The organism is Aureimonas psammosilenae (assembly GCF_009176975.1).
In the GTDB taxonomy this organism is placed as follows: domain Bacteria; phylum Pseudomonadota; class Alphaproteobacteria; order Rhizobiales; family Rhizobiaceae; genus Plantimonas; species Plantimonas psammosilenae.
The window spans coordinates 1-47,372 of record NZ_WEZG01000019.1; the positions used below are offsets into that span (position 1 = coordinate 1).

Annotated in this window: 36 protein-coding genes and 1 tRNA gene; 20 read left to right on the forward strand and 17 right to left on the reverse strand. The window is 68.8% G+C overall.

The features are described 5' to 3' along the window. The 5 genes from F9929_RS22140 to F9929_RS22160 all read left to right on the forward strand — a co-directional run. A partial coding sequence (locus tag F9929_RS22140; RefSeq protein ID WP_210251379.1) for a VCBS domain-containing protein occupies positions 1-2,162 on the forward strand: 2,162 nt, incomplete at its 5' end. A gap of 194 nt (positions 2,163-2,356) precedes the next feature. Further along, positions 2,357-3,487, forward strand: a complete 1,131-nt coding sequence (locus tag F9929_RS22145) for an extracellular catalytic domain type 1 short-chain-length polyhydroxyalkanoate depolymerase (protein ID WP_407922269.1) — start codon at positions 2,357-2,359, stop codon at positions 3,485-3,487. Between the two features lie 160 nt (positions 3,488-3,647). Then, positions 3,648-4,415, forward strand: a complete 768-nt coding sequence (gene nagB / locus F9929_RS22150; RefSeq protein WP_152048735.1) for a glucosamine-6-phosphate deaminase — start codon at positions 3,648-3,650, stop codon at positions 4,413-4,415. Positions 4,416-4,487: 72 nt separating this feature from the next. Beyond that, positions 4,488-5,567: an SIS domain-containing protein gene (locus F9929_RS22155; protein ID WP_152048736.1), complete on the forward strand. Its 1,080-nt coding sequence runs from the start codon at positions 4,488-4,490 to the stop codon at positions 5,565-5,567. Positions 5,568-5,676: 109 nt separating this feature from the next. Beyond that, positions 5,677-6,780, forward strand: coding sequence for an N-acetylglucosamine-6-phosphate deacetylase (locus F9929_RS22160; RefSeq protein WP_152048737.1), 1,104 nt, complete (start codon positions 5,677-5,679; stop codon positions 6,778-6,780). Here the strand turns inward: F9929_RS22160 and F9929_RS22165 are convergent. After that, entirely contained in the window at positions 6,736-7,644 is a 909-nt protein-coding gene (locus F9929_RS22165; RefSeq protein WP_152048766.1) for an ROK family protein, read from the reverse strand. The two genes, F9929_RS22160 and F9929_RS22165, sit on opposite strands and share 45 nt — an antisense overlap. Before the next feature lie 127 nt (positions 7,645-7,771). Here F9929_RS22165 and F9929_RS22170 point away from each other — a divergent pair, with 127 nt between their 5' ends. The 6 genes from F9929_RS22170 (at position 7,772) to F9929_RS22195 (ending at position 14,047) form a co-directional block, all read left to right on the forward strand. Next, a complete protein-coding gene (locus F9929_RS22170; protein ID WP_152048738.1) occupies positions 7,772-8,530 on the forward strand; it encodes a copper homeostasis protein CutC in 759 nt (252 codons plus the stop codon). Between the two features lie 125 nt (positions 8,531-8,655). Further along, positions 8,656-9,816 carry a Gfo/Idh/MocA family protein gene (locus tag F9929_RS22175; protein WP_152048739.1) on the forward strand — a complete coding sequence of 387 codons (1,161 nt, stop codon included), beginning with the start codon at positions 8,656-8,658 and terminating at the stop codon, positions 9,814-9,816. 16 nt (positions 9,817-9,832) lie between these two features. Then, positions 9,833-10,717: a carbohydrate ABC transporter permease gene (locus F9929_RS22180; RefSeq protein WP_152048740.1), complete on the forward strand. Its 885-nt coding sequence runs from the start codon at positions 9,833-9,835 to the stop codon at positions 10,715-10,717. Then, entirely contained in the window at positions 10,714-11,571 is an 858-nt protein-coding gene (locus F9929_RS22185; protein ID WP_152048741.1) for a carbohydrate ABC transporter permease, read from the forward strand. The genes F9929_RS22180 and F9929_RS22185 overlap by 4 nt, the downstream gene beginning before the upstream one ends. Before the next feature lie 39 nt (positions 11,572-11,610). After that, positions 11,611-12,834 carry an extracellular solute-binding protein gene (locus F9929_RS22190; protein ID WP_152048742.1) on the forward strand — a complete coding sequence of 408 codons (1,224 nt, stop codon included), beginning with the start codon at positions 11,611-11,613 and terminating at the stop codon, positions 12,832-12,834. Between the two features lie 76 nt (positions 12,835-12,910). Further along, complete coding sequence (locus F9929_RS22195; protein WP_193227873.1) at positions 12,911-14,047, forward strand: ABC transporter ATP-binding protein; 1,137 nt, start codon at positions 12,911-12,913, stop codon at positions 14,045-14,047. A 4-nt stretch (positions 14,048-14,051) separates the two neighbouring features. Here F9929_RS22195 and F9929_RS22200 read toward each other — a convergent pair whose 3' ends face one another. Beyond that, positions 14,052-14,549 carry a hypothetical protein gene (locus F9929_RS22200; RefSeq protein WP_152048744.1) on the reverse strand — a complete coding sequence of 166 codons (498 nt, stop codon included), beginning with the start codon at positions 14,547-14,549 and terminating at the stop codon, positions 14,052-14,054. A 191-nt stretch (positions 14,550-14,740) separates the two neighbouring features. Between F9929_RS22200 and F9929_RS22205 the strand changes: the two genes are divergently transcribed. From F9929_RS22205 to F9929_RS22225, 5 genes are read left to right on the forward strand one after another with little or no spacing between them, the layout of a single operon-like run. Next, positions 14,741-15,604, forward strand: coding sequence for a MurR/RpiR family transcriptional regulator (locus F9929_RS22205; RefSeq protein ID WP_152048745.1), 864 nt, complete (start codon positions 14,741-14,743; stop codon positions 15,602-15,604). Between the two features lie 37 nt (positions 15,605-15,641). Then, positions 15,642-17,564 carry a beta-N-acetylhexosaminidase gene (locus F9929_RS22210; protein ID WP_152048746.1) on the forward strand — a complete coding sequence of 641 codons (1,923 nt, stop codon included), beginning with the start codon at positions 15,642-15,644 and terminating at the stop codon, positions 17,562-17,564. A gap of 8 nt (positions 17,565-17,572) precedes the next feature. Next, positions 17,573-19,018: a M81 family metallopeptidase gene (locus F9929_RS22215; RefSeq protein WP_152048747.1), complete on the forward strand. Its 1,446-nt coding sequence runs from the start codon at positions 17,573-17,575 to the stop codon at positions 19,016-19,018. Between the two features lie 51 nt (positions 19,019-19,069). Beyond that, complete coding sequence (locus F9929_RS22220; protein ID WP_152048748.1) at positions 19,070-20,269, forward strand: MFS transporter; 1,200 nt, start codon at positions 19,070-19,072, stop codon at positions 20,267-20,269. Positions 20,270-20,286: 17 nt separating this feature from the next. Next, the gene (locus tag F9929_RS22225; protein ID WP_152048749.1) at positions 20,287-21,771 is read left to right on the forward strand and encodes a M81 family metallopeptidase; all 1,485 of its coding nucleotides are present in this window, start codon (positions 20,287-20,289) and stop codon (positions 21,769-21,771) included. Between the two features lie 12 nt (positions 21,772-21,783). Here F9929_RS22225 and F9929_RS22230 read toward each other — a convergent pair whose 3' ends face one another. The 3 genes from F9929_RS22230 to F9929_RS22240 all read right to left on the reverse strand — a co-directional run bounded on the left by F9929_RS22230 (position 21,784) and on the right by F9929_RS22240 (position 24,130). Then, positions 21,784-22,461, reverse strand: coding sequence for an LON peptidase substrate-binding domain-containing protein (locus F9929_RS22230; RefSeq protein ID WP_235919521.1), 678 nt, complete (start codon positions 22,459-22,461; stop codon positions 21,784-21,786). 153 nt (positions 22,462-22,614) lie between these two features. Next, the gene (trxA, locus tag F9929_RS22235) at positions 22,615-23,580 is read right to left on the reverse strand and encodes a thioredoxin (RefSeq protein ID WP_152048751.1); all 966 of its coding nucleotides are present in this window, start codon (positions 23,578-23,580) and stop codon (positions 22,615-22,617) included. Between the two features lies 1 nt (position 23,581). Beyond that, entirely contained in the window at positions 23,582-24,130 is a 549-nt protein-coding gene (locus tag F9929_RS22240; RefSeq protein ID WP_152048752.1) for a prolyl-tRNA synthetase associated domain-containing protein, read from the reverse strand. Positions 24,131-24,355: 225 nt separating this feature from the next. On the opposite strand from F9929_RS22240, the gene F9929_RS22245 reads away from it, so the two are divergent. Beyond that, positions 24,356-24,430, forward strand: a tRNA-Gly gene (locus F9929_RS22245). Between the two features lie 232 nt (positions 24,431-24,662). On the opposite strand, the gene rtcR is transcribed toward F9929_RS22245, so the two are convergent. Further along, positions 24,663-26,282 (reverse strand): RNA repair transcriptional activator RtcR, encoded by a 1,620-nt coding sequence (rtcR, locus tag F9929_RS22250; protein ID WP_152048753.1) that lies wholly within the window; start codon positions 26,280-26,282, stop codon positions 24,663-24,665. Positions 26,283-26,492: 210 nt separating this feature from the next. On the opposite strand from rtcR, the gene F9929_RS22255 reads away from it, so the two are divergent. Beyond that, positions 26,493-28,046, forward strand: coding sequence for an RNA-binding protein (locus F9929_RS22255; protein ID WP_152048754.1), 1,554 nt, complete (start codon positions 26,493-26,495; stop codon positions 28,044-28,046). Positions 28,047-28,506: 460 nt separating this feature from the next. Further along, positions 28,507-29,919 carry an RtcB family protein gene (locus F9929_RS22260; protein WP_152048767.1) on the forward strand — a complete coding sequence of 471 codons (1,413 nt, stop codon included), beginning with the start codon at positions 28,507-28,509 and terminating at the stop codon, positions 29,917-29,919. A 39-nt stretch (positions 29,920-29,958) separates the two neighbouring features. Here F9929_RS22260 and F9929_RS22265 read toward each other — a convergent pair whose 3' ends face one another. From F9929_RS22265 to F9929_RS22310, 10 genes are all read right to left on the reverse strand, one after another. Beyond that, positions 29,959-30,558, reverse strand: coding sequence for a hypothetical protein (locus F9929_RS22265; RefSeq protein ID WP_152048755.1), 600 nt, complete (start codon positions 30,556-30,558; stop codon positions 29,959-29,961). Further along, positions 30,558-31,613, reverse strand: a complete 1,056-nt coding sequence (locus tag F9929_RS22270) for a hypothetical protein (RefSeq protein ID WP_152048756.1) — start codon at positions 31,611-31,613, stop codon at positions 30,558-30,560. Before F9929_RS22270 ends, F9929_RS22265 begins: the two co-directional genes overlap by 1 nt. Next, positions 31,610-33,538: an SWIM zinc finger family protein gene (locus F9929_RS22275; protein ID WP_152048757.1), complete on the reverse strand. Its 1,929-nt coding sequence runs from the start codon at positions 33,536-33,538 to the stop codon at positions 31,610-31,612. Before F9929_RS22275 ends, F9929_RS22270 begins: the two co-directional genes overlap by 4 nt. Continuing rightward, complete coding sequence (locus F9929_RS22280; protein WP_235919518.1) at positions 33,538-34,677, reverse strand: VWA domain-containing protein; 1,140 nt, start codon at positions 34,675-34,677, stop codon at positions 33,538-33,540. The genes F9929_RS22275 and F9929_RS22280 overlap by 1 nt, the downstream gene beginning before the upstream one ends. Then, a complete protein-coding gene (locus tag F9929_RS22285) occupies positions 34,674-38,609 on the reverse strand; it encodes a WGR and DUF4132 domain-containing protein (protein ID WP_152048758.1) in 3,936 nt (1,311 codons plus the stop codon). Before F9929_RS22285 ends, F9929_RS22280 begins: the two co-directional genes overlap by 4 nt. A gap of 13 nt (positions 38,610-38,622) precedes the next feature. Beyond that, positions 38,623-40,959 carry a DUF5682 family protein gene (locus F9929_RS22290; protein WP_152048759.1) on the reverse strand — a complete coding sequence of 779 codons (2,337 nt, stop codon included), beginning with the start codon at positions 40,957-40,959 and terminating at the stop codon, positions 38,623-38,625. Next, positions 40,934-42,025: an ATP-binding protein gene (locus F9929_RS22295; protein WP_152048760.1), complete on the reverse strand. Its 1,092-nt coding sequence runs from the start codon at positions 42,023-42,025 to the stop codon at positions 40,934-40,936. Before F9929_RS22295 ends, F9929_RS22290 begins: the two co-directional genes overlap by 26 nt. A gap of 115 nt (positions 42,026-42,140) precedes the next feature. Beyond that, positions 42,141-43,040, reverse strand: a complete 900-nt coding sequence (locus F9929_RS22300) for an NAD(+)/NADH kinase (RefSeq protein WP_152048761.1) — start codon at positions 43,038-43,040, stop codon at positions 42,141-42,143. Then, positions 43,037-44,029: an SPFH domain-containing protein gene (locus F9929_RS22305; RefSeq protein ID WP_152048762.1), complete on the reverse strand. Its 993-nt coding sequence runs from the start codon at positions 44,027-44,029 to the stop codon at positions 43,037-43,039. Before F9929_RS22305 ends, F9929_RS22300 begins: the two co-directional genes overlap by 4 nt. 4 nt (positions 44,030-44,033) lie before the next feature. Continuing rightward, complete coding sequence (locus F9929_RS22310) at positions 44,034-44,765, reverse strand: NUDIX hydrolase (RefSeq protein WP_152048763.1); 732 nt, start codon at positions 44,763-44,765, stop codon at positions 44,034-44,036. A 149-nt stretch (positions 44,766-44,914) separates the two neighbouring features. Here F9929_RS22310 and F9929_RS24590 point away from each other — a divergent pair, with 149 nt between their 5' ends. Next, positions 44,915-45,424, forward strand: a complete 510-nt coding sequence (locus F9929_RS24590; RefSeq protein WP_152048764.1) for a thiol-disulfide oxidoreductase DCC family protein — start codon at positions 44,915-44,917, stop codon at positions 45,422-45,424. Between the two features lie 623 nt (positions 45,425-46,047). Here F9929_RS24590 and F9929_RS24595 read toward each other — a convergent pair. Beyond that, positions 46,048-46,773, reverse strand: a complete 726-nt coding sequence (locus F9929_RS24595; protein ID WP_235919520.1) for a hypothetical protein — start codon at positions 46,771-46,773, stop codon at positions 46,048-46,050. Positions 46,774-47,372 lie beyond the last annotated feature (599 nt).

The following is a 47,372-nucleotide window of genomic DNA, read 5'->3' on the forward strand; positions in this document are numbered from 1 at the left end:
AGCTCGTGGCGGGCGTTCAAAGCGCCGACCTCGTGGAAGGCACGGCGGGGTCCATCGGCGTGGACCGGGCGACGATCGCGTTGACGGCATCGGACGCGGACACGGGCGACGCGTTGTCGTTCGAGGCGGCAGGCTGGACGGCGGACGGCACGGGGCATCTGGTGAAGGCGGGTCTCTACGGCACGGCGAAGCTGGACGTGGCGAGCGGCGTCGTGAGCTACGCGCTCGACAACGCCCTGGCGGCGACCGACGCCTTGGCGGGCGGTCAGCGTGCGGTGGACGGGTTCGAGGTCGGCGTGCGCGACGGATCGGGCGCGCTGGCGACGACGCGCTTCGGCTTCGCCGTTGTTGGAGCGGATGACGGGAAAACCATCACCGGGACGAGCGGCAACGACTACATTTCCCCGACGGGGACGGTGGCCGGACAGGCCAAGGCGACGCCCTTCTCCGATGTGATCTTCGGCCTTGCCGGCAACGACGTGCTGGATGGCGGCGCGGGCGCCGATCGTCTGGTGGGAGGAACCGGCGACGATATCTATTACGTCGACAATGCCGGCGACCTCGTGGTGGAAAATCCCGACGAAGGAAACGACATCGTCATGTCGTCGCTCAGTTGGACCCTTCAGGACCAGATCGAGAAGCTGACGCTGCTCGGCATGGCAGCGATCAACGGCACCGGCAACGCTTTGGCCAACAGGCTGGTCGGCAATGCCGGCGCCAACATTCTGGTCGGCCTTGCCGGCAGCGACACGCTGGACGGCATGGGCGGCGCGGACCGCATGGTGGGCGGCACCGGGGACGATACCTATTATGTCGACGACGCCGGCGATGTCGCGATCGAGGGCGTGAACGAAGGCTACGATACGGTCAATTCGACGATTTCGCTGACCCTTGCCGACAATCTGGAGCGTTTGACGCTGACGGGCACGGCGGCGATCGACGGCACCGGCAACGTCCTGGCCAACAAGCTGGTCGGCAATGCCGGCGCCAACATCCTGATCGGCCTTGCCGGCAACGATACGCTGGACGGCATGGGCGGCGCCGACCGGATGGTGGGCGGTGTCGGGGACGACATCTACTATGTCGACAATGCGGGCGATGCGGTCGTGGAGGCCGCGAACGAGGGAACGGATACGGTCAACGCGTCGATCGCATTCGTTCTCGGCGACGGGGTCGAGAACCTGACGCTGACCGGCACGGCCGCGATCAACGGCAGCGGCAACGGCTCTTCCAACTGGCTGGTGGGCAACAGCGCCGACAACATCCTGAAGGGGTTTGGCGGAAACGATTTCCTGAACGGCGGCGACGGCACCGACCAGCTCATGGGCGGGCAGGGCGACGATACCTACTACGTGGACAATGCCGTCGACACCGTGGTGGAAGCCGTGAACGAGGGCTACGACACCGTGAACGCGTCGGTGACCCTGACGCTTTCCGACAATGTCGAGCGCTTGACGCTGACGGGCACCGCGGCGATCGACGGCACCGGCAATGCCCTCGCCAACAGGCTGGTCGGCAACGGCGCAAGCAACGTGCTGATCGGCCTTGGCGGCAGCGACTTCCTGGATGGCGGGGCCGGCGCGGACCGGCTGGTGGGCGGCATCGGGGACGATACCTACACCGTCGACAACCTCGGCGACACCGTGGTGGAGCTTGCCGGCGAAGGCACCGATACGGTCAACACCTCCGTCACCTGGACGCTTGGCAGCAATGTCGAGAACCTGAGTCTCACCGGGACGGGGGCGATCGACGGCACCGGAAACGCCCTCGCGAACCGCATTTTCGGCAATGCCGCCAACAATATCCTGAACGGCGGAGCCGGCAACGATACGCTGGGCGGGGGAGGCGGCGCGGATGTGTTCGTGTTCAACACCGCGATTTCCGGCGGCCAGAATGTCGATACGCTGACGGACTTCTCCCCGAAGGACGATGTCTTCTGGCTCGACTCGTCGGTGTTCAAGGGTCTCGCTGCCGGCGCGTTGCAAAGCACGGCCTTCGCGATCGGGCCTTCGGCATCCAACGCCGCGCAGACCATCATCTACGATCAAACGAACGGGAAGCTGTTCTACGACGCCGACGGGATCGGCGGCGCCGCGCAGATCCAGTTCGCCAAGATCGATGCGAACCTCGACCTGAACGCGGGAAACTTCTTCATCCTCTGACGCACGCCGGCGTCCGCCGGATTCTTATCGGCCTCAAGACCCTTTCGGGCCGGTGAGAAAGTGTTTCATATCAGGGCGTTCCGATGGGCGGGTCGTTTCGCGTCGAACGATTGGCGCTTGCATCGGGCAGGCGTCGCACCATCTTTGATGCACTGCACCCATGACCTCGCGATGCATCGGCCGCCTTCGTGCCGATGCGCTTTTCCCGAGGGTCGAGGACCCCCGCTTTGCCCGATCATCTCAGCCGCTTCATCGCAGGGCTCACCGCCGGCAGCGACGCCCCGTTCGGCAGTCCCGCGGGACGTTTGCAGCCTCTCGAGGCTTTCGGCACGAATCCCGGAGCGCTCGCCGGCCATTTCTACGTTCCACGGAGCGCTCCCGCGACCATGCCGCTCGTCGTGGTGCTGCATGGCTGCACGCAGTCGGCCGCCGCCTTCGATCGCGGATCGGGCTGGTCGAGGCTCGCCGATCTCGCCGGCTTCGCGGTTCTTTTCCCCGAACAAAGCCGGGAGAATAATCCGAACCTCTGCTTCAACTGGTTCGTGCCCCAGGACATCGCCCGCGACGGCGGCGAAGCGCAGTCCATCCGGCAGATGGTCGAGACGATGCTGCGGCGCATGCCGCTCGATCCGGCGCGCGTCTTCGTGACCGGACTTTCGGCGGGCGGCGCGATGGCCGCAGCGATGCTCGCGACCGCCCCGGATCTCTTTGCCGGCGGCGCGGTGATCGCCGGCCTTCCCTATGCCTGCGCCGCCAATGTTCCCCAGGCGTTTCGCGCCATGAACGGCGAACGCTTGCCCGGCGCATTCGAACTGGTGGAACGGGCGAGAGCCGCCGCCGACCGGCCGGCAAGCGGGCGTTATCCACGGCTGTCGCTTTGGCAAGGGACGATGGACCGGACGGTGGTGCCGGCGAATGCCGAGGCGCTCGCCGCGCAATGGCGAGGGCTCGCCGGCCTTGCCGACGCACCCGACCATGCGACGATCGACGGGCGCCTCGCGCGCAGCGTCTGGCTCGATGGCGAGGGCCGGCAAGCGCTGGAGCTTTGTTTGGTCGAGGGCATGGACCACGGAACGCCCTTGAAGACCATGGGCCCTGACGCTTGCGGGGTCGCCGCGCCGTTCATGCTGGATGTCGGCATATCCTCGACCTGCCACATCTCGCGATTCTTCGGCATTCTCGATCCCTCCGTCGCCGTGGATCTCGGAAGTCGCCCCGGTGCGGCCGAAGAGGAAACCGCTTTCATCCCACCCGGGGCCGGCGCGATGTCGCAACCCGGCGCGGTGATCGAGAACGCGCTTCGCAAGGCAGGCCTTCTGCGCTGACAAGGCCTGGGCTGCCTGTTTGGCCGAGGCGCAGTCTCTTTGCGACGGTGTTCCTCCCTAGCCTTCGCCGGGCGCTGTTGATATCGAAGCAATGCTTCAGGGCGGGAAGTCTGTCGGCTTTTCCGTCTCGCGACGGTGGATTGCGGACGGGGAGTTTACGGTGCGCGTGATCATTCATCGGGATGCGGAGGCCGCGACCCGCGCCGTGTCCGCCTTCTTCGCCGAGCAGCTCGCGGCAAAGCCCGCCTCCGTTCTGGGGCTTGCCACCGGCGGCACGATGGAAGGCGTTTATGCCGAACTGATCGAGCTCTACCGGGCGGGCAAGATGTCCTTCGCCAAAGCGCGCAGCTTCAATCTCGACGAATATCTCGGCCTTCCCGCCGATCATCCGCAGACCTATCGCCATTACATGGACGAGCGCCTGTTCCGGCATGTGGACTTCCCGCCGAACGCGACGCATCTGCCGGACGGCACGAGCGCCGACCCGGAAAAGGCCGCCGAGGACTACGAGGCGCTGATCGCGCGGTACGGACCGATCGACCTCCAGCTTCTCGGGCTCGGCGCCAATGGCCATATCGGCTTCAACGAGCCGTCGAGCTCGCTCGGCTCGCGCACCCGCATCAAGACCCTGACCCATGCCACGATCGAGGCCAACGGGCGCTTCTTCGAGGACGGGGAATGGCAGCCGCATCAGGCGCTGACCATGGGCATCGCCACGATCCTCGACGCGCGAAGCGTTCTCGTTCTGGCCTTCGGGGCCGGGAAGGCCGAAGCGGTGGCGCAAGTTGTGGAAGGGCCGATCTCGGCACGCTGGCCCGGCACGGCCCTCCAGATGCACCGCCACGCGACGCTGGTTCTGGACGAGGCTGCCGCAAGCGATCTCACCATGCGCGATTATTACCAATGGGTGCAGGCGAACGACGGCTGATCGCGCGCCATCGCGCCCGTCCCCCCATCTACGTCGTTTCGCCGAGCGGAACGCAAGGAGCCCCAGACCCTCATGGCCGATCTTCCCGACTGCGCCACTTCCCGCGAAATCGCCTCCCAGCCTCGGATCTGGCGGGAATGGGCCGAGCCGTTGTCTTCCGAGGCGGCGTCGATCCGGCGCTGGATCGCCGAGAACGACATTCGCCGCGTCTGGTTCTCCGGCGCCGGCACATCCGCCTTTATCGGCGAAACGGTGGCGGCGGGCGCACGGGACGGGCTCGACCTTCGCGCGGTGCCGACGACCGATATCGTCGCCGCGCCCGCCGATCATCTGGGTGCCACCGACCTTCTCGTGGTCCAGTTCGGGCGCAGCGGCGACAGTTCGGAAAGCATCGGCACGCTGGATCTCTTGGATCGCTGCTTTGCCGACGCTTTCCAACTCGCCGTCACCTGCAATCCGGGCGGCACGCTTGCCCGCCGCCAGCCGGCGGGACCGGGCGAAGGGCGCGTTCTGCTTCTGCCGGAAGACACGCATGATCGCGGCTTCGCCATGACGTCGAGCTACACGACCATGCTTCTCTCGGCACTGGCCTGCTTCGATGGGAGCGTGGACGCCGCCGAGCGATTGCCGCGCTTGGCGGACGCGGCCGAGACCGTGCTGGCGCGCCTCGTGGCGACGGCCCCCAAGCGTCCCGAGCGCGCGATCTTCCTCGGCTCCGGCGCTCTAAAAGGCGTCGCGCGGGAATCCGCCCTGAAGGTGCTGGAACTGACGGCGGGCCGCACGATGACGCAATGGGACTCGACCCTCGGCTTCCGGCACGGGCCGAAGGCGGCGGTGGCGGAGGGCACCCGCGTTTGCGTGATGATCCACCCGGACGAACATACCGCCCGGTACGACCGCGATGTCGCGGCCGAGATCGCGCGGCAGTTTCCGACCGCGCATGTCGAGACGATCGGCGGGCGGGGATGTGATCTGGAACTGCCGCTGACGGGCGATGCGCGCTGGGACGCCGTGCTTTATGTCCTCGCAGCGCAGGTTCGCGCCGTGCAATGGTCGGCCGAGCTCGGCCTTCCCGTGGACGATCCCTTCGCGGGCCAGGGCAACCTGTCGCGCGTCGTGTCCGGCGTCACGCTTTACCCCTTCGCTGGCTGACGGCGCGTTCAGCGTAGGATGGAGGACGCATGGTCATGACAGCCGATTTCACTGACGGCGTGTCGCGCAACCGCGAAAGGGGACTGCAGCCTTACCTGAAGGTCTCGGCATGACCCGCCTTGTCGCCCCCGAACATCTTTGGCTGGATGGGCGGCTTCAAAGCGGCCTTGCCGTCGAGACCGAGGGCGGGGCGGTGACGCGTCTGCGGCCGCTGGGCGAGAACGAGCGCGCCGATCTGACGCCCTTTCTTTTGATGCCCGCCGCGACCGACCTGCAGGTGAACGGCAGCGGCGGGGTGATGCTGAACGACGCGCCGAGCCCGGAGGCCATCGCCCATATCGTGGAAACGCAGCGCCGACGCGGCACGGGCTGGGTGCTGCCGACGCTGATCACCACCACCGACGCGCAAATGCGCCAGGCGGCGGATGCGGCGATCGAGGCTTGGGGGATGCCGGGTTTTCTCGGCCTTCATCTGGAAGGCCCCCACATGAACCCGTTGCGAAAGGGCACGCACGACGCGCGCCTGTTCCGCCCCGTCGGCGAGGGCACGATGGAGGTGCTTCGCCGCCTCCGGGCGCGCGGCATCCCGGTGATGATGACGCTCGCGCCCGAAATGGTGCAGCGCGAGGCTCTGCGCGAGATCGTGGAGCTCGGCGTGGTCGTCTCGATCGGCCACACGGCGGCGACGGAGGGGCAGGCCCGCGCGGCGCTGGAAGCCGGGGCGCGATGCTTCACCCATCTTTTCAACGCCATGCCGCCGATGCTGTCGCGAGAGCCGGGCGTCGTCGCGGCGGCGATCAACAGCCACGCCCATGTCGGCATCATCGCCGACGGCATTCACGTGTCCTTCGAGATGGTTGCGCTCGCCTGCCGCGCCCGGCCAGCTCGCAACCGCATGTTTCTCGTGTCCGACGCCATGTCCACCATCGGCGGGCCGGACCATTTCACGCTCTACAGCGAGCGGATCGAGGTGCGGGACGGCGCGCTCGTCAATGCCGCCGGCTCGCTCGCGGGCGCTCATATCGACATGGTGGAAAGCCTCCGGAACCTCGTCCACGGTGCCGGCCTGCCCTTGAGCGAGGCCGTCGCCATGGCGACCGACAATCCGCGCGACGCGATGGATCTGCCGAGAGCCGCGATCGCGCCGGGCCTTTCAGGGCGGGAGTTCCTAGGCCTCGACGCCGATCTGAGGATGCTCGCGCTCGATCCGTGACGCCGCGCCGAGAAGGCCGGCATCGGGCCCGCAGGAAGCCGGCACGACGAGCGGTTCGCTCGTTCGGCGCAGGATGCGCGCCCGCACGGCCGTGTCGAGCGCCGCGATCAGCGGATGGCTGTTGGCGAGCCCGCCGCCGACCGGCACGATCGACGCGCCGGTGACGTTGACGATGACGGCGAGCGGGCCGGATACGACGTCGAGCCAGAGCGCCACCGCGCGCGCCGCTTCCGCCTCGCCCTTTTCCCACGCTTCCACGATCGCCCGGCTGTCGCGCCGCTCCCGGTGGAGGTGCTCATGGAGGCGCTCCAGCCCGCGCGCGCTGCCGACCGTATCGAGACAGCCGGTCTGTCCGCAGCCGCAGGCAATGGCCGGAACGTCGCCATGGCCCCGGATCAGCGGCCCGTGCCCCCATTCGCCGCAAACCCCGCCGGCCCCTTCCACGATGCGGCCGCCGACCACGAGGCCGCCGCCGACGCCAGAGCCGAGAATGACGCCGAAGACGTTCCGCTGGCCCGCGCCCACCCCGTGAACGGCTTCGGCGAGCGCGAAGCAGTCGGCATCGTTGGCGACGAGCACCGGCCGCTTAAGTGCGTTCTCGAGATCGGCGGCGAGGTGCCGCCCGTCGATGCACGGGATGTTGGCGACCGTGGCGACGCCGCTTGCGGGATCGAATACGCCGGCGATGGAGATCGACAAGGGCGCGCCGGGCGGCAGTTCTTCGCATAAACTCCCAAGCGCGTCGCGAAAGGCCGGCCAGTCACGGGTGGGCGTCGGAACGCGCGTCTGAACCCCAAGCGTTCCATCCGCCGAGAGCCGCGCGGCGCGGATGAAGGACCCGCCGATATCGGCGGCGAGGCCGATGGCAGCGTCTTCGGCGGCGTGGGGAAGGGTGGATCGGTCGCGGGAATTCATGAGGAAGCGCTTTCAAACGGGCGACAGGCGTTCTAACGAGCCGGAACCGGCATCGGCAATGGGCAGCGTTCGACGGATGAACCTTCAAACCTCCCGCATCGCCCTGGAAATCTGCGTCGACACGCCGGACGGCCTCGCCGCCGCGATCGCGGCCGGGGCGGACCGGGTGGAGCTTTGCTCAGGCCTCGACCTCGGCGGATTGTCGCCATCGCCGGGCCTGATCCGGCTCGCTTCGGCCTCCCCCGTCCCCGTCTACGCCATGATCCGCCCGCGCGCCGGGGACTTCGTGTTCGGCGCGGGCGACAAGGCGGCGATGCTGGCCGAGATTGCGGCTGTCCGCGAAGCAGGGCTCGCCGGGGTGGTTCTCGGCGCTTCGCGGCCCGACCTCTCGCTGGACGAGCCGATGCTGGCCGAACTCCGCGCTGCCGCCCATGGCCTCGGCTCGACGCTCCATCGCGCCTTCGACCTCGTGCCCGACATGCGCGCGGCGCTGGAAGCGGCGGTTCGCCTCGGCTTCGAGCGTATCCTCACCTCCGGCGGGGCTCTCGACGCCCCGAGCGGTGCGGAACGGCTCCAAGAGTTGCAGGGCCAAGCGGCGGGGCGCATCTCGATCATGCCGGGCAGCGGCGTGCGGCCGGACAACGTCGCGGACCTCGTTCGCCGAACGGGCGTGCGCGAGGTCCATGCTTCGGCGCGCCGGAAGGTATCCAGCGATTTGCGGCTTGTCCGGTTCGGCTTCGCGAGCGCGCAAGCGGCGATGACCGATATCGAGACGATCCGCGCCCTGCACGATGCTTTGGCCGCTTGCCACGTGGACAAGCAATCCAATGGCTAACAATTCATCAGCCGTGAAAATGAATTTCTCTTCCTTCGGTTTCCTCGCGAAATAATGTTGACGGGCTTCGTTTCCTGTCCCAACCTTGCGAAAATAAATTACGCGTCGAAGCGGGTTTCGCAGGCATGAAGGTCGGCATCATCGGGTTGGGATACCGGCTCGGCTATCTCGGGCACGTTTTCCGCGCCGTCGACCCGGAAGTGGAGATCGTGGCCTATGTCGATCCGGCCCCGGCTGGACTGCCGAGCCTCGATGAAAAAGGCGTTCCCGCCGGCAAGCGTTATGAAGCGCCGGAAGAGATGATCGCCAACGAGGCGCTCGATCTCCTGATGATCGGCTCGCCCAACCATTTCCATCTCGACCATATCCGCATCGGCCTCGAAGCCGGCCTCAAGGTCTTCTGCGAAAAGCCGGTGGTGATCAGCATTGAGGAAAGCGTGGAACTCGCAAAGCTGATGGCGCGCTTCGGCCACGAGCGGCTGATGATCGGCTTGGTCTTGCGCTATTCGCCGATGTATCGCGACCTTCGCGAGGCGCAAGCGCAAGGCCTTCTCGGCGACATCGTCTCGATCGAGGCGGCGGAGCATATTGCGCCCTACCATGGCGCCTTCTTCATGCGCGATTGGCGGCGCTACGAGCGCTTTGCCGGCTCGTTCATGCTGGAGAAGTGCTGCCACGACCTCGACCTCTACAACGGCGTCGTCGGCGCGCGGCCCGAGCGCGTGGCCAGCTTCGGCGGGCGGAAAAGCTTCGTTCCCGCCAACGACCCGGCGCGCGATGGGGTCAACGATCTCACCCTCTTCCACGAGAAGCCGAGCGGCTGGATGGGCTCCGACAAGGTCTTCGATTCCGACGGCGACATCATCGATTATCAGGTCGCCATCGTGGAATATGCCAACGGCGTCGGCCTGAACTTCCACACCAATCTGAACGTCCCTGACGAATTTCGCCGCTTCTGCGTGATGGGCTCGCGCGGCATGGCGGAAGGCGACTTCATCCGCGGCTATCTCGACGTTCATGTCGGCTTGACCGGCGAGAAGGCGCTCGCCAAGCGCTATACGCGCACCACCGAACTCTCGCAGCATTACGGCGCGGACGAGCAGATGGCCGCCGACGTGATCGCGCATGTGAAGCGGGGCACGCCGCTTCCCGTCTCGACGCTCGACGCGCTGGAAGCCGGCATTCTCGCCTTGTCCATGGACGAGGCGCGGCGTCGGCGCAGCGTCGTCGATCTTCGCCCCGTCTGGGACCGCTTCGACGAAGCGCTCCAGGCCACAGCGGCCTGAAGGAGGCGAGGCGGCGATGTTCGACAAGCGCGGCGCGACGATCTTCGCCTGGGCCCTTCTGCTTCCGGCCCTTCTCTACATCCTGGCGGTGGTCGCCTATCCGCTGGTGCAGACCGGCATCCTGTCCTTCACCGATGCCTCGCTGAAGCGCACCACGGCCTGGGTCGGCACCGCCAACTACGACCGCATCTTCAACGAGACCTTTGCCGGCGTCATCCTGCGCACCTTCATCTGGACCTTCTTCTCGGTTCTCCTGAAAATGGTGATCGGCACCTTCGGCGCGGTGCTTCTCAACGCCGCCGTTCCCGGCCGCGCCCTGTTCCGCCTCCTCACCATGCCGCCCTGGATCGTGCCCATGGCCATCGGCATCTTCATGTGGGGCTGGATGTATAACGGGCAGTTCGGGATGATCTCGGGCGTCCTCCAGAATCTTGGGTTGGCCGACGGCCCGGTCGCCTTCCTCGCCTATGGCAACAGCGCCTTCTGGGCGACGATCGTCACCGATGTCTGGATCGGCGTTCCCCTCGTCACGCTTTATCTTCTGGCCGCCATGCAATCGATCCCGCAGGATCTCTACGAGGCCGCCTGGACGGACGGGGCGAGCCGTTTCTACCGCTTCCGCCGCATCACCCTGCCGCTGATCGTGCCGGCGATGATCACCATGTCGATGATCTCCCTGATCTCGACCTTCAATTCCTTCGACATCATCTGGATCCTGACCAAGGGCGGGCCGTCCGGCTCCACCACCACGATGATCATCGACACCTACCGCACCGCCATCGGCTCCTACAAATACGGCGAAGGGGCCGCACGGGCGGTGCTCATCTGCATCTTCCTGTCGATCTTCTCCTTCCTGTATTTCCGCCTGACGAGCCGCCTGTCGCCGGAGGCCGCGCGATGAAGACGACGCCCTCGATCAACCGCTATCGCTGGTATGAGGTCGCCGCAATCTATGCGGGCCTCGCGGTCTTCCTCGCCTTCCTTCTCGCGCCCTTCGTGGAAGGCTTCCTGGTTTCCTTGAAGCCCTTGTCGCTTCTTTTCTCCTCGCCCTACCGCTTCTGGCCCGACAACGGCTCCTTCGACGCATATCGCTCGATGTGGACCAACGTGCCGATGCTCGGGCGTTACATCTTCAATTCCTTCTTCATCTCCTCCGTGATCACGCTCGCCGCGCTGCTTCTCGTGGTGCCGTCCGCCTATGCGCTGGCGCGCTTCCAGTTCCGGGGCCGGGGAATGCTGCTCGGCGCGTTTTTGTCGGTCTCGATGTTCTCGGGCGCGGTGCTCCTCATTCCGCTCTACCGGCTGATGCGCTCGGCGGGGCTTCTCAACACCTATTTCGCGATGATCGTGCCGGGCGTCGCCTTCGTGATCCCGACCGCGATCTGGCTGCTTCGCGCCTATATGGTCCGCATCCCGCGCGAGCTGGAGGAAGCCGCCTATGCCGACGGGGCGAGCCGCTTCTACACCTTCCGGCGGGTGATCCTGCCGATCGCGCGGCCCGGCATCATCGTGGTGGCGATCAACTGCTTCCTGACGGCCTATGCCCAGCAGTTCATCTACGCCCTGACCTTCAACGCCAAACAAGAGAACATGCCGCTGACGGTCGGCCTCTTCGCCTTCTTCGGCAAGCAGGAAGTGGTGTGGAACGAGCTGATGGCGGCGAGCTTCGTCGGCATCACGCCCGCCGTGATCCTCATCTTCTTCCTTCAGCGATATCTCGTCGCCGGCCTCACCGCCGGTGCCGTGAAGCAGTAACCGAACCCATCCCGTTCCCGATCAAAGGAGACCCGAGACATGAGAACCAGCCTTTCGCTTCTCGCCGGCACCGCCGCGCTTCTGGCCTCCGTGGCCGTGCCCTCGCTGGCGAGCGCCGCCGATATCAGCTTCATCTATTGCGGCGACGCGGTCGACAAGAACCAGAAGTCCTTCATCGACGAGTGGAACAACAAGAACCCCGACAACAAGGTCGCGGTGGAACTCGTCGGCTGGGAGCAGTGCCAGGACAAGGCGACGACGCTCGCCGCCGCCGGCAACCCGGTGGGCCTCGCCTATGTCGGCTCGCGCACGCTGAAGCAGTTTGCCGAGAACGACCTCATCGTGCCCGTGCCGATGACGGATGCCGAGAAGGCCAGCTACCAGCCGCATATCGTCGACACCGTGACCTATGATGACCAGCAATGGGGCGTGCCGGTCGCGTTCTCCACCAAGGCGCTCTACTGGAACAAGGAACTCTTCAAACAGGCTGGGCTCGATCCCGAAACGCCGCCGAAGACCTGGGCCGAGGAGATCGCCTTCGCCAAGCAGATCAAGGAGAAGACCGGGATCGCGGGCTTCGGTCTCGTCGCCAAGACCTTCGACAACACGCTCCACCAGTTCCTCCACTGGGTCTACACCAACGACGGCAAGATCACGGACGCCGACGGCAACATCGCCCTCGACAGCCCGCAGAACCTGGCCGCGCTGACAGCCCTGAAGGACATCACGCCCTTCTCCGAGGAAGGCCCGACCGCCTACGAGCAGAACGAGGTCCGCGCCATCTTCCTCGACGGCAAGCTCGGCATGATCCACAATTCCACGGGTGCCATTCCGCGCCTGGAAGGCACCAAGCTCCAGTGGGGCGTCGCCAACCTGCCGCTCGGCCCCGACGCCAAGGGCCCCGGCACGCTTCTTATCACCGACAGCCTCGCGATCTTCAAGGGCACCGGCGTCGAGGACAAGGCGGTGGAATTCGCCAAGTTCCTGACCGCGCCCGAGCGCCAGGAGAAGTACGAACTGGAAGGCACCGACGGTCTCGTGCCGCTGCGCCCGTCCGCCGGCGTCGACAAGTATGTCGCCGATCACCCGGCCTGGAAGCCCTTCATCGAGGGCATCAAGTTCGGCGGTCCGGAGCCCCTTTTCACCGACTACAAGGGCTTCCAGAACGTCATGATCGAGATGGTCCAGTCGGTGGTCACCGGCAAGGCACAGCCGGAAGAGGCCTTGAAGAAGGCCGCCGCCGACATCGACCAGTACAAGTAATCTTGTCATCCAAGCGTCGCGGGCCATGCTGGCCCGCGGCGTCTTCCTTCATTCGCCAAGCGGGAGAACAAGCGTCTTGGGTCAGCTCAGCCTTGCCAAGGTCCGCAAATCCTACGATGCGCTGGAGATCATCAAGGGCGTCGATCTCGACATCCGCGACGGCGAGTTCGTGGTCTTCGTCGGCCCGTCCGGCTGCGGCAAGTCCACGCTTCTTCGCATGATCGCGGGGCTGGAGGACATCTCGGCCGGCGACATCGCGATCGACGGCAAAAGGGTCAACGACCTGCCGCCCGTGCGGCGCGGCATCGCGATGGTGTTCCAGTCCTACGCGCTCTACCCGCATATGACCGTCTTCGAGAACATCGCCTTTCCGCTGCGCGTCGAGGGGATGAAACAGGACGAGCTGAACCGGCGCGTCGAGAACGCCGCGCGCATTCTTCACCTCGATCAGCGTCTCCAGCAGAAGCCGGGAATGCTGTCGGGCGGCCAACGCCAGCGCGTTGCCATCGGCCGCGCCATCGTGCGCGAGCCGAAAATCTTCCTGTTCGACGAGCCATTGTCCAATCTCGACGCCGCGCTGCGCGCCGACATGCGGATCGAGCTTGCCAAGCTGCACCGCCAGTTGAAGGCCACCATGATCTACGTCACCCACGATCAGGTGGAGGCGATGACCATGGCCGACCGCATCGTGGTTCTGAACGCCGGCACGATCTCCCAGGTCGGAGCGCCGCTGGAACTCTACCACAAGCCCGCCAACACCTTCGTCGCCGGCTTCATCGGTAATCCGCGCATGAACATGCTGCCCGTCACCGGCGTCGCGGCGAGCGAGGCGGGCGTCGAGGTGGACTACAAGGGCATCAAGGCGGTGATCCCCGTCGCGCCGCGCGGCGACGTAGTCGGCAAACGGCTGACGCTCGGCATCCGGCCCGAACATATCCACATGGAGGAAGGCGAGATCCGCCTTCCCATCGTGCCGACCGTGATCGAGCGGCTTGGCGCGCAGACGGTCGCCTATGCCGCGCTCAGTGGCGAGGACGAGAACTTCTGCGCCCTTCTGCCCGGCACGGCGGCGGTGCGGCCCGATGAGACCATCACGGCCGGCATCCGCACGGTGGACTGCCATCTCTTCGGCGAGGACGGCGCCGCCTTCGAGCGGCGCGTCGACTTGAGCGATGTCGATCTCGCGATCCTGAAGGCCGCGTCGGCGGCCTGAAGCCTTACCCCATCGGGTTCGGCAGGTAGCCGGTGAAGCCCGTGATCTTCCAGCGCCCTTCGTGGAGGCGGCAGTGGTAGAGGGTCTGCCAAAGCATGCGATCCACCGAGCCGTCGGTCTTCCGCAAGGACCCGTCGAACTTCTTGCGCACGAGCGCCGCCGTGCCGGCGATCTCGATGTCCTCCAGCGTGGTGGCGCTGAAGATCGCCGCGCGCGGGTCCTCCGCATAGGAGCCTTCGGCGAAATCGCGCGCCTGCCGCAGCCACTCGTCGCGATAGGCGTCGAGGGTCGGGAAGGCGAGGCGCCATCCGTCGGGATCGGAACTGCGCCGCCCGTCGATCCCGAGAAATCCCTCAGCCACGAAGTCGTCCTCCACCAGGCTCCAGTCGGCGAGGAGGAACGCCGCGATATCGCGCTCCACCAGCATGGTCCAGATGGCGCGGCGCGCCTCGTCGGCCGCATCGAACGGGTTGCGGAACGGGTTTCGGTTCGGCTCAACCATCGAAATTCTTTTCACCATCCATGCCTGAGAGCCGGAAGTTCCGCCTCGCACCGGCTTCTGTCAACGATCGGCGAAAATAATTTGCAAGGCCGGGGCCTCCGTGAAATCCTGACACCCGGTGAACGAAAACCGTGGGAGGGGCGCGGCATGAATCGGCAGGGCATCCGCTCTCTCGGTGTGACGGTGCCCTGATGGACATCTTCTCCACCCTTCAGGACGAGCGGCCCCGTTTGTCGCCCTCCGAAGGGCGGATCGCCGACATCCTTCTGGCGGACCTCGAATTTGCCGTGAACGCCTCGATCATCGAGCTGGCCAGCCGCGCCGCCGTTTCCCCGCCGACCGTCACCCGATTCTGCCATCGGCTCGGCTGCGACGGCTTTTCCGACTTCAAGGTGAAACTCGCCCGCGCCTCCCATGTCGGCATGCGCTACCTGAAGCCGGAGCCCGAAAGCACCGCCGGGGCGGATGTGGCCAAAGACGTCGTGGGGAAGGCGCAGAACGCGCTGTTTCTTCTCCACCGCGCGCTTGATCCCGACATGCTGGAGCGCGCAACGGACGCGATCGCGGCGGCGGAAATGGTGCATGCCTTCGGCTCGGGCGGCAATTCATCGCTGATCGCGGCGGAAGCGCAGAACCGCCTGTTTCGCCTCGGCTTGCGCGTTTCGCCTTGCAGCGACCACGCGATGCAACTGATGCTCGCGTCGGCGGCGCGAAGCGGCGATCTCGTGCTGGCTTCCTCCTTTTCCGGGCGCAACGCGGAACTCGCGCGCGTTCTCCAAGTGGCGCGCGGGAACAAGGTCGCTACCTTGGCGCTCGCGCCGCCCGGCAGCCCGGTGGCCGAGGCCGCCGAGATGGCGGTCGGCGTCGATCTGCCGGAGGACCCCAACATCTTCCGACCGACATCGACGCGCTTCGCCTATCTCGCCCTTCTCGACATCCTCGCCAGCCTCGTCGCCTATCGGCTGCGTCCGCAGGCGTCCCAGACGCTGAGACGCATCAAGCAGCAACTCGTGACCCATCGCGATGGGGACGATCGCCAAATGCTGGGCGACTGAATCTTCCCGAGAAAAACAGCCAGGAATCGCCACCATCATGCAACGCGCCGAGTTTCGCCTCCAAAGCGCCTTCGAACCGCAGACAGGCGGCAGCGGAAGGTTTCTCTTCTCCCTCCATAATCTCGGCCGGGAGGTGATCCGCGACTTCACCCTGGTCTACACGGCGCTGACGCGCGTCGTGGACAAGACGAAGTCCGAGAACGCGACCCTCGTGCGGCGCGACGCGAACTATCATGAATTCGCGCCCCCCGCCGGCTTTCAGCTCGCGCCCGGCGAAGTCTGGCGCTTCGCGGTCGGCGGCCTTCACCGTCCCGCGCGCCATTGCACCGATGGGCCGCGCTCGGCCTATCTGACCTTCGGCAAGAACAATCATGCCAAAGTCGCGATCTCGGAAATGGCGCTCGTCGGGGCGGTCAGCGAGCCGCCGCCGGTGCTGCTGCCGGAAGGCGATCCCGGCGATCAGCCCTTCGCGCTCCAGCCCTGGCCGGCGGTGATCGAGGCGAAGCCCGGCGAGGCGCTGCCCGTCACGCTCCATCCCGCCGACGGCTCAGACCTCGACGACATCCGCGCCGTGGACGAGGTGCTGGTGTTGTTTCAGCGGCTGTTCTTTCCCGCCCACGCGCCCTTCTCGCTGACGCCCGATCCACAAGGCCGGCCCGTCCGCTTCGAGAAACGCGAAACCCTCGGAAAGGAGGCCTACCACCTGTCCTTCTCGGGCAGTGAGATCGCCTTGGCCTATGGCGACGAGGCGGGGCGGCGATACGGCCTCATCTCTCTTGCGCAGATGCTGCACGGCGCGAAGGAGCGGCCGGACCTTTTCCGCTTCCCGGGCTCGGGCCGGGTGGAGGACCGCCCGCGCTATGGCTGGCGCGGCTGCCATCTCGACGTGTCGCGCCAGTTCTACCCGGTCGCGGACGTCACCCGCCTTCTCGACATCATGGCTTGGCTGAAGCTCAACATCTTCCACTGGCACCTCACCGACGACGAGGCGTGGCGGCTGGAGATCAAGGCCTATCCGGCGCTGACCGCAACGGGCGCGCTTCGCGGACCGGACGAGCCGCTGCGCCCGCAGCTCGGCAACGAGGTGGAGCCCGTCGGCGGCTTCTATTCACAGGACGACGCCCGCCATGTGGTGGCCCATGCGGCCGCGCTCGGCATCGAGATCGTGCCGGAGATCGAGATCCCCGGCCACAACGCCGCGACGCTCGTCGCCTTGCCCGAACTCACCGACGGGCAGGAAGCCCCCGAAAGCTACCATTCGGTGCAGGGCTTTGCGAACAACGCGCTGAACCCGGCGATTCCGCTGACCTACGAGTTCCTGGAAACCGTCCTGGACGAGGTCGTCGCGATCTTTCCCGGCTCTTACGTCCATGTCGGCGGCGACGAGGTGGCGCACGATGCCTGGATGCGCTCGCCTCTCGCCCGAAAGCTGATGGAAGAGGAGGGACTGCCCGGCACGTTCGAACTGCAATCCTTCCTTCTGTCCAAGGTCAAGGACACGCTGAGCGCGCGAGGCCGCAAGCTTACCGGCTGGAACGAGGTCGCCCATGGCGGCGGCGTTGCGCCGGAAGGCACGATGCTGATGGCCTGGGAAAAGCCGGAAGTCGGCATCGAGCTGGCGCGCGCCGGCTACGAGGTCGTCATGACGCCGGGCCAAGCCTATTATCTCGACATGGTGCAGGGCGAGGAATGGCAGGAGCCCGGCGCGAGCTGGGCCGGCACGGTGCCGCCCGCCCATACCTATGCGTATGAAGCGGCGGGCGAATTTCCCGAGGAGCTGAAGCACCTCCTGAAGGGCGTCCAGGCCTGTATCTGGTCGGAGTACTTCCTGTCGCGATCCTACTTCAACCGCCTGGTCTTTCCGCGCCTGCCGGCCGTCGCGGAAGCCGCCTGGACGCTCCCTGAGAACAAGAACTGGGAGCGCTTCGCGGCGATCGTCCCCTTGGCGCCGAAGCTGTGAGAAAGACGATGCGGATCGCGGTCGGCGGCATCCATACCGAATGCAGCACCTATTCGCCGGTGCTGATGGAGGAGCAGGATTTTCGCGTGCTGAGGGGCGAGGAACTTTTGAGCTCGCCCTATTTCGCCTTTCTGCCGGCCGAGGGGGTGGAATGTCTGCCGCTTCTCCACGCGCGGGCGATCCCCGGCGGCCCGGTGTCGCGGGACGCGTACGAGGGTTTCAAGGCGGAGTTCCTTCAGCTTCTCCAGGCCGCCCTGCCGCTCGACGGGCTTTATCTCGCCATGCACGGCGCGATGAAGGTGGACGGCATGGACGACGCCGAAGGGGACTGGATCGAGGCGGCGCGGCGCGTCGTCGGGCCGCACTGCCCGGTGGCGGCGAGCTACGATCTCCACGGCAATGTCAGCGACAGGGTGGTCGATCATCTCGACATCTTCGCCGCCTATCGCACCGCCCCGCATATCGATGTCCGCGCCACGATGGAGCGCGCCTGGGCGATGCTCCTTCGCACCTTGCGCGAAGGGCTGAAGCCCGGCATCGCCTTCGCGCCGGTGCCGGTGCTTCTGCCGGGCGAATGCACCTCCACCGAAGATGAGCCCGCCAAAGGGCTTTATGCGGCATTGCCGCCGGTCGACGCGCGGGACGGCATTCTCGATGCCAACCTGATGATCGGCTATGTCTGGGCCGACGAGCCGCGCGCCACCGCCGCCGCCGTGGTGACGGGGCTCGACGCGCAGGCCGCCAGCCAAGCCGCCGAGGAGATCGCCGCCGCTTATTGGAACGCGCGCGAGGACTTCGCCTTCGGCCCGGTCACCGGACCGCTGAAGGAGATGCTCGGGGTGGCGGCCGAGACGCAAACGCGGCCGATCATCCTCGCCGATTCCGGCGACAACCCGACCGGCGGGGGCGTCGGCGACCGGGCCGGTGTTCTCCGGGCGCTTCTGGCGATGGAATGGCGTGACGCGCTTCTCGCCGGCATCGCCGACCGGCCGGCCGTCGAAACCGCCTTCGCGGCGGGCGAGGGGGCGACCGTTCTTCTTCGGATCGGCGGCAGCCTCGACCCGGCCTCGGTGCCGTTCGAGGGTGAGGCCGAAATCCTGCGCCTCGTGGATCCCGGCGCGCCGGCCGAGCGCCAAGTCGTGGTGCGGGTCGGCGGGGTCACCGTGGTTCTCGCCGCGCGCCGCCGCCCTTATCACGACCTCGCCGATTTCCACCGGCTCGGCCTCGATCCGAAGACCGTGCGCCTTCTCGTGGTGAAATCCGGCTACCTGTCGCCGGAACTCGCTCCCATCGCCCATCCCAACCTGATGGCGCTGACGGACGGTGTGGTGAACCAGGACATTCCGCGCCTCGCCAACCTTCGGCGCGAGGGCGCGAAATTTCCCTTCCGCCGCGACTTCTCCTTCATGCCCAAAGCTCGCCTTTCGGCGCGCTGGGCGGCAAAAGCGGACTGACCGCCGGGGCCGGCAGTCCAGCCGGCCTCGCTCATGCTTGAAAGCCTTTCCATGTCCGCGCTCGGCGCTCCCCTTCGCGACCCGGTGATCCGGGCCAGCATGCTGACGATCTTCTTTTTCGGCTTTTCGGGCGCGGCGACCGTGCCCTATCAGTCCGTGATCGGGGTGCGCGAACTGGGACTCGGCGACAGCTACTACGCCGCCCTGATCCTTCTCGCCGCGACGGTGAATGTCTGCGTCAGCGTCGCGGTCGGCGCGCTTGCCGACCGGATCGGGCGCTACCGGTCCTTGATGCTCGTCGTGACCCTGTTCGGCGTCACCGGCTATGGCGCGGTGTTCTGGCTGCCGTCCAAGGCGAGCTTCGTTCTGGCGGTGCTTCTGCTTCTTCCCGTCTACAATTCGGTGAACGCGCTTCTTTTCGCCAATGTCCGGAGCGTCGCCAACCGCATGGAAGGAAGCGACGCGGGGGCGGTGAACTCGGCCGCGCGCGCCATGATCTCGCTTTCCTGGGTGCTGGTTCCCGGCATCGTCGCCTTTGCACTCGCCGGCCGCGACACGATGCTACCGGCTTATCTTTTCGCCAGCGCGGCGGCTTTCGCTTGCGTGCTGCTCGTTCTCTTCCTGCTGCCGCCCGAGCGGCCGGGCGGGCCTTCGGCCGCCATTCCCTTGGCCGACCGTCTGCCCTTTCAGGTCGCGATGTCGCCCAAGCGCCTCGTGCGGATTCTAGCGGTCGCCATGCTGTCTTCCATGGTTCATGCCAGCGACCAGACCCTGCCCTTGATCCTGACAGGCCAGGCGGGCGGCGCGATGACCGATATCGGCATGGTGGTCGGCGGCATCGCGGCCCTGGAGGTCGTTCTGATCTTCTTCTGGGCGCGCGTTCAATCACGCATCGGCAGCGTCCCCGCGCTCGCCGCCGGGGCGGTGATCTATGTCGCCTATCTGGCCACGCTGGGTTTCGCCTCGCAGCCTTGGCACGTTTATCTCCTCGCCGTGCCGGCGGCGGTGGGCGCGGCGGCCCTAATCAGCCTGCCGATCACCTATCTCCAGGATCTCATCCGCGAGCGGCCGGGCCTCGGCAGTTCGCTGATCTCGGTGAACTTCTTTCTGAGCGCCGGCATCTGCGCCTGCATCTTCGCGCTCGGCACCTCCATTGCCGGTTATGCCGGCGCCGCGCGCCTTGGCGCGGCCATGGGCGTGTCCGGTCTCGCGCTGCTTCTGTTTCTCGAAAGACGGAGCCTTTCCCGGTGACCCGTCGAAGCGATCCCATGCGAATCTTCACCGCCTCGCTCGCCACCGAAACCAACACCTTCTCGCCGGTGCCGACCGACATGCACGCCTTCGAGGCGGCCTTCTTCGCCCGGCCCGGCGAACATCCGGACAGGCCGACGCTCTGCTCCTCGCCGGTGCCGATCCTGCGCCGTCGCGGGCGGGCGGAAGGCTTCACCGTGATCGAGGGCACGTCCTGCTGGGCCGAGCCCGCCGGCCTCATCCAGCGCCAAACCTACGAGACCCTGCGCGACACGATCCTCGCCGAGCTCCAGGCCGCGCTGCCGGTGGATGGCGTCGTGCTCGGCCTCCACGGCGCGATGGTGGCGCAGGGCTATGACGACCCAGAAGGCGATCTACTCCAACGCATCCGCGCGATCGTCGGGCCGGATGTGCTTGTCGCCGCGGAGTTCGACCCGCATTCGCACCTGACGCCCCTGCGTGTCGCGCAGCTCGACCTGATGGCGGCATTCCTCGAATTTCCGCATACGGATTTCGAGGAGCGCGGCGAGCATGTGGTGGATCTTTCGCTGCGCGCGATCCGGGGCGAGATCGATCCCGCGATCTCCACCTTCGATTGCCGGATGATCACGATCTATCCAACGAGCCGCGAACCGATGCGCTCCTTCGTGGACCGCTTGAAGGCCTTGGAAGGCATGAACGGCGTCCTGTCGATTTCCGTGATCCACGGCTTCATGGCCGGCGACGTGCCGGAGATGGGCACGCGGATCGTCGTCGTGACGGACAGCGACAAGACGATGGGCGACGCGCTGGCGCGGACGCTCGGCCATGAGCTTTACGGGATGCGCCGCGAAACGGCGATGCCGATGCTGGATACGGAGACCGGCCTCGATGAGGCGCGCCGCCTTCGCGCGGCCCGGCCGGACAAGCCGGTGGTTCTGGCCGATGTCTGGGACAATCCGGGCGGCGGTGTCGCGGGCGACGGGACGCACATCCTGCGCCATATCCTCCTTCGCGGCGACATGGGCTCGGTGGCGCTCGCCACGATCTGGGACCCGGTGGCCGTCTCCTTCTGCCACGCGGCGGGGGAGGGGGCGGAGATCGACCTTCGCTTCGGCGGTAAGTCCGGCCCGCATGGCGGCGAGCCGATCGACGCGCGGGTGAAGGTGCTCCACGTCGCAGATGCGGGCTGGCAGAGCTTCCGGGCAAGCCGCGTGACGCTCGGGCGCGCCGCCACCATCCGCCTCGTCGGCACGGAGGTGGACGTCGTCCTCATCACCAGCCGCACCCAGACCTACGAGCCGGACATCTTCTCCAACATGGGCGTCGACTTCATGCGGAAAGACCTTCTCTTGGTGAAGTCCACCAATCACTTCCACGCCGGCTTCGCGCCGGTGGCGAGCGAGATCCTTTATGTCGCCGCGCCGACCAGCTACCCGACCGACCCCGCGACCACGCCCTATGCCAAGGCGAGCCTCGCGCTATGGCCGCGCGTGCCCGACCCGCTCGGCCTCGACGCTTGATCCGTCACGGCCTTACTGGAGGAACGGGCCGCCGTCCGGGAAGCTGTCGCGCGCGACGGCCATCTCGGTGATGGCGATCAGGGTCTCGGCCCGCGTTTTCAGGTCGCTCGCTTCCAGAAGCGCCTGCTTCTCGGCCGGCCCATAGGGCGACATCATGCAGAGCGCGTTGACGAGCGTGCCGTTGGACGCCTTGCCGACGCTTTCCCAGTCCGCTTCCATCTGGTTGACTTCGAGATAAAGTTTGAAGGCCTTCAAAAGCCCTTCGCGGTCGACTTCCTCCGCTTCGGCTTCCTGATCGAGATCGGTGATGAAGGCGCCGATGCGGCATGTGCGGTAGGGCTCGGTGGACGCCACCTCTTCCAGGACGCGAAAGCGCGCGATCCCCTGAAGGTTGATGAGATAGCGCCCGTCGCCGCTTTCCGCGAAGGAGGTGATTCTTCCCAGGCAACCGATCTTGCATATCGCCGGTTCGCCATCGCCGAGGAGTTCCCCGTCGAAGCTCGGCTGGATGATGCCGATGACGCGATCGCCCGCGATCGCATCGTCGATCATGGCGAGGTAGCGCGGCTCGAAGATGTTCAGCGGCATTTGCCCGCCCGGAAGGAGCAGGGCGCCTTCCAGGGGAAAGATCGGAACGAGCGAAGGAATATCCGCTTCCGAACGATAATTCGCATTGCCGACGCCAACCAAGATCCGCACCTCCTCGTGGTGGTTGCATCTGGGGCCGGGTAAAGCGAACTCAAGACTTCGCCGCCGCGGCATTTGCCCGATGTTCGAGGAAGTGATGGGCTTGAGAGCCTGTTCGATAACTCGCCGGCGGAGAGCCGGCTCGTCGAACAGGCTCTAGGAGAACAGAAGCGTCGACAGGCGGCGGCGTGCATCCTTCGTGGCCGGTTCGGTCGGGCCCCAGACATCGAAGAATTCCAGAAGCTTGCGCCGCGCGCCGTCCTCGTTCCAGGTGCGGTCGCGCTTTACGATCTCCAGAAGCTGCCCGGCGGCCTCGTCGCGCTTGCCGGTCGCCTGCGCGATCAAGGCGAGATCGAAGCGCGCCTGGTGGTCGGCCGGGTCGGCCTCCAGCCGGCGCTGGAGCGCGGCGGGGTCGCCGATGCCGGCGATCTCCGTGTGGAGCTTCAGCTTGGTGCGGATGGCGGCGAGCGCCGGATCGGACTGCTTTTCGGCGGGAACGCGCTCCAGAATGGCCTCGGCGCGCTCTCCATCGCCGAGCGCCAGATAGCATTCCGCCATGCCGGCCAAGGCACCCACATGGGCGGGGTCTTCCTGAAGAACGGCGGCTAAGAGCTGAGCCGCTTCCTGCAGGTTGCCCTCGGTGAGAAGGGCCTGGGCGTCCTCCATGGCCGCCGCGATCGGGTCGCCGCCGGCCGCGCCGCCCGTCAACCGCTCGATGAATGCCGTGACCTCGCTTTCGGGAAGCGCGCCCATGAAGCCGTCCACCGGCTGGCCGTTCACGAAGGCGAAGACGGCGGGAATGGAGCGCACGCCGAGCTGGCCGGCGATGGAGGGGTGCTCGTCGATATTCATCTTGGCGAGCTTCACGCGCCCGCCCGCCGCCGCGACCGCGCGCTCCAGAATCGGCGTCAACTGCTTGCACGGCCCGCACCAGGGGGCCCAGAAATCCACCAGAACCGGCTGGGTGCGCGACGCGACGACGACATCCTGCGAGAATGAAGCGGTGGTGACGTCCTTGATGACATCCCCCAGTGCGCCCGAGTCGGCCGGGGCGGAACCTTGCGACCGGGGCGCGGGCGCGGCTGAAGCGCCGAATGCCGAACCGAACAAACCGTTGCTCAACTCATCCCTCCTTCTGGTCCGCCGAAAGGCCCGGCGCACTTTCCTTCACCATAGCTTCGAGCGGCACGATCAGCGGTTGATGCCCCGTGGCCTCGAAGAACCGCAGAAGATCGTCCCGCCCGATCGTGGTCGTGGCGGTGTTCACCAGCGGATGGCAGTTCACCATATCGTGCAGGAGGAGTTGCTCATCAAGCACGAGCGTCACCGCGTGGGCCTCGTCGTTGAGAACCGCGAAAGCGGTCACCGAGCCGGGCTCGACGCCGATGAGTTCCAGCATCCGCGCGGCATCCACGAAGGACAAGCGGCCCGACGCGCCGATCGTCTGGTGCAGGGTCTTCAGATCCACCGCCCGGCTTTCCTCGGCGACGACAAGGAAGATGCGGCCCTTCTTGTCCTTCAAGAGAAGGTTCTTGGTGTGCCCGCCTCCGATACGGCCGCGGAGCGCCTGCGATTCCTCCACCGTGAAAAGGGGAGGATGGTCGCTCGTTTCCGTTCGAATGCTGAGTTTTTCCAGAAAGGCGAAGAGATCGTCGCGTGTTCGGACTGTCATGCCACTCCTTTCGCGCCAACCGGGCGGGCCGCGAGCCTTCGAGAACTTGAGGGCCCCGCTGTAGGCTCGCCCTCCGCCAACGGCAAGCCGGAGGTCCATGAAGCGGGGCGCAGCGGGCGCGAAGCAGGAAAGTGGAACGAGCCCTCAGAAACCCGCTTGCATTCCCGATCTGCCTCGTTCATATAGCCGCCATCCGCAGCGCAGACAGCGTCTTGCGGGGAGCGGGCGGGCGTAGCTCAGGGGTAGAGCACAACCTTGCCAAGGTTGGGGTCGTGGGTTCGAATCCCATCGCCCGCTCCAATTCGCACTAATTCGCTGATCTGCGACAGGCTGCGGCCGAGGATATCCCTTCTACGTTTCGGTAAGTGGGTGCCAGGGTCGGGGTCGGAGGTTTGATCCGTGCGGGCCGTGCATTCGGCTATGACTCGGAAGCTTTACACGCACACGCAAGTAGGCGACCGTGAACGGCGCTTGCGTTTCCCGCTCAGTTGCTCGCCGCGGGCGGATGGGTTTCCCTGGACGCCTTGCGACATCAAACCGTGCGCCGGTCCGGCGGCACTTGGATATGCTCGAAACTCAGGCCGAAGCGCGCGAGATACTTGCGCAGGCGATCCGCGTCGTTGCGGCTTACCTTTTCGAGGCGCGAGCGGGCGAAGAGAGCGCGGCCGGCAGCGCTGATCGAGCCGTGCTCGCGGCAGAGCGCGACGACGCCGGCGAGTTGGATCGCGTCGAAGCGGTCGAGCGCGGCCATGCCGTCGGGCCCGAGAAGCGCGGCGAGATCGACCCCTTCGCCCGTCTTGCCGGCGGGCCGCCAAGCCGCCTGGAGACGCGCGATTTCCTCGTCCACGACCTCGACGGTGATGCGCCCCTGGGGCGCCAGCGTCGCCATGCGCGTGACGGACGCGGCGAGGTCGCGGAAGTTGGCGCTCCAGACGGCCTCCGCTCCGGTCGCAAAGTGGAGATAGTGCTCGCGCGCCTGCCGGTTGAAGGACACGGCCTCGCCCTCGCGCTCCAAGAAGCGGCGCAGCTCGAAGTCGAGGTTCGGCTCGATGTCCTCCCGCCGGTCCCGGAGGGCCGGCAGGCGGAAGGTCCAGAGGTTCAGTCGCGCCAGAAAATCCTCGCGAAAGCGCCCCTGGCGCACGGCCTCGCCGAGGTCGCGATTGGTGCCGGCCAGGAGCTGAAACCGCGCCGTGACCTCGGTGTCGGAGCCGACGGGGAGGAAGCGCCCCTCCTCGATCGCGCGCAGGCACATGGCCTGCTCGTCGAGGCCGAGCTCGCCGATCTCGTCCAGGAACAGGACGCCCCGGTCGGCGGCGCGCAGCAACCCGCCGCGCTCGCCGGCGGCGCCCGTGAAGGCGCCCCGCACATGGCCGAACAGGGCGGACATGGCTTGGTCGCCGCGCAGCGTCGCGCAGTTCACCTCCACGAAGGCGCCCGCCACCTTCCGCTCCGCCTGCTTCAGCTCGAAGATGCGCCGGGCGAGCTGCGACTTGCCCGCGCCTGTCGGCCCGGTGAGGAGCACCGGCGCATCCGAGCGAATCACCACGCGCTCGATCTCGTCGATGGTCCGGTTGAAGGCGGCGTTGCGGGTCTGGATGCCGGACTTCAGAAACGAAGCGGCCTCGGCGCGCTCGGAGGTGAAACGCTGAGCGATGGCGTCGTAGCGCGACAGGTCGAGGTCGATGATGCGATGGGTGCCGGCCACCCCCTCGCCCTCGTCTCGGGCGCGCGGTGGCGAGAGCTGGAGCAGCCGTCCGGGAACGAGCCGCGCCTCGGTCAGGAGGAACCAGCAGATCTGCGCGACATGCGTGCCGGTGGTGATGTTGACGAGATAGTCCTCCGCCTCCGGGTCGAAGGGGTAGCTTTGGGCGAAGTCGCGCAGGGCCGTGTAGACCTCCGAGAAGTCCCAGGGGTCGCGGAAGTTCACGACGTGGCGGCGCAGCTCGGTTGCCGGCGACACGGTCTCGATGTCGCCGGCGATCGTCTCGGCCAATGCGGCGGCGTGGTTGTCATGGATCAGTTCCAACCGGTCCACGAAGAGGCCGGGTTGCTGCGCGAGGCCGACATTGGGTCGCCAGCGCCGCCAGCGGTCCTCGCGCCGTCCGAGATCGAGCTGCGTTCCGAGGATGCTGACCACGACACGGCGCTTCATCGATGCTCCAGAATTATCGTCTCTTATATTTAAAGATAAGTGAGACGGTCATGGTGTGTCGAGACGTTAGAAACGGACCACCACCGGTTCGATTTATATTCGCGGGAAATCACAATGGTTTAGAGAGAATCTTCGCCCGTTCGGCATCTATCGCGGACGTTCTGGCACGGGGCTTGAAAGGGAGTTGGCACGAACCGAAGAGGTGCCATCATGGCGAACAAGGCGATCTTCCCCTCCATGACCGGCCCGCTCTTGGCGGGAACCGATGGCGTCAACCACGAAGGCGCTCCGGCCTATGCGCTGGAGCCCCGCGCGGCGCTGGCCCAGTATGCGGTGACCGGCACGTTCAACCGGACCTTCCATGCGAGCGGCGCGGCGCAGCTCGAAGCGGTGCTTGGCTTGGCGCGCGAGGTCGAGCCGCTCTTCCTGGCGAAGGCCGCCGTTTATGCGGCCGAGCGTGCCGGCATGAAGGACATGCCGGTGGCGCTGCTTGCCATCCTGTCCGCACTCGATCCCGTGCTCTTCTCGCGCGCTTTCCCGCGCGTGGTGCGCTCGGGCAAGATGATGCGCGGCTTCGTGCAGGTCATGCGCTCGGGCGCCACCGGTCGTCGTTCCCTCGGCACCCGGCCGAAGCGCATGGTGCAGGCGTGGATCGAGAGGGCGACCACCGCGCAGGTCCTTCATGCGAGCGTCGGCAACGATCCCTCGCTCGCGGACGTGATCCGCATTGTGCATCCCGCGCCGCGGACGGCGGAGCGCCGGGCGCTCTACGCCTGGGCGATCGGTCGGCCCTACGATGTCGCCGCGCTGCCGCCCGAGGTCGCGGCCTTCGAAGCCTTCAAGCGCGACGCGTCGCAGCCGCTGCCGGACGTGCCGTTCCAGATGCTGACGGCGCTGCCGCTGACGAGCGAGCACTGGGCGGAGGTCGCCCGGCGGGGAAGCTGGCAGATGGTGCGCCAGAACCTCAACAGCTTCGCCCGCAAGGGGGCCTTCGAGGTGCCGGGCACGGCGGAAGCCGTGGCGGACAAGCTCTGCGACCCGGCGCAGGTTCGCCGGGCACGGGTGCTGCCCTACCAGCTTCTGACGGCCTGGCACATGGCAAGCCTCAAAGTGCCGGCGCTCGTCACCGACGCGCTTCAGGTGGCGATGGAGATCGCGATCGAGAGCGTGCCGGCGGTGCAGGGCGAGGTCGTGGTCTGCCCGGACGTGTCGGGCTCGATGAGTTCGCCCGTCACCGGCTGGCGTCCCGGCGCCACCTCCGTGGTGCGCTGCATCGACGTCGCGGCGCTGGTCGCGGCCGCCATGCTCCGGCGCAACGGACAGGCCCGCGTCCTACCTTTCGCGGAAGGCGTGGTTCGGGTGCGCCTGTCGGCACGCGACAGCGTGATGGCCAATGCCCGCATTCTCGGTGGGATCGGCGGCGGCGGCACGAACTGCTCGGCGCCCTTGAAGCAGCTCGCCGACGAGCGGGCGAAAGTCTCGCTGGTCCTGTTCGTGTCGGACAACCAGTCCTGGATGGATGCCGGCGGCCAGGGGCAGGCCACAGTGATGATGCGGGAATGGGCTCGGATCAAGCGGCTGAACCCGGCCGCTCGGCTCGTCTGCCTCGACATCCAGCCCTACGCCCACACGCCGGCTGCGGGGGATGACGTCCTCAACGTCGGCGGCTTCTCGGACGCGGTGTTCGCGCTGGTCCGCGACTTCGCCGCCGGGCGCGCGGGGCCGGACGCCGCGCTCGCCGCCATCGAGGCTGTGGAACTCTAGATCAAGACCCCGCGCCGTTCGGTGGACGGCGCGGGTCCGGCGGGACGAATGCCGGAGGAACTCCATCGCATCGCCAGGTCGCAGGGTTCGAGTCCCCGCCGGGTCCGGTTGGACCCGTAGTTCAACGGCAGAACGGGCGATTGTTCCTCCATACCTCGTCGTCCCGCCGGCCCCGAACGACGCGCGGCGAATGCCGGCGGAACTACAGCCTGTCACGCTGGGGTGCCAAATGGCGCCTCATGTTCCGCCAAACCTCGTCGCCGCGCGAAAGCGCCGGGCCCTGACGAATGCAGGGGACAGTCCATGGGTAAGCCTTCGGGCGAGCGGGTTCGATCCTCGCGCTGCCGGCACCGCCTTTCGGCGGACCGGCGGAAACTGTCCTCGATCTCGTCGTCAGGGCCCGGTGCCCGATCTTCAAAGAAACCAGAGACATAAGGAGGCTCGCATGAGCCGGACCATCATCAGCGGACAGGATCTCATCGACGCGGGAATGCCGCAGGGCAAGTGGTTCCGCGACGCGCTCGACGCCGCCAACCGGCATCTGGGGGAGGGCGGCACGCTTATCGATGCGGTCGAGGCGGCGCGCCGCTTCCAGCCCGGCCCCGCGATGGCGCTCCGGGCGGAAGCGGATGTGCCGATCTTCCGCAACATCGAGGCCGAGACCGAGTTCGAGCGCTCGAACGTCGCCAAGGTCACCGACACGATGCGCGTTCTCGCCCGCACCCCCGTGGTGAAGGCCGCCGCCGTGATGCCGGACGCCTGCCCCGCCGGGCCGCTCGGCACGATCCCGGTGGGCGGCGTGGTGGCCTCGCGCGCCATCCATCCCGGCATGCACTCGGCCGACATCTGCTGCTCGGTGGCGATCTCGGTCCTGCCGGGCGCGAACCCGCGCGCGCTGCTCGACGCCATCCACGCCGTGACGCATTTCGGGCCGGGCGGTCGGCCGAGCGAGGGCGGCGCTGCGCCGTCCCCCGAGACGCTCGCGCTGTTCGAGGCGAACCCGTTCCTGCGGGAGGGTGCGCTTGGCCTTGCGCAGGATCACTTCGCGACGCAGGGCGACGGCAACCATTTCAGCTTCGTCGGCCGGCTTCGCTCGACCGGCGAAACGGCGCTCGTCACCCATCACGGCTCGCGCGGTCCCGGCGCGCGGCTCTACGAGCGGGGCATGCGGGTGGCCGAGCGCTTCCGCCGCGAGCTCTCCCCCGAGACGCTGCCGCAGAACGCGTGGATTCCCGCCGACACGCCGGAGGGCGAGGACTACTGGGCCGCGCTCCAGGCCATGCGCCGCTGGACGCGCGAGAACCATCTGACGCTGCACGACCGGGCGGCGGAGCGGCTCGGCCTGCGCATCTCGGACCGCTTCTGGAACGAGCACAACTTCGTTTTCCGCCGCTCCGACGGGTTGTTCTACCACGCCAAGGGCGCGACGCCGGCCTTTGCGGGCTTTGCGGAGGACGCGGGCGACCTGACGCTGATCCCGCTCAACATGGGCGAGCCGATCCTCGTCGTGCGCGGACGCGACACCGCGCACGGTCTTGGCTTCTCGCCGCACGGGGCGGGGCGCAACCATTCGCGCACCGCCCATATGCGCCGTCTCGCCGAGGAATACGGCGCCGATGCGCGCGGCCTCAGCCCCAACAACATCGCGGCGATCATGGCGCGCGAGACGGCGGGGCTCGACGCGCGCTTCTTCTCCGGCGTGCCGGACGTGTCGGAACTGCCGAGCGCCTACAAGGATGCGGCCGGCGTGCGCGCGCAGATCGAGCGTTTCGGCCTCGCCGAGGTGGTGGACGAGGTGATCCCCTACGGAAGCATCATGGCCGGCGACTGTCAGCGCGATGCCCCGTGGCGCCGCAAGCGCGCGCGGCGCTGAACAGGAAAGGGCGCGTCGAGGCTTCGGCGCGCCCTCTGCTCAGAACCGCTCGTTCGTGTCGAGCCCGTAGCGGGCGCGGTACTCGGCCTCGAAGTTCTCGCGAATGCGGTTGAGGCGCTCGACCTCCTGCGTGCCCTTGCTCGCGGCGGCCGCGAACTGGCGCACCCAGTTGCCGGCTTCCTGCGAATATTCGTAGACGGTCAGGTCGTGCTCGCGCAGAACGTCCTGCGGATCGAGACCCGCCGCCGTCGCCACGTTCAGATGGGCCTGGACGCGGGCATAGTCCTCAAAGGTCGCGAGCTTGGCCTGGATTTCCGGCCCGTCGTCGCGGCCCTTGAAGCGCCCGACCGCGGGGTTGGCGAAGACCTCGCCATAGCGCGCGAAGACGGGGCCGGCCGGATCCCCCGTCGAGAGCGCCTTCATGAAGGCCGCGTTGGTCTCGTTCCACCGCGCCTCGTCGAGACCGAGCACGGCCAGAATGTCGGGCAGCGCCTCGTTGTTCGAGAGCCGCGCGTTCGCCGCCGCCCATTCCTCGAAACTTACGCCGTTGACCGGCGCGGGCATGTCGTCGGCTGCGGCGAGCGAGGCGAAGAGCGCGAGCGCTGCGACTGAGAGAAAGCGGAGAAGATGGCGAGGCATCAGGTCGGGGTTCCCTTGGTGGCTTGCAGGCGCGCGCGGACCGCGTCCGTCGGCAGGCCGAGAAGAAGGTCGAAGACGGGCGGCTTGGCGAACATCTCCGCCGGATCGTGGCCGACGGCGGGCACGGCGATCGCCTCGTCCGGCTCGAGCCGCCGGTTTTTCATGTCGAGAAGATGGTTCGCCAGTCGGGCGACGGGTCCCGCGCCTTGCGCTGCGGCCTCGCAGCCGTCGCCGGGGAGGGGAGGGGTGTCGAGCGTTCCCACCAGCGCCACCACGTCGCGCCGCGCATAGCGCTCGGCGAAGAAGCGGATCGGCTTGTCCTGTTCCCGCAGGGTCTGCGGCGCCTCGCGCGGGCCGAAGGGCCAGTCGTTGTAGCGCTCGCACCGAGTGGCGGGCGGCACGGCGGAGCCGCCATCTGCGGTCGGGCGCTCGGCGCCGAAGCGCAGGAAGGACGACGCCCCGCCCACCGCGAAGCGCACGCGGATGCCGCGCGCCTCCAGCCTGTCGGCGGCCTCGCTCACGAGGGCGAGGCGCTGCACGAAGTCGGCGCCTTCCGCAAAGCCAGCCACCGTCACCTGGCGCAGGTCTGGGAAGTGCCGGGGATCGGCGAGGCGCTCCAGCACGCTGTCGGCGACGTGGTAGGACAGGATATGCGTCGGGCCGGTCGCGGTCGCCCCATCGATCCAGCTCCCGCCGGTCCAGCGGGCGACGAGGATGTCGTCGATGCTGTCCGGGTCGATGTCGCTCTCGTCCAGGAACTGAGGAGCGGCGACGAAGACCTGATCGGCCAGCCCGCGCTCGGCGGCAAGGTCCGTCAAGGTTCGCAGCCAGTCCGGCGCGTCGTCCACCCCGTCGTGGATCGCGACGATCGCGGTCGCGACGCCTGGATGCGGTTCCTCGAAGGGGCGGCTCAGGCTGATCGGCGAGGACGCGCTACGCTTGTCGCTCTGCACCTCGAACAGGGTCGGCGCCCGCTCCCGGTCGGCGGCGGAAGCCGGCCATGAGACGGCGAGAAGCGCGGCGAGACAGCTGATGGTGCGCGCGGGCCGGGTCATGCGGAGGCTCCGATCTCGTCGAGGGCGCGGCACCAGAGCGCCGCTTCGCAAAAGGCCGCACGGGCGGCGGCCTCGTCGCCCGCCCCCGCATTCAGCCAGGCCGACAGGCGTGCGGCGAGCTCGCGATAGCCCTCGGTCCCGAGCCGCGCGGCGAGAGGCGACCCGAGCGCGGCGGCCTGCGCCTCGCGCGCCCGCGCGCCGGCATGGAGCGCACCCGCCAGAAGAGCCGCCGCTTCGTCCACGACACCGCCGGCGGACGCAGGGCCTCCAGGCGACGGCGACGCCTCGCCGCCCTGCGGCGGGTCGTCGATGTCGGGCACGACGAAGCGGTCCGCGACCAGCGACCAGGGATCGCAGACAAGGGCGCCCGCCTCGACGCGGACCGGACCCGTCACGCTGCGAAGCGGTCCCCAGTGCCCGTCCAGCGCGGCCGCCAGAACCGTCGCGGCGTTCGGCGCGCCGCTGTCGAAGGGGCGCTCCAGGTGCAGAATGCCGCCCCCGTCCGGCAGCCGGACCGCCGCGTACCAGCTCTGCGATCCGGCGGACCAGCTCTGACCCAGAACCTCGCCTACGGGAAAGACGTGAGTGTCGGCGACCCGGCGGCGCGCGCGCAGGAACAGGAAGGGCCGCGCTGCGAGCGCCTCCACCACTGCGTCGACGCGGGTCACGGCCAGCGCGGGCGGCAGGGTCGCTTCGGGCCCACGCGGAACGAGCTGCGTTTGGCCGCCCGAGCCCCGGCCGAGCCGCAGGAGGCCGTCGGCGCGGCGGTGCGCAACGCTGGTGAGGATCTGCCCTCGCGCCGTGCCGACGAGCGGAAGAGCCGGCGCCAGGAGCCGCCCCGCGAGATTGGCGGCGAGGAGGCCCCGGTCGCCGGGACGGGGCGACAAAAGGCGTTCCAGAAGCACGGTCGCGCCCGTGTCGCTGTCGGCCAGGAGCACGCCCGCCCGGATCGCCGCGCCCTCGCCGCGCAGCCGGGCGCCGAGCGAGACGAGGCGGGAGCGCGTCATCGCGGTCTCGAAGGGCTCGCCGCATCCGAGCGCCTCGGGCATATCGATGGCGTGGGTGCGGGCATGAAGATCCACGATCAGCATCAGCACCTCGCGCTCGTCATGCCGGGCGCTTCGCCGCTCGTAGCTCGCCACCTGCTCTGCCAGCGCTTCCAGCGCGAGCAGGATCTGCGAGGCGCCGAGCCGCCTTGCCTCGGCCTCCGCCAGCGCCAGCGCACCCGCATGGGCGGCCGATCCGGCGACGACGCCGGCCCGCAGCAGCCCCTGCACCACCGCGTCGCAGGCGCCGCGCAGCGCGTCCACCGATGGCGCCGCCGCAGTGGCTGGCGCCCCGCCGACCGCCGCCTCCCCCGCGCCGCCGCTCGCACGGAAGGCGCGGATCGCCAGGGCGACATGCGCGCAGCCCTCCTCCTGCGCGCAGTCGCAGCGGGCGTAAGCGATCTCGTCGGGCACGAGAAAGCGCACGCTCGCCATGGGCAGATGAGCGGCGGGGGGCCGCCCGCGGTCGAGCCGCACGGTCTGGCGCGCGGCGAGGAGGCGGTGCAGATCGGCCCGGGCGGCGGGCCCGAGCGCCGCCTCGAAGCTTTCGAGGTCGAGGTCGGCCGGATCCCACGTTTCCGCGGCGTTCGCCGCCCGGCTTGCCGCATTCGCCGCGCGATAGGTGACGGCCAGCATGATGCGGTGGCGGCAGACGCCCGAGGACGGGCATGTGCAGGTCGCCCCATCGAGCAAGGCGCCGGGGGGCAGTCGCGTCAGCGTCCCGTCCGCGAACCGCGCCTCGATCGTGCCGTCCGCCGTCTCGGCAAGGGTCGGGACGGTGCCGGCCTCCAGCTCGCGCAAGGACCGCTTGAGAAGACCCGCATTGCCGATCTGCGCCAGCCCGTCGTCGGTCAGTTCCAGAAGGTCGCGACGCGCCATCAGCGGCGGAGGACGCCCGCGAGCCATCCGGCAAGCTCGCCCGGCGTCATCGCGCCGATCTCGGCGCCGGCCGCCACCAGCTGGCGCGCCATATCGCGGTCGAAGTCGGGCTCGGCGTCCCGGTCCAGCGCCGCGAGCCCCAGAACCCTGGTGCGCTGGGCGGTGAGTTCGGCGACGCGGTTCACGAGCAGCGCCGGGCTGCCACCCTCGTAGAAGTCGGAGATCAGCACCACCACGGCGTTCTCTGGGCTCTCCACCAGATCGGCGGCATAGCCGACGGCGCGCGCGATGTCGGTGCCCCCGCCGAGCTGCACCTTCATCAGGAGTTCGCACGGGTCGTCCACCTCGTCGGTCAAGTCGACGATCTGCGTGTCGAAGGCGACGAGATGCGTCTTCACGTTGGGAAGCGCCCAAAGGCAGGCGGCGGTGACGGCGGAATGGATCACCGAGTCCAGCATCGAGCCGCTCTGGTCGACCAGCAGGATGACCTGCCAGCGCGTCCGGTGGCGCTGGGCACGGGCGAAGAAGTGGAGGCGCTCCACCGTGAGGCGCCGGGTGTCCGGATCGTAGTGCCGCAGGTTGCTCGCGATCACGCGGCGCATGTCGAGTGCGCTTCCCGACGCGTTGCGGCTCGCGCGGCGCCGGTCGAGGACGCCCGAGAAGGCGAGCTGCATGTCGCGCGCGAGCGCGTCCATCAGGCGGCGCACCACCTCCTGCACCAGCCGGCGCGCGAGCACGAGGATGTCGGGCGACATAAGGTGCTTGGTGCGCAGGACGGCCTTCAGCAGCGTCTCGTTCGGCTCGGCGCGGGCGAGCACGTCGGCGTTGGTCACCATGTCGTCGATCGCGTAGCGCTCGATGGCGTCGCGCTCCAGCCGCTCGATCGTTTCCTTCGGAAAGAGCTGGTGGATGGCGCCGATCCATTCCGGCGTGGTCAGGGTGGACGCGCCGCGCCCGCCCTGCCGACCGATGTTGCGCTCGCCATCCTCGTCGTCGCGCCCGTAGAGCCAGTCGAGCGCCGTGTCCATCGTGCCGGCCACGCCGGACATGTCGCAACCGACTGCGCGGCAGCTGTCGTCGGCCGCGGCTCCGAGGATCAGCCGCCAGCGCGTCGCCTCGTCGAGATGCGGCGCCCTCAAAGCCCGCCGCCCTCTGCCAGATGCGTCAGCCCGCGCAGGAGCTCGCTGGCCGCCACGGGGTCGAGCTGCCCGAAGGGCGTCCCGCTTCCCGCCTGGGCATAGACGTTGCCGAGCGACAGGACGCCAAGCGTCTGCTGCTTGTCCTCGAACTCGGCCGCGCCCGCGAAAAGGCCCTGCTCGAAGGTGAAGGAGGCGATGCGCGAGCCGCCAGCCGCCAGCCGCACCGACCGCTCGATCCACCAGATGCAGCCGCCATCCTGTGGCGCGCCGAGCCGCCAGCCCCGCGCCGGCATCCCGCGCACGCGGCCCGTGTCGACCTTGATGCCCGCGAAGCGGCGAAGCTCGGTGGCGTCCCGCTCGGCTTGCGTCAGCGCGAAGGTCTCGCGTCCGAGCTGCGCGAAGGGCTGTGCGATCTCGTAGTCGCCGAACAGCGTGCCGAACCCGTCGAGGCCTGCGGGCGGAAGGTGGAGCGGATGGACGAGGCCGATTCGCCCGGCGGCCTCCTCGCTCGTGTCCAACTCCACCGGATCGTCGGCGGCGTCCGTGAGGGTCAGATCGTCGGCGACGCGAAACAGGAGGCTCGGCGCGCAGAGCGGCGCGTCGTCGGGATAAAGGCCCCAGACGAGGCGTTGCGCAAGGTGCCGGATCAAAGGATGGCCGGCGAAGAAGCGCCCGAACACGGCCGGCGACACGCGCCGCGAGGAGGCCAGCATCTCCTCCAGCCGCGCGATCTGGAGGCTGGCGATGGCGCGCGCGTCCTTCTTCAGCGCGCTCCAGCGCTTGGTCGCCGCGCCGGCCAGCTCGGCGTCGTCGCCCCGGTTGGGCTTCGGCAGCTCCTTCAGGCGCTGGCCGGTCGCGTCCTTCACCCAAGGCTTCAGGAACTCGTCGAAGCCGACGCGGAATCGACGCGGTCCGAAGTCGATGTCGAGGCCGCCGCGCTCGTCGAGGTCGAGGTCGGGCGCGAGGCGGTCGGCAAGCTCTTCCGGTGTCAGGTCGCGCGCCTCGGCGAGGCTTGCGATCTTCTCGCGCGCCTTGTCCTGCAGACCCTTGAAGGGCAGCTTCTCGGCGATGCCGTTGAGGTTCATCAGTGCGACATCGGAGCCGATCTCGGCCAGCACGTCGAGCCCGGCGACGGCGCGGGCATGGGCGGCCTCGCCGGGCCAGCGGCGGATCAGGCGCGTGAGTTGGCGCGCCGTCTCGTCGTCGCCGATCTGACCGAGCGCCCGAAGCGCCCAGTTATCCTTGCCCGGCGCCCCTTCCGCCAGCCAGGCCGAGAAGAGGTCCCAGCCGAAGGCCGCCAGGCTCTCGCGCGTCGTGGCGTCGCGCACGAGGGCGATGCCGGGATAAGCAGGGTCCGGCGCGGAGAAGGAAAGCATCTCGGCCAGCGCGCGGATCGCCTCGTCGGACAGGGCCCCGCCGCCCCCGCGCAGCTGCGGGCGCGCGAGGCGGGCGGGATCGAACCAGGCCGGCAGCTTCGGGACGCGGGCGGGAAACTGGTCGAGCCCGTCGCGCTCCAGCATCTCGGCGAGCGCCGCCGGCACGCCGGGCTCAGCCCCCGCATAGGCTGCCGCGATCCGCTCGATCGTCTCGCGCCCGTCCCCGCGATCTGCCGCGAACCAGCGAAGCGCCGTCTCGGCGGCCTCGCGCGCGGGGCCGGGCGCGCCCAGCGCGTCGGGGATCAAACGGGCGATCGCCGTTTCCCGATGGCGACGGAGCCACGCCATGGCTGGCACGCGGGCCTTCTTCAGCTTGGCCAGCGCGCGGGCGGCGCCTGGCGCGATGCCCGCTGCATCGACGTCGCCGACGCCTTCCAGAACGGTGATCGGGCTGGCGTCCAGTTGCCGGACGAGGCCCGGCAGGGCGCGCTCGCCGAAACGCTCCATCATATGGTCGAAGATCGGGGTCCAGTAGTAGGTGGAGCCCATCGGCCCGCCGAGGCTCCAAAGCGTGAGGGCAAGCGGTTCGGGCTGCCGCTCGATCCCGTTGAGAAGCTTCATCCAGCCCAGCCGGTTCAGCGCATAGGCGCGCGCGCGGTGGATCTCGGTCAGACGATGGGCGAGGTAGCCGCAGACCGCCTCCCAGTCGTCGCCGGCCTGCGGCAGGGGAAGCGAGCGTTCCGGAATCTTGTACCAACTGTCCAGAGGCTCGGCCTCGATGGTGGCGATCAGAGCCACGAGTTCGTCGGGCGTCGCCATGATCCGGGCATCGTGGAGGCGCCAGCCCTGATCGTCCGGCTTCGCACCGCTGCGCTCCCAGCGAAAGGGCGTCTCGATCGGTTGGAGCGTCAACGGCTCGGCGGCGGTTCGCTTCACGGCCTTGCGGCGCCAGGGCGGATCGCGCAGGACGGCGGGCAGAGCCTCGGACGGCGCGATCGCGACGTCGCGGGATGCCAGGAAGCGGTCGAGCCAAGCGAGAGAACGACTGTCTCCCTCCGCCCAGGCGCGCAGCGACGCGGTCGAATGGCGGCGCAGCATCTCCCCGACGCGTGCTTTGAGAACAGGGTCGGTGCGCCCGCTCGCGAGGCTCGCCAGATACTGCCGCGCCGTGCGGCCGGGGGCGGCCTCCTCCGCCGCGTCGAGAGCGGCGCGGATTTCCTTCTGATGGACGATGGGGAGAAGGAGCCCGACCGCTTCCGGCTCGCCGGTCGCCAGCATCAGCCCTGCGACCCGCGCGGGATCGGGGCCGTAGCCGAGCGGTTGAAGCCAGCCGAGGGATTGAAGCGGCGACTGCCCGGCCTGTTTCGCGGCGGCGATCGCGGATGCCACGATCTGGGGGAAGTCGATGCTCATGTGGTAGAAGGAGATCGGCTGGGCGCTCTTGCGTCGCCAGGGCGCAGCGCCTTCCGGCGGCGCTTCCACGATGAGTGGCATCGCCCAAACCGCGTCCATCGGACTTTCTCCGTCCGCCGCCATGCCTTGGAGAACGGCGAGCGGCTGGAGGTCGTGCGCCGCATGGCTCTCGTCCGCCAGCATGAAGCTCAAGGACGCGCGCCCTCGCCAGTCCAGCCTGGGGCTTGCCGCGACCAGACGTTCACGCGCCGTCTCGTAGTCCTCGCCGGGCACCGTCGATAGGATGTGACGCATGGCGAGATCCACGGGATCGTTCCAGGACGTGTCGCCGTACCGGCGATCCGCGCCACCGGTCGCGGCGAAGCGGACTACGGTCTCGGCGAGGAACCCCATCCCCTGGCGCTCGAGGACCCATTGCAGGAACTCGAACGTGGCAAGGTCGCGTGCCTTCCAGTGCGCCTGCGTTCCGTCGGCCCGATCGATGGTCAGCTCGTAGTTCTCCAGGTAGACGGCCCAGTCGCGCAGCCAGCTCTCGGCCTGGTCGAGGGTGGGCGTTCCCACCGGCTCCGTCATATCCCCCTGCAAGGACGAAGCCGCGATCCGATCCATCTCCTTCTGCCGGGCGATCTCGTCGGCCTGCCTGTATTGCCGATAGGTTTCGCGGCTTTCGCTGTCGGCCTGCCAATCCGTCGCGACAACCGCGACGGCCTTGGCCAACTCGGTCCAGTGATTCTCGTTCGTCACGAAGCGGGTCGGGCGCGAGCGGCTCGGCAAGGCTAAAGGGACCATGGCGTCGAGTTCGGGCGAGCCTTCAGGTTCGGCGGGGATCGGCGCGGCGGATGCCTGAAGCTCGGTGGGCGCAGCGGGTATCCCCGCCGTCAAGAGTGACGCTTCGGGCTCCAGCGCCCGCGCCGGCTTCGGCGCGGGCGCTTCGATGGTTCCGGCCGCCGCATAGCCCTTGCCCGTCTTCTCCTTGATGAGCTTGGCTCGCTCCTTCTCGGCCGCTTCCGCGCTCGGGAAAGTCTTGTCCTTGGACTGGCCCTCGGTCCCGATGCGGCCGTAGCGGACTGTGAGCGTTTCGCCCTCCACCGCGACGGCCCAGAACTTGGCGGAGCTGCCTTCCACGAGTTCGTAGCGTTCCACGGCTGTTTCTCCTCTACGGTCGTTCGGTTCGCATGAGCCCGGCGTGGGCGAGCCGCCGCGCGGCTTCCGCTTCCAGCGCGTGCGCCTGCGCCTGCGCGGCGGGGGCGATGCGCTGGCGCATCCAGCCCGTCGCCTCGATCGCGGCCGCAGCCGCGCTCAGGCCCTGCGCCTCCAAGACGGCGCGGGCCAGGCGCTCGCGCTCGCGCGGGGGAAACCACGCGAAGGCCTGCCGCATGGCCGGCAGCGCCACGAGATAGTCCTCGTCGCTCCACTCGGCGACATGGGCGGCCACCGCTTGGAGCAGCGACCGGTGATGCGCCAGTTCCTCGCGTGCCAGTGCGAACAGGCCGGCGAGATAGTCGCCAAGAGCGCCGGCGCGCGCGAAGCCGCCGAGCCGCCGCACGGCGTCCTCCATCCCGCCCGCGCCGCAGGCGACAAGCGTGCCGAGAGCGGCGCCCGCCAGCGCCGGCGGGCCATCGCGGCCCGCCGCCAAGCGCGCCACGATGGCAAGGTAGCCGGCGCGTTCGAGCGCGAGATCGGGGGCATCGCGCAGCATGTCGCGGGCAGCGATCAGCGCGGGGATCGCCCGCATCCCCTCCTCGCCGTTGCGGATCGTGTCGGCGAGCCAAGCGGTGCGGGCGAACACCGCCTCGCAGATCCGCCCGAGCCCGTCGCGTGCACCCGCGCCGAACACCGTGCCGAAGCGGTAGAGCGCGAGCGCCTGCGTCCCGGCCGCGCCGACCGCGGCGACGTCGTGCGAGGCGGCGACACCGCGCGCGATGCGCTCCGCCAGCGTGCCGCCGGGCTCCAGAAGGCCGGCAAACAACGCGTCCGTCAGGCAGGTCGAAAGCCGGGTGAGATCGTCGCCCGCCACCTCCACCCGTTCGGCCAGACACCCCTCGGCCGCCATCGGCAGCGTTCCGCCCCAGCGCGAGGCTTCGATCAGGGCGCCTTGCGCGTCTGGATGGGGCGAGAAGCGGAAGGTCTCGCGCGGGGGGCGCGGCTCGGCCGCCGCCGGTCCCTCCAGGCGCTCCACGCCCGGCAGCGCGAGAAGGCGCAAGGCATGGAGGAGCCGGGCGCGCTCGCGGTCGGTAGGCTCGCTCCAGTCGAGCGCGATGCGCGGCAGGCGGCGCGCGGGGTCGAGCCCGGCCTCCGCAAGACGGGTCTCGACATCGGCCACGAGCGGGGGCTGGCGCGTGCCCGGCGCAAGCGCCCCGCGCCGCTCGCCGGCGAGCGCCCGGAGCATGGCGGCGATGGCGGGATGGGTTCCCGCTGCAAGCGCGCCGGTCTGCGTCCAGGCGGGCGCGTGGTCGAGCCCGTCCTTCACCAGCGTCGCGAGCGCGGCGTCGAGAAGATCGGCGCGCAGGATCTCGGCGTGCGAGCGCGCGTCGGCGAGCGCCCGCGCATGGGCGGCCCACGCGATGCGGTCGGCGGTGGAGACCACCTGTCCCGCCTCGCGCAACGCATGCGTGATCGCCCCCATCGCCCAGTCGGCGGCTACCCCGAGACCGTGCGCGCCGACCGCCTCGTAATAGCTCGGCGAAGGCATGCCGGCGCTGTAGCCGGTGAAGCGGTCGAGCCGCACGTAATCGTAGGGCACGAGGTAGCTGCCGGTTCGCACGCCCGCATCGGGCGGGGCGAGCACCGGCTCCTCGCCCGTGGCCTCCTCGACGTAGCGCCGGATCGCCTCGGCGTGCCAGCCGCCGCAAACCAGCACGACCGGCCGCCCTTCGGCCTCGCTGAGGGCGAAGGCGGCATGGGCGGCCATGAAGCGCTCGCGCGCTTCTTCCGCCCCGTCGTCGGCGCCCTCGGGGCGCAAAAGGTCGAAGTAGCGCGTGAGGCGAGCGGCCAGCTCGCTCGGCGGCGCGGCCTCGGCGAGCGCGTCCCAGAGCGCGTCGAGGCCGTCCTCGCCGAGCCGCTCGCCCAGAAGCGCTTCCGCCCGCGCCGCGCGCGCCGTGTGCGGATCGGCGAAGCGGTTCACCCGGTCGCCGAACCCCGGATGCGAGGACGGCAGGTCGCAGAAGCGCGCGCTCGCGCCGACTTCGCGCGCTGCCAGGAGCGCCACCCATTCCGGAGAGGTCGCGCAGAAAGGGGAATAGGAGGCGCGCGACCCGCGGCTCGTGGCATGGAACGAGAAGATCGCGACCGGCGGCGCGTGGTCGAGCGCCAAGTCGCCCATATGCGGATTGAAGTCCGCCGGCCCTTCGATCAGCACGGTGGCGGGCTTGAGCCCGAGGATCGCGTCCCGCACCATCGCCGCGCAGGCCGGCGAGTGGTGGCGCACGCCCAGGACCGTGAGCGCCGCCGGGGCCGGCGCGCCCGCCTCAGACGAGGAGATGGCGGGCCGCATGCAGCGCCTTCCACGCTTCGCCCGAGCGCTTGGCGACGCGGTTCTCCAGGTAGCGACGCAGCTTGGCGAGATCCTCGGCATTGTCTTTGGCGGCGGTGCCGACGAGGCATTCCACGATGTCCTCGGGCGTTCCCGCGTCGCCGCGCAGGAAGTGGCCGCGCACGCCCACCGCATGGGCGACGCTGACGGCCTCGGCCGTGCTCATCACCGCCGACAGGCGCTCAAGGCCGTCGTCCGACGCGCCGCCGGCGCCCCGAAGGTCGCGAAAGCAGGTGACCAGCACCTCGATCACGTCGTCGGCGGGCGCGCGCGGCACGCCGGAGCGGGCGAGAAGGCGCGCCGCCTCGCGCTTCACCAGCGCCATCTCGGCGTCGGCGTCGCGGATCGGAAACACGGTCTCGAAGTTGAAGCGGCGCTTGAGAGCGGCCGACATCTCGTTGACGCCCCGGTCGCGCGTGTTGGCGGTGGCGATGACGTTGAAGCCGTCGCGCGCGAATATCATGCCATCGGGACCAGCCAGTTCGGGCACCGCCATCACCCGGTCGGACAGGACCGACAGGAGACAGTCCTGCACCTCCAGGGGACAGCGCGTGATCTCCTCGAAGCGCACGATGCGCCCTTCCCGCATGCCGACATGAAGGGGCGCGGGAACGAGCGCGCGCGGCGAGGGTCCCTCGGCCACGAGCAGCGCGTAGTTCCAGCCGTACTTGATCTGATCCTCGGTGAGCGAGGCGCCGCCCTGGATGGTGAGCGTGGACGATCCGCCGACCGCGGCCGCGAGCAGCTCCGACAGCAGGCTCTTGGCCGTGCCCGGCTCGCCGATCAGGAGGAGCGCGCGCGAGGTGACGAGCGTTACCAAGGCACGCTCCACCAACGAGGGCGAGCAGACGAGCTTGGGCGCGCGTCCCGGTTCGCCCAGGATGAACCGCTTGGCGGCAGGCAGCGACAGGGCCCAGCCGGGCGGACGGGGACTCCGGTCGTTGGCCCGCAGCGCGGCCAGCTCGGCGGCGTGGGCGATCTCGGCGGGCGGGCGCTGCAGCGCGGGATCCGCGGTCTCGGCGGTCATGCGGCTGATCGACTCCTTTGTGGGGTGGGCGATCCGGACGACGTGCCGCAACGGGATACAGGCAGCAAACGAGACGGGTCAACCTCTGCGCGGAGGGGAGAAGTCCTGGTCGCCCTCATCCGGTGACGAGGTTGAAGGTTCGCGTGGCCGGAGCGATGCGCACCGCGCGGCCCCAGTCGAAGGCGAGGAAGTCTCCCTCGATGCCGTCGGCGAAGATCACGCCGCCCTCGTTCATGCGCGAGGTCACGAGAAGCGGCGCGGCCTCCAGCTTGCCGGCGCGCAGGGTCGTGGCGGTGGTGCGGCTCGCAAAGGGCTCGCGCACCCAGAAGGCGACGGCCCGCTCCTCGGCCCCGAGCGGGATCGCCAGATGCGTCGCCTCCGAGATCGAACGCGCCCAGCCGGTGGCGCCCGTGCCGCTGGCCACGATCAGCCCGCTCGACGACTGGTTCTCGGCCGCTCCGCCGGTCTCGATGCGGTAGCGCGCCGACTGGTGGCTGCCATGACCGACGAAGATCTCGTTGAGCGCGGTGAGCCGCCGCCCGTCGTCGAGAACGGCCTCCACCATGGTGCGGCGCTCCATCGGCGCCGCGCCGTTCGCGATCGCCGGCAGGAGGGGCCCGAGCCGCTCCACGGCCGCGCGCGCGAGGACGCCGTCGTAGAGGTCGGGTGCGGGGTTCACCCCGACCACCGGCTGGTTCTCGAGGTACTTCGCGACGTTGGCGACCAGCCCGTCCTGCCCCACCGCCACCACGACGTCGTCGCCGTCGAAGCGGAAGCGGTCGAGGTCGGCGCGCCGGATCGAGACCTGGCGCCAGTCGGCGGGCACGGCGGCCCGGGCCTGGGCGAGCACGAGGTGGAAGCGCGCGTGCCGCGCCTCCACCGCCTCGATCCGCTCGTCGCGCCCGTCCAGAAAGAAGCGGGCCTGGCCGCGCGTCGCGTGGCGCGCGATCAGGAGCTCGTAGTCGGTTTCGCGGGTGACGAAGACCGCGCGGGGTGTGAGCGTCCCGGCGCTCACCGCTCCAGGCTCCCGATCCGGGGCGGCGGCGCCTTTCGGAACTCGGCCATCACGGCGGCCAGGAGGTCGGGCGTGACATTCAGATGCTCGATCGTGTCGAGCTTGCCCGCCAGCTCGCGCGCGGCAAGGCCCAGAAGCACGGCGGGGGGCAAGTCGCGATAGGCCGAGATGCGCTGCCGCTCGGCCTCGGCCCTTGCGCCCTCCACGACGCGGATGCGCCCGGCCTCGGCTTCCGCCTCCACCTGATGGGCTTCGGCGAGGCCCGCCGCGCGGCTGCGGGCGTTCTCGCCCTCTTCCGTGATCAGGAGCTTCTCGCGCCGCGCCAGCTCGGTCTTGGTCGCCAGCTCGTTCTGCGCGATCGCCCGCTCCTTCTCGACCGCCAGCGCGCGGCGCTCGAAGGTCGCCTCGTCGGCCTTCCCCTGGAGCGCCTCGAAGGTCGGCGTCTGGAGCGCGCGCTCCAGCTCGGCCGAGGGCGCGAGGTTGGTGAGGCGCACGGACACGACGGCAACCCCGATGGCAGCCAGCGCCGGGTCGCCGGCAAGCGCGCTCTCCAGCGCGCCGCGCAGGGCATCGGGCCCCGCGTCGAGCAGGGCGCGTACGGGCGCCCGCGCCAGTTCCTGCAGCACGGCCTGGTTGGCGATGCCGCTGATGCGCGCCTCGATCTGCTCCACCGGTTCGCCCTGCGGCTTGCCGGAGGCGAGGTCGATCGAGAAGTCGATGCGGCCGGCGAGCAGCGCGGGGTCCACCACATGCCAGCCCACCGTGCCCTGCACGCTCAGGGTCTGGAAGTCCTGCGAGCGGCCGCGCACGAACAGCGTCATCTCGCGGTCGTCCATGGGCAGCTCGGCGATGCTGGCGGTCTCGGGGTCGAACCAGAAGACGAGCCCGCGCCCGCTTCGGCGCACGCGCCCTTTGCGGAAGTGGATCACATGGCGGCTCGCTTCGCTGCGAAGCTGCCGAAGGACGCCGAAGCGGCGGATCGTGGCCATGGGTCTAGTCTCCTTTGCTGGCCGGGTCGAAGCGGAAGAGTTCGGCGGGGCGGAACGAGGTGCCCGCTTCGCGGGTGCCGGTCGGCCTGATCCAGCCCTTGTCCAGCATGCGCCGGCGAAAGGCCGGCTTGTTGAGGGCACGGCCGCTGATCGCCTCGTGCACGTCCTGCAACTGGCGCAGCGTGAACTCGGCGGGCAGGAAGGCGAAGCCGACCGGCGAATAGTCGAGCTTGCCGCGCAGGCGCAGCACCGCGCCGGCGAGGATCGCGGCATGGTCGAAGGCGAGCGGCAGCGCCTCTCCCCGGGCGACGGCGGAGACGGGTCCGCCCTGCTCGCCCGCCCAGGGCACCTCGAGCGTGGCCGGCAGGAGCGCGGGATTGCCCAGAAGCGCCTCGCCGAAGGCGCGCTCGTTCAGGAGCGCGAGATAGGCAACGCTGACGATGCGCATGCGCGGGTCGCGCTCCGGCGCACCGAACGTATAGAGCTGCTCCAGATGGGCGCTCTCGATCCGCGCCTTATCCCGCAGGACGCGCCCCGCAGCCTCGTCCAGCCCCTCCCGCTCGGCGACGAAGCCGCCCGGCAGCGCCCATCGGTCCTGGAAGGGATGCGCGTCGCGGCGCAGGAGGAGCACCGTCGGCCGCCCTTCGCGCAGACCCATCAGAACGATGTCCACAGTGAGCGCGAGGGGGGCGAACTCGCTTGGGTCGTAACGGGATAGGAAGTCGTCCTCGGTCACGCGATCAACTCTTATATCCAATCTGCGTCTTAGTTATGCGCGATATGGATATATGTCAACCGGGTGCTAGTCGGGATAGGGTAGATGTTTGCCGTCGCCGCGCTGTGACCCATTTCCCATCAATCGAAAGAGACTCGCGCGGAGGTCGCATGCGCGCACAGGCAGGAAGCGATCCGGGAGCCGCGCGACGCGCCGATCCCGCGCCGCAAGGGGACGCGCCGGACGGGCTGGTGGTGTTCGACGGCCTGTGTGGCTTCTGCTCGGCGGGCGTGCGCGCGGTGCTGCGCGCGGACCGAGGCGGCGCGATCCGCTTCACGCCGCTTCAATCGCCCTATGGGCGCGCGCTCGCCCGCCGCTACGGGATCGACGCGGAAGACCCCTCCACCTTCCTCTTCTTCGACCGGGGACGGCCGCTCGAGCAGAGCGAGGCGGCGATCGCGCTCGCCCGACGGCTGCCCCGGCCCTGGCGCTGGCTCAGCGTCGCCGCCGTCCTGCCCCGCCGCCCGCGCGACGCGGTCTACGGCTTCGTCGCCCGCAACCGATACCGGATCGCCGGTCGCAGCGAGGCCTGCATGGTGCCCTCACTGGGCGAGCGCGCGCGGTTCGTAGAAGAGGTGCCATCCTCGCCGGGCTCGTCCAGCGTGAAGCGGCCGGAATAGCGGAACAGCTCGCCGAGGATCGGGTGGCGAAGGTTCATGCTCATGGTGAAGTGGTCCGCGCCGTCCGGTCGCTCCTCGACATAGGCCTCGCCATCCACATCGACGCCGCAGCGTTCGATCGCGCCGGACTTCAGCGCGAGCGCCGCGCGGAACCGTGCCGGGGCGAAATGAAGTCTAGACCACATGAAGTCTGGCGCGAAACCCGCCCGGCGGATCGAAAGGCGCGGGGCGGGCATCGCGTCGAACCCATCGGCGTCGTCCCCGCTGCGGCCCGGCGCGTTACGCGTCACGGCAGCGCGATTGCGGAAGCTCGAACGCTGCGGCCGGCTGCGCTCGAGCGTCTCCAACCCGCGCATGGAGGCGAAGGACGGCAGCCCTCTCCAAAGGACGGATCCATCCTCCGTTGCCTGCGCTCCGCCCGGTGCCTCCGCCATGTACGCTCTCCATCCTCGCGCCGCGCCTTGCCTCCCATCAAAGGCGGTGCCCCGCGTCTCGCAATCGCCGGCATTCGCGTCCCGTTCCCGCAGCCTTGAGACGAGGTTCGCGTGCGGATGCCGTGCGAGCGCTCAACATTCCCGTCGTCGGCATCGCTTGTCCCGGTCGCCGAGCGCGTCGCGGTCGCGTTACGCGGCCGGACGGCTCCAGCCGGACGGCCACCGGTCGAAGTCGCGGGCCAGCCAGATCGTTTCGCCTTCCAGCACGAACAGGACGTAGCGCTCGGGGTCGGGCCAGCCGTGCCAGTCGCGTTCCATGACGATCCAGCGGCGGCTTTCCCAATCGGCGAGTGCCACGACGGCGTCGGCGAAACGCCCCATCGTCGGATGCGCGCGGATCCGGCGGTCATCCTCGGCGCTCGGCGCGCGCCAGGGAAGGGCGAGGCGCCGCGCCTCGCGGAAGCGCCGCGCCCATCGAAGATCGTCGGCAAGGCTCTGCCCGAGCCCATCCTCGCCGAGCCGTTCCTCTTCCTTCCGCAGGCCGCTTCGGCGCAGGAAAAGGCTGGCTCCCGCGAGGAAGACGGTCAGTCCGAACTCGCCGAGCGAGGAAGCGAGGAACCCGGCCGGCCGCAGGAAAAGGCCTGCACCGGCGGCCGCGCAGGCGAGAGCCAAGACAAAGGCCCGGACCTTCGCCTCGCGCGCGATGAAGCCCGTCCAGCCGCCGATCCAGCAGGCCACCGGCAGAACCAGGAGCCACAGGGCTAGCGCGCTTCGGTTTCCCTCACGCGGCCAGCCGTCGGCAAGCGTGAAGGCGAGGCTGATCGTGCCCATGAGCGCCGTCACCGCGGCAAGGATCGCGGCCCAGCCGGAATAACGGCGCCGGCGCGCCCAGCCTTCGGTCCGGTCGACATCCACAGGTCAGGATGCCTTCGTCGCGGCGCGAGCGCCCGCCGGTCGCCCGCTGCGCCCCACGTGAGCCGCCCGATCCGGAGGCGGCCGGATCGAAAGGCCCGCGCGCCCGTCCAAACCGGTCCGAGGACGAGCGCTGGCGTTCGTGTCCGCCTTCGCATCGCAGAGCAGGCGATCGACCCCCGTCATTTCGCTTCCGCGATGCCTTCCGCCGTACCGAGGTCGATCGGAACGCTGTTGGTTCGCGCTCGTCCGAACCACATTCTCGCGGCATGGAGCGAAAAGCACAGCCCGCCGGGCGTCGTGCTGGCTGGGGGTGAAGCGCGACCGATGATCCACCGTTTGCGCCAGACCGTCGTCGAACAGGACGCGATAACGCCAGCGTCCGCCCGAGATCCTGCCGAGACTTGAGACCCAGCCCCGATCGATAAGATATGCGGCGGACTGGTCGATCACTGGTCTGCCCCCTGAAAAGTGGTCCTCGCTGAAGTAGGCTTTTGAGCCGATGGAGGATGCCCAGATGGGACAGAAGAAGCACAGGCCTGAAGAGATCGTCGCCAAGCTTCGGCAGGTGGACGTGCTGTTGTCGCAAGGCCGCCCGGTGG

Bases quoted from the DNA above. Each gene is read 5' to 3' on its own strand.
- F9929_RS22145 (WP_407922269.1), top strand. From the start codon at position 2,357: ATGCGCTTTTCCCGAGGGTCGAGGACCCCCGCTTTGCCCGATCATCTC.
- F9929_RS22155 (WP_152048736.1), top strand. From the start codon at position 4,488: ATGGCCGATCTTCCCGACTGCGCCACTTCCCGCGAAATCGCCTCCCAG.
- F9929_RS22160 (WP_152048737.1), top strand. From the start codon at position 5,677: ATGACCCGCCTTGTCGCCCCCGAACATCTTTGGCTGGATGGGCGGCTT.
- F9929_RS22170 (WP_152048738.1), top strand. From the start codon at position 7,772: ATGAACCTTCAAACCTCCCGCATCGCCCTGGAAATCTGCGTCGACACG.
- F9929_RS22175 (WP_152048739.1), top strand. From the start codon at position 8,656: ATGAAGGTCGGCATCATCGGGTTGGGATACCGGCTCGGCTATCTCGGG.
- F9929_RS22180 (WP_152048740.1), top strand. From the start codon at position 9,833: ATGTTCGACAAGCGCGGCGCGACGATCTTCGCCTGGGCCCTTCTGCTT.
- F9929_RS22185 (WP_152048741.1), top strand. From the start codon at position 10,714: ATGAAGACGACGCCCTCGATCAACCGCTATCGCTGGTATGAGGTCGCC.
- F9929_RS22190 (WP_152048742.1), top strand. From the start codon at position 11,611: ATGAGAACCAGCCTTTCGCTTCTCGCCGGCACCGCCGCGCTTCTGGCC.
- F9929_RS22200 (WP_152048744.1), bottom strand. From the start codon at position 14,549: ATGGTTGAGCCGAACCGAAACCCGTTCCGCAACCCGTTCGATGCGGCC.
- F9929_RS22205 (WP_152048745.1), top strand. From the start codon at position 14,741: ATGGACATCTTCTCCACCCTTCAGGACGAGCGGCCCCGTTTGTCGCCC.
- F9929_RS22210 (WP_152048746.1), top strand. From the start codon at position 15,642: ATGCAACGCGCCGAGTTTCGCCTCCAAAGCGCCTTCGAACCGCAGACA.
- F9929_RS22215 (WP_152048747.1), top strand. From the start codon at position 17,573: ATGCGGATCGCGGTCGGCGGCATCCATACCGAATGCAGCACCTATTCG.
- F9929_RS22220 (WP_152048748.1), top strand. From the start codon at position 19,070: ATGTCCGCGCTCGGCGCTCCCCTTCGCGACCCGGTGATCCGGGCCAGC.
- F9929_RS22225 (WP_152048749.1), top strand. From the start codon at position 20,287: ATGCGAATCTTCACCGCCTCGCTCGCCACCGAAACCAACACCTTCTCG.
- F9929_RS22240 (WP_152048752.1), bottom strand. From the start codon at position 24,130: ATGACAGTCCGAACACGCGACGATCTCTTCGCCTTTCTGGAAAAACTC.
- rtcR (WP_152048753.1), bottom strand. From the start codon at position 26,282: ATGAAGCGCCGTGTCGTGGTCAGCATCCTCGGAACGCAGCTCGATCTC.
- F9929_RS22255 (WP_152048754.1), top strand. From the start codon at position 26,493: ATGGCGAACAAGGCGATCTTCCCCTCCATGACCGGCCCGCTCTTGGCG.
- F9929_RS22265 (WP_152048755.1), bottom strand. From the start codon at position 30,558: ATGCCTCGCCATCTTCTCCGCTTTCTCTCAGTCGCAGCGCTCGCGCTC.
- F9929_RS22270 (WP_152048756.1), bottom strand. From the start codon at position 31,613: ATGACCCGGCCCGCGCGCACCATCAGCTGTCTCGCCGCGCTTCTCGCC.
- F9929_RS22275 (WP_152048757.1), bottom strand. From the start codon at position 33,538: ATGGCGCGTCGCGACCTTCTGGAACTGACCGACGACGGGCTGGCGCAG.
- F9929_RS22290 (WP_152048759.1), bottom strand. From the start codon at position 40,959: ATGCGGCCCGCCATCTCCTCGTCTGAGGCGGGCGCGCCGGCCCCGGCG.
- F9929_RS22295 (WP_152048760.1), bottom strand. From the start codon at position 42,025: ATGACCGCCGAGACCGCGGATCCCGCGCTGCAGCGCCCGCCCGCCGAG.
- F9929_RS22305 (WP_152048762.1), bottom strand. From the start codon at position 44,029: ATGGCCACGATCCGCCGCTTCGGCGTCCTTCGGCAGCTTCGCAGCGAA.
- F9929_RS24590 (WP_152048764.1), top strand. From the start codon at position 44,915: ATGCGCGCACAGGCAGGAAGCGATCCGGGAGCCGCGCGACGCGCCGAT.